57 protein-coding genes (1 of these 57 cut by a window edge) are annotated in these 56230 nt (G+C 60.6%); 40 read left to right on the top strand and 17 right to left on the bottom strand.

Annotated elements, in window-relative coordinates; translation table 11 throughout:
- The 4 genes from mutS to murJ form a co-directional block, all read left to right on the top strand.
- Nucleotides 1–292, top strand: the 3' end of a protein-coding gene (mutS, locus tag PMI11_RS07070) for a DNA mismatch repair protein MutS (RefSeq protein WP_007814943.1). 2435 nt of this gene lie to the left of the window's left edge; 292 of the gene's 2727 nt are visible here — the last part of the coding sequence; the start codon falls outside the window, past its left edge; it ends in the stop codon at nucleotides 290–292.
- A gap of 10 nt (nucleotides 293–302) precedes the next feature.
- On the top strand, nucleotides 303–578 hold the full coding sequence (locus PMI11_RS07065; protein WP_007814941.1) for a hypothetical protein: 276 nt from the start codon (nucleotides 303–305) through the stop codon (nucleotides 576–578).
- 114 nt (nucleotides 579–692) lie between these two features.
- Nucleotides 693–3584 (top strand): [protein-PII] uridylyltransferase, encoded by a 2892-nt coding sequence (locus tag PMI11_RS07060; protein ID WP_007814938.1) that lies wholly within the window; start codon nucleotides 693–695, stop codon nucleotides 3582–3584.
- Nucleotides 3581–5161, top strand: a complete 1581-nt coding sequence (murJ, locus tag PMI11_RS07055; protein WP_007814935.1) for a murein biosynthesis integral membrane protein MurJ — start codon at nucleotides 3581–3583, stop codon at nucleotides 5159–5161. Before PMI11_RS07060 ends, murJ begins: the two co-directional genes overlap by 4 nt.
- Before the next feature lie 56 nt (nucleotides 5162–5217).
- Here the strand turns inward: murJ and PMI11_RS07050 are convergent, their stop codons facing one another.
- A complete protein-coding gene (locus tag PMI11_RS07050) occupies nucleotides 5218–5646 on the bottom strand; it encodes a YcbK family protein (RefSeq protein WP_007814933.1) in 429 nt (142 codons plus the stop codon).
- Between the two features lie 186 nt (nucleotides 5647–5832).
- Here PMI11_RS07050 and PMI11_RS07045 point away from each other — a divergent pair, with 186 nt between their 5' ends.
- The 16 genes from PMI11_RS07045 (at nucleotide 5833) to PMI11_RS06970 (ending at nucleotide 19729) form a co-directional block, all read left to right on the top strand.
- Nucleotides 5833–6237, top strand: a complete 405-nt coding sequence (locus PMI11_RS07045) for a VOC family protein (RefSeq protein WP_007814932.1) — start codon at nucleotides 5833–5835, stop codon at nucleotides 6235–6237.
- Between the two features lie 91 nt (nucleotides 6238–6328).
- Nucleotides 6329–7393, top strand: coding sequence for a tryptophan--tRNA ligase (gene trpS / locus PMI11_RS07040; protein ID WP_007814931.1), 1065 nt, complete (start codon nucleotides 6329–6331; stop codon nucleotides 7391–7393).
- A gap of 75 nt (nucleotides 7394–7468) precedes the next feature.
- On the top strand, nucleotides 7469–7960 hold the full coding sequence (locus PMI11_RS07035; RefSeq protein ID WP_007814929.1) for a universal stress protein: 492 nt from the start codon (nucleotides 7469–7471) through the stop codon (nucleotides 7958–7960).
- A 107-nt stretch (nucleotides 7961–8067) separates the two neighbouring features.
- Entirely contained in the window at nucleotides 8068–8634 is a 567-nt protein-coding gene (locus tag PMI11_RS07030) for a NifU family protein (RefSeq protein ID WP_007814928.1), read from the top strand.
- 88 nt (nucleotides 8635–8722) lie between these two features.
- Entirely contained in the window at nucleotides 8723–9382 is a 660-nt protein-coding gene (gene tsaB / locus PMI11_RS07025) for a tRNA (adenosine(37)-N6)-threonylcarbamoyltransferase complex dimerization subunit type 1 TsaB (protein ID WP_007814925.1), read from the top strand.
- A complete protein-coding gene (locus PMI11_RS07020) occupies nucleotides 9379–9879 on the top strand; it encodes a GNAT family N-acetyltransferase (protein ID WP_193385599.1) in 501 nt (166 codons plus the stop codon). The genes tsaB and PMI11_RS07020 overlap by 4 nt, the downstream gene beginning before the upstream one ends.
- Before the next feature lie 34 nt (nucleotides 9880–9913).
- Entirely contained in the window at nucleotides 9914–10342 is a 429-nt protein-coding gene (locus PMI11_RS07015) for a Fur family transcriptional regulator (RefSeq protein ID WP_007814920.1), read from the top strand.
- A 27-nt stretch (nucleotides 10343–10369) separates the two neighbouring features.
- Nucleotides 10370–11167, top strand: coding sequence for a lysophospholipid acyltransferase family protein (locus PMI11_RS07010; RefSeq protein ID WP_007814918.1), 798 nt, complete (start codon nucleotides 10370–10372; stop codon nucleotides 11165–11167).
- A 46-nt stretch (nucleotides 11168–11213) separates the two neighbouring features.
- Nucleotides 11214–12623 carry a tRNA (N6-isopentenyl adenosine(37)-C2)-methylthiotransferase MiaB gene (miaB, locus tag PMI11_RS07005; protein ID WP_007814916.1) on the top strand — a complete coding sequence of 470 codons (1410 nt, stop codon included), beginning with the start codon at nucleotides 11214–11216 and terminating at the stop codon, nucleotides 12621–12623.
- Between the two features lie 18 nt (nucleotides 12624–12641).
- A complete protein-coding gene (locus PMI11_RS07000) occupies nucleotides 12642–13694 on the top strand; it encodes a PhoH family protein (RefSeq protein WP_007814914.1) in 1053 nt (350 codons plus the stop codon).
- Complete coding sequence (gene ybeY, locus PMI11_RS06995) at nucleotides 13694–14209, top strand: rRNA maturation RNase YbeY (protein ID WP_007814912.1); 516 nt, start codon at nucleotides 13694–13696, stop codon at nucleotides 14207–14209. Before PMI11_RS07000 ends, ybeY begins: the two co-directional genes overlap by 1 nt.
- On the top strand, nucleotides 14206–15342 hold the full coding sequence (locus tag PMI11_RS06990; RefSeq protein ID WP_007814909.1) for a hemolysin family protein: 1137 nt from the start codon (nucleotides 14206–14208) through the stop codon (nucleotides 15340–15342). The genes ybeY and PMI11_RS06990 overlap by 4 nt, the downstream gene beginning before the upstream one ends.
- 78 nt (nucleotides 15343–15420) lie before the next feature.
- Entirely contained in the window at nucleotides 15421–17025 is a 1605-nt protein-coding gene (gene lnt, locus PMI11_RS06985; protein WP_007814907.1) for an apolipoprotein N-acyltransferase, read from the top strand.
- Between the two features lie 153 nt (nucleotides 17026–17178).
- Complete coding sequence (locus tag PMI11_RS06980; protein ID WP_007814904.1) at nucleotides 17179–17598, top strand: helix-turn-helix domain-containing protein; 420 nt, start codon at nucleotides 17179–17181, stop codon at nucleotides 17596–17598.
- Nucleotides 17599–17777: 179 nt separating this feature from the next.
- The gene (gene metK / locus PMI11_RS06975; protein ID WP_007814903.1) at nucleotides 17778–19031 is read left to right on the top strand and encodes a methionine adenosyltransferase; all 1254 of its coding nucleotides are present in this window, start codon (nucleotides 17778–17780) and stop codon (nucleotides 19029–19031) included.
- Entirely contained in the window at nucleotides 19028–19729 is a 702-nt protein-coding gene (locus PMI11_RS06970) for a tRNA (guanine(46)-N(7))-methyltransferase TrmB (RefSeq protein ID WP_007814901.1), read from the top strand. The genes metK and PMI11_RS06970 overlap by 4 nt, the downstream gene beginning before the upstream one ends.
- A 19-nt stretch (nucleotides 19730–19748) precedes the next feature.
- On the opposite strand, the gene PMI11_RS06965 is transcribed toward PMI11_RS06970, so the two are convergent.
- The 3 genes from PMI11_RS06965 to PMI11_RS06955 all read right to left on the bottom strand — a co-directional run bounded on the left by PMI11_RS06965 (nucleotide 19749) and on the right by PMI11_RS06955 (nucleotide 21291).
- A complete protein-coding gene (locus PMI11_RS06965) occupies nucleotides 19749–20468 on the bottom strand; it encodes a carbon-nitrogen hydrolase family protein (protein WP_007814899.1) in 720 nt (239 codons plus the stop codon).
- A gap of 92 nt (nucleotides 20469–20560) precedes the next feature.
- On the bottom strand, nucleotides 20561–20818 hold the full coding sequence (locus PMI11_RS06960; protein WP_007814896.1) for a DUF1150 family protein: 258 nt from the start codon (nucleotides 20816–20818) through the stop codon (nucleotides 20561–20563).
- Between the two features lie 47 nt (nucleotides 20819–20865).
- Nucleotides 20866–21291 carry an Hsp20 family protein gene (locus PMI11_RS06955; RefSeq protein WP_007814893.1) on the bottom strand — a complete coding sequence of 142 codons (426 nt, stop codon included), beginning with the start codon at nucleotides 21289–21291 and terminating at the stop codon, nucleotides 20866–20868.
- A 282-nt stretch (nucleotides 21292–21573) separates the two neighbouring features.
- Between PMI11_RS06955 and PMI11_RS06950 the strand changes: the two genes are divergently transcribed.
- Nucleotides 21574–22518 carry a nucleoside hydrolase gene (locus tag PMI11_RS06950; protein WP_037070841.1) on the top strand — a complete coding sequence of 315 codons (945 nt, stop codon included), beginning with the start codon at nucleotides 21574–21576 and terminating at the stop codon, nucleotides 22516–22518.
- Nucleotides 22519–22586: 68 nt separating this feature from the next.
- On the opposite strand, the gene grpE is transcribed toward PMI11_RS06950, so the two are convergent.
- Nucleotides 22587–23222 (bottom strand): nucleotide exchange factor GrpE, encoded by a 636-nt coding sequence (gene grpE / locus PMI11_RS06945; RefSeq protein ID WP_007814888.1) that lies wholly within the window; start codon nucleotides 23220–23222, stop codon nucleotides 22587–22589.
- A gap of 111 nt (nucleotides 23223–23333) precedes the next feature.
- Entirely contained in the window at nucleotides 23334–24422 is a 1089-nt protein-coding gene (gene hrcA / locus PMI11_RS06940) for a heat-inducible transcriptional repressor HrcA (protein WP_037070837.1), read from the bottom strand.
- 178 nt (nucleotides 24423–24600) lie between these two features.
- Here hrcA and rph point away from each other — a divergent pair, with 178 nt between their 5' ends.
- The 4 genes from rph to hemW all read left to right on the top strand — a co-directional run bounded on the left by rph (nucleotide 24601) and on the right by hemW (nucleotide 27674).
- Nucleotides 24601–25317, top strand: coding sequence for a ribonuclease PH (gene rph, locus PMI11_RS06935; protein WP_007814884.1), 717 nt, complete (start codon nucleotides 24601–24603; stop codon nucleotides 25315–25317).
- Nucleotides 25318–25391: 74 nt separating this feature from the next.
- Nucleotides 25392–25808 carry a VOC family protein gene (locus PMI11_RS06930; protein WP_007814882.1) on the top strand — a complete coding sequence of 139 codons (417 nt, stop codon included), beginning with the start codon at nucleotides 25392–25394 and terminating at the stop codon, nucleotides 25806–25808.
- A 9-nt stretch (nucleotides 25809–25817) separates the two neighbouring features.
- Nucleotides 25818–26462 carry an RdgB/HAM1 family non-canonical purine NTP pyrophosphatase gene (gene rdgB / locus PMI11_RS06925; RefSeq protein WP_007814880.1) on the top strand — a complete coding sequence of 215 codons (645 nt, stop codon included), beginning with the start codon at nucleotides 25818–25820 and terminating at the stop codon, nucleotides 26460–26462.
- Nucleotides 26463–26477: 15 nt separating this feature from the next.
- A complete protein-coding gene (gene hemW / locus PMI11_RS06920) occupies nucleotides 26478–27674 on the top strand; it encodes a radical SAM family heme chaperone HemW (protein WP_007814878.1) in 1197 nt (398 codons plus the stop codon).
- A 106-nt stretch (nucleotides 27675–27780) separates the two neighbouring features.
- On the opposite strand, the gene PMI11_RS06915 is transcribed toward hemW, so the two are convergent.
- Nucleotides 27781–28701, bottom strand: coding sequence for a DMT family transporter (locus PMI11_RS06915; RefSeq protein ID WP_007814876.1), 921 nt, complete (start codon nucleotides 28699–28701; stop codon nucleotides 27781–27783).
- A 141-nt stretch (nucleotides 28702–28842) separates the two neighbouring features.
- Between PMI11_RS06915 and gcvA the strand changes: the two genes are divergently transcribed.
- Nucleotides 28843–29727 (top strand): transcriptional regulator GcvA, encoded by an 885-nt coding sequence (gene gcvA / locus PMI11_RS06910; RefSeq protein ID WP_007814873.1) that lies wholly within the window; start codon nucleotides 28843–28845, stop codon nucleotides 29725–29727.
- A gap of 99 nt (nucleotides 29728–29826) precedes the next feature.
- Here gcvA and PMI11_RS06905 read toward each other — a convergent pair whose 3' ends face one another.
- The 5 genes from PMI11_RS06905 to mutM all read right to left on the bottom strand — a co-directional run bounded on the left by PMI11_RS06905 (nucleotide 29827) and on the right by mutM (nucleotide 35604).
- A complete protein-coding gene (locus PMI11_RS06905) occupies nucleotides 29827–30909 on the bottom strand; it encodes a saccharopine dehydrogenase family protein (protein ID WP_007814871.1) in 1083 nt (360 codons plus the stop codon).
- Nucleotides 30910–31042: 133 nt separating this feature from the next.
- A complete protein-coding gene (dnaA, locus tag PMI11_RS06900) occupies nucleotides 31043–32596 on the bottom strand; it encodes a chromosomal replication initiator protein DnaA (protein WP_007814869.1) in 1554 nt (517 codons plus the stop codon).
- A gap of 861 nt (nucleotides 32597–33457) precedes the next feature.
- Nucleotides 33458–33736: a 30S ribosomal protein S20 gene (gene rpsT / locus PMI11_RS06895; protein ID WP_007814867.1), complete on the bottom strand. Its 279-nt coding sequence runs from the start codon at nucleotides 33734–33736 to the stop codon at nucleotides 33458–33460.
- A gap of 194 nt (nucleotides 33737–33930) precedes the next feature.
- Nucleotides 33931–34704 carry an enoyl-CoA hydratase gene (locus PMI11_RS06890; RefSeq protein ID WP_007814864.1) on the bottom strand — a complete coding sequence of 258 codons (774 nt, stop codon included), beginning with the start codon at nucleotides 34702–34704 and terminating at the stop codon, nucleotides 33931–33933.
- A 9-nt stretch (nucleotides 34705–34713) separates the two neighbouring features.
- Nucleotides 34714–35604, bottom strand: a complete 891-nt coding sequence (mutM, locus tag PMI11_RS06885; RefSeq protein WP_007814862.1) for a bifunctional DNA-formamidopyrimidine glycosylase/DNA-(apurinic or apyrimidinic site) lyase — start codon at nucleotides 35602–35604, stop codon at nucleotides 34714–34716.
- A gap of 152 nt (nucleotides 35605–35756) precedes the next feature.
- Between mutM and ubiE the strand changes: the two genes are divergently transcribed.
- The 8 genes from ubiE (at nucleotide 35757) to PMI11_RS06845 (ending at nucleotide 45584) form a co-directional block, all read left to right on the top strand.
- A complete protein-coding gene (gene ubiE, locus PMI11_RS06880; RefSeq protein WP_007814860.1) occupies nucleotides 35757–36533 on the top strand; it encodes a bifunctional demethylmenaquinone methyltransferase/2-methoxy-6-polyprenyl-1,4-benzoquinol methylase UbiE in 777 nt (258 codons plus the stop codon).
- 5 nt (nucleotides 36534–36538) lie between these two features.
- A complete protein-coding gene (gene ubiB, locus PMI11_RS06875) occupies nucleotides 36539–38113 on the top strand; it encodes a 2-polyprenylphenol 6-hydroxylase (RefSeq protein ID WP_007814858.1) in 1575 nt (524 codons plus the stop codon).
- Nucleotides 38114–38205: 92 nt separating this feature from the next.
- A complete protein-coding gene (locus PMI11_RS06870) occupies nucleotides 38206–39789 on the top strand; it encodes an aromatic amino acid lyase (RefSeq protein ID WP_007814856.1) in 1584 nt (527 codons plus the stop codon).
- A 27-nt stretch (nucleotides 39790–39816) separates the two neighbouring features.
- Nucleotides 39817–41184, top strand: coding sequence for a dihydroorotase (locus PMI11_RS06865; RefSeq protein WP_007814854.1), 1368 nt, complete (start codon nucleotides 39817–39819; stop codon nucleotides 41182–41184).
- Nucleotides 41181–42461 carry a Zn-dependent hydrolase gene (locus PMI11_RS06860; RefSeq protein WP_007814853.1) on the top strand — a complete coding sequence of 427 codons (1281 nt, stop codon included), beginning with the start codon at nucleotides 41181–41183 and terminating at the stop codon, nucleotides 42459–42461. Before PMI11_RS06865 ends, PMI11_RS06860 begins: the two co-directional genes overlap by 4 nt.
- Complete coding sequence (locus PMI11_RS06855) at nucleotides 42442–43539, top strand: DUF917 domain-containing protein (protein WP_007814851.1); 1098 nt, start codon at nucleotides 42442–42444, stop codon at nucleotides 43537–43539. The genes PMI11_RS06860 and PMI11_RS06855 overlap by 20 nt, the downstream gene beginning before the upstream one ends.
- Before the next feature lie 3 nt (nucleotides 43540–43542).
- Nucleotides 43543–43872 carry a TfoX/Sxy family protein gene (locus PMI11_RS06850; RefSeq protein ID WP_007814849.1) on the top strand — a complete coding sequence of 110 codons (330 nt, stop codon included), beginning with the start codon at nucleotides 43543–43545 and terminating at the stop codon, nucleotides 43870–43872.
- 50 nt (nucleotides 43873–43922) lie between these two features.
- Nucleotides 43923–45584, top strand: a complete 1662-nt coding sequence (locus tag PMI11_RS06845) for a urocanate hydratase (RefSeq protein ID WP_007814847.1) — start codon at nucleotides 43923–43925, stop codon at nucleotides 45582–45584.
- A 9-nt stretch (nucleotides 45585–45593) separates the two neighbouring features.
- On the opposite strand, the gene PMI11_RS06840 is transcribed toward PMI11_RS06845, so the two are convergent.
- Nucleotides 45594–45995, bottom strand: coding sequence for a GFA family protein (locus tag PMI11_RS06840; RefSeq protein ID WP_007814845.1), 402 nt, complete (start codon nucleotides 45993–45995; stop codon nucleotides 45594–45596).
- Nucleotides 45996–46053: 58 nt separating this feature from the next.
- Nucleotides 46054–47307, bottom strand: coding sequence for an MFS transporter (locus tag PMI11_RS06835; protein WP_007814844.1), 1254 nt, complete (start codon nucleotides 47305–47307; stop codon nucleotides 46054–46056).
- Between the two features lie 91 nt (nucleotides 47308–47398).
- Between PMI11_RS06835 and PMI11_RS06830 the strand changes: the two genes are divergently transcribed.
- Nucleotides 47399–48274 (top strand): LysR family transcriptional regulator, encoded by an 876-nt coding sequence (locus PMI11_RS06830; RefSeq protein WP_007814841.1) that lies wholly within the window; start codon nucleotides 47399–47401, stop codon nucleotides 48272–48274.
- On the opposite strand, the gene PMI11_RS06825 is transcribed toward PMI11_RS06830, so the two are convergent.
- The gene (locus PMI11_RS06825) at nucleotides 48271–49176 is read right to left on the bottom strand and encodes a LysR family transcriptional regulator (protein ID WP_007814839.1); all 906 of its coding nucleotides are present in this window, start codon (nucleotides 49174–49176) and stop codon (nucleotides 48271–48273) included. The genes PMI11_RS06830 and PMI11_RS06825 overlap by 4 nt on opposite strands.
- A gap of 127 nt (nucleotides 49177–49303) precedes the next feature.
- On the opposite strand from PMI11_RS06825, the gene PMI11_RS06820 reads away from it, so the two are divergent.
- A complete protein-coding gene (locus tag PMI11_RS06820) occupies nucleotides 49304–50068 on the top strand; it encodes an SDR family oxidoreductase (RefSeq protein ID WP_007814837.1) in 765 nt (254 codons plus the stop codon).
- A 133-nt stretch (nucleotides 50069–50201) separates the two neighbouring features.
- Nucleotides 50202–50951: an SDR family oxidoreductase gene (locus tag PMI11_RS06815; protein ID WP_007814835.1), complete on the top strand. Its 750-nt coding sequence runs from the start codon at nucleotides 50202–50204 to the stop codon at nucleotides 50949–50951.
- 62 nt (nucleotides 50952–51013) lie between these two features.
- Here the strand turns inward: PMI11_RS06815 and PMI11_RS06810 are convergent, their stop codons facing one another.
- Nucleotides 51014–51877, bottom strand: a complete 864-nt coding sequence (locus PMI11_RS06810; protein ID WP_007814832.1) for an NmrA family NAD(P)-binding protein — start codon at nucleotides 51875–51877, stop codon at nucleotides 51014–51016.
- A 250-nt stretch (nucleotides 51878–52127) separates the two neighbouring features.
- On the opposite strand from PMI11_RS06810, the gene PMI11_RS06805 reads away from it, so the two are divergent.
- Both PMI11_RS06805 and coaBC read left to right on the top strand, forming a co-directional pair.
- The gene (locus PMI11_RS06805) at nucleotides 52128–53048 is read left to right on the top strand and encodes a DMT family transporter (RefSeq protein WP_007814830.1); all 921 of its coding nucleotides are present in this window, start codon (nucleotides 52128–52130) and stop codon (nucleotides 53046–53048) included.
- 70 nt (nucleotides 53049–53118) lie between these two features.
- A complete protein-coding gene (gene coaBC / locus PMI11_RS06800) occupies nucleotides 53119–54330 on the top strand; it encodes a bifunctional phosphopantothenoylcysteine decarboxylase/phosphopantothenate--cysteine ligase CoaBC (protein WP_007814828.1) in 1212 nt (403 codons plus the stop codon).
- Here the strand turns inward: coaBC and PMI11_RS06795 are convergent.
- A complete protein-coding gene (locus PMI11_RS06795; RefSeq protein ID WP_007814826.1) occupies nucleotides 54317–55129 on the bottom strand; it encodes a class II glutamine amidotransferase in 813 nt (270 codons plus the stop codon). The two genes, coaBC and PMI11_RS06795, sit on opposite strands and share 14 nt — an antisense overlap.
- Nucleotides 55130–55678: 549 nt before the next feature.
- On the opposite strand from PMI11_RS06795, the gene PMI11_RS06790 reads away from it, so the two are divergent.
- Nucleotides 55679–56230 (top strand): FadR/GntR family transcriptional regulator (locus PMI11_RS06790; protein WP_037070855.1); only part of this gene is annotated, 552 nt, incomplete at its 3' end.

The following is a 56230-nucleotide window of genomic DNA, read 5'->3' as shown; positions in this document are numbered from 1 at the left end:
AGGTGCAGCCGACCGGTCCTACGGCATTCAGGTCGCGCGGCTCGCCGGCCTGCCGGCTTCGGTCGTGGCGCGGGCGCGCGACGTGCTGACCCGTCTTGAGGATGCCGACCGCAAGAACCCGGCAAGCCAGCTGATCGACGATTTGCCGCTCTTCCAGGTCGCTGTGCGCCGCGAGGAGGCGACCCGCGGGCCGTCCAAGGTCGAGGAAGCCCTGAAGGCGATGAGCCTCGACGATATGACACCGCGCGAGGCGCTCGAGGCGCTCTACGATCTCAAGAAAAAGATGAAGTAGGAATTCCCCGATGTTCATGGAAAAACTGCTTCAGGAAACCCAGCGCCTCTCCGTCATTGTCTCGATGCTGGAGATTATGAAACAATCTGATGGTAATCTGGAGGCGCGTGGCTGGAATACGCCGATCGGCATGGCGAAGATTACCGGCTCCTGCTTGAAGATCGGCGAGCTCAGCGGTGCAATCATTGACGCTGGATACCGCGAATGCGACAAGGCGACGCTCAATGGCATCATGAGTGAAACGCGGCAGGTTCTCGATACGCTGCTGACGCAGGCTTCAGCCTAAGGACTTGCGGCAAAGCGTCCGCGGCCGAAGGCTTGCCAACACCATTTCGCCAAATTTAAAGGTTCATGGAATATGGAGGCCTGTGTCAATCCGCGGGCAAAGAGGCTATAGCGCATGCAGATCAAACAAGAGGCGCGCCATGAGCAAGCGACCCGGACCGAAGAGGTACCCCCCCGGCCGATGGCGACGCACGACATCGATTTCTCCGAAATCCTCGATGTGGAATTGCTGCAGGGGCAATGTGACGCCATTGCCGAAGCCAACCGCAACCGTCCCGACGTGCTGCGGAACGATCTTCTTGCCGCTCTGAAGAAAGCCAGCGTCGAAGGACGCAAGAAGGCGCGCGAACTGCTTGACGCCCAGGGCGGCGGGCTTGATTGCGCCCACCGCATTTCCTGGCTGCAGGACCAGATCATCACCATTCTCTATAATTTCGCCACAGCGCATGTCTTTCCGAAGCAGAAGGACAAGTTCGCGGTCACGGCAGTCGGCGGCTACGGGCGCGACACACTGGCGCCGGGTTCCGATATCGATCTGCTCTTCCTCTTCCTGCCGAAGCCAGCGGAAGAGACGCATAAAGCCGTCGAGTTCATGCTCTACATGCTGTGGGACATGGGCTTCAAGGTCGGCCACGCGACCCGCACCATCGAGGAATGCATCGCGCTTTCCAAATCCGACATGACGATCCGCACCGCCATCCTGGAGATGCGCTACATCTGCGGCCTCAAGTCGCTGGAGACGGAGCTGGAAGCCCGCTTCGACAAGGAAATCGTCACCGGCACGGGGCCGGAATTCATTGCCGCCAAGCTTGCCGAACGCGACGAACGCCACCGCAAGGCCGGCGACACGCGCTATCTCGTCGAGCCGAACGTCAAGGAGGGCAAGGGTGGCCTTCGTGACCTGCATACGCTCTTCTGGATTTCGAAATATTATTATCATGTCCGCGATCCGGCCGATCTGGTGCCGCTCGGCGTGCTGTCGAAGCAGGAATACCGGCTTCTGGAGAAGGCCGACGACTTTCTCTGGGCCGTGCGCTGCCACATGCATTTCCTGACCGGAAAGGCGGAGGAGCGTCTTTCCTTCGATATCCAGCGCGAGATCGCCGAGGCGCTCGGCTATCATTCCCGCCCCGGCCTTTCGGCCGTCGAGCGTTTCATGAAGCACTACTTCCTGGTCGCTAAAGATGTCGGCGACCTGACGCGCATCCTCTGCGCCGCGCTCGAAGACCAGCAGGCGAAGTCGATCCCCGGTCTGACGGGCGTCATCAACCGCTTTACCCACCGCAATCGCAAGATTCCCGGCAGCGTCGAGTTCGTCGAAGATCGCGGCCGCATTACGCTTGCCAATCCCGATGTCTTCAAGCGCGATCCGGTCAGCATCATCCGCCTGTTCCATGTTGCCGATATCAATGGGCTGGAATTCCATCCCGATGCGTTGAAGCGCGTCACGCGTTCGCTCGGCCTCATCAACAACGACCTGCGCGAAAATGACGAAGCCAACCGGCTGTTCCTGTCGATCCTCACCTCCAAGCGCGATCCCGCACTCATCCTGCGGCGCATGAACGAAGCCGGCGTGCTTGGCCGCTTCATTCCCGAATTCGGCAAGATCGTCGCGATGATGCAGTTCAACATGTATCATCACTATACGGTCGACGAGCACCTGATCCGCGCCATCGACGTGCTGTCGGAGATCGACAAGGGCAAGGCGGAGGAGCTGCATCCGCTCGCCAACAAGCTGATGCCGCATATCGAGGACCGCGAGGCGCTTTATGTCGCCGTACTGCTGCACGATATCGCCAAGGGCCGGCAGGAAGACCATTCGATCGCCGGCGCGCGTGTCGCCCGCAAGCTCAGTGCCCGTTTTGGCCTGTCGCAGAAGCAGACCGAGATCGTCGTCTGGCTGATCGAGGAACATCTGACCATGTCGATGGTCGCCCAGACGCGCGACCTGACGGACCGCAAGACGATCACCGATTTTGCCGACCGTGTTCAGTCCCTGGATCGCCTGAAGATGCTGATGATCCTGACGATCTGCGACATCCGCGCCGTCGGACCGGGTGTGTGGAACGGCTGGAAGGGCCAGCTGCTGCGCACGCTCTATTACGAGACGGAACTGCTGCTTGCCGGCGGCTTCTCGGAAGTGTCGCGTAAGGAGCGCGCCCAGGCTGCCGCCGAAGCGCTTTATGCGGCGCTTGCCGACTGGAGCCAGAAGGATCGCCGCACCTATGCCAAGCTGCATTACCAGCCCTACCTGCTCTCCGTGCCGCTGGAAGACCAGATCCGCCATGCGCATTTCATCCGCCAGGCGGACAAGGCCGGCCAGGCGCTGGCAACCACGGTGCGCACGGACAGCTTCCACGCGATCACCGAAATCACCGTTCTCTCGCCCGACCATCCGCGCCTGCTCGCCGTCATTGCCGGAGCCTGTGCGGCAGCCGGCGCCAATATCGTCGATGCGCAGATCTTCACGACCTCGGATGGCCGGGCGCTCGATACGATCCATGTCAGCCGCGAGTTTCCGAACGACGAGGACGAGCTTCGCCGCGCCGGCACGATCGGCCGGATGATCGAGGACGTGCTGTCAGGCCGCAAGCGCCTGCCCGATGTGATTGCCACCCGTGCGAAGAACCGCAAGAAGAGCAAGGCCTTCATCATTCCGCCGTCGGTGGCGATCACCAACAGCCTGTCGAACAAGTTCACCGTCATTGAGGTGGAATGCCTCGACCGGCCGGGCCTGCTATCGGAAATGACTGCTGTCCTGTCCGATCTGTCGCTCGACATCCAGTCGGCCCGCATCACCACCTTTGGTGAAAAAGTCATCGATACTTTCTACGTCACCGATCTTGTCGGCCAGAAGATCTCCGGTGACAGCAAGCGCGCCAATATCACTGCCCGTATGAAAGCGGTCATGGCCGAGGAGCAGGACGAACTGCGTGAACGCATGCCATCAGGCATCATCGCCCCTGCCGCTACCGCCGCCGAAAAGAAAGCCGGTTCCCCCGTATGAGCCTCGTCAAGAAATTTGCTACGGTCGGCGGCGCCACGCTCGGAAGCCGCATCTTCGGTTTTGCCCGCGAAACGCTGATGGCAGCGGCGCTCGGCACCGGGCCGATGGCCGACGTCTTCTATGCCGCCTTCCGCTTCCCGAACCTCTTCCGCCGGCTCTTTGCCGAGGGCGCGTTCAACGCCGCCTTCGTGCCGCTCTTCGCCAAGGAGATCGAGGCGAACGGCACTGATGGTGCCAAGCGCTTTTCGGAAGAAGTCTTCGGTGTTCTGTTCTCCGTCCTGCTGCTCATCACCATCGTGATGGAGTTTTCCATGCCGCTGCTGGTGCGCTTCGTCATCGCGCCGGGCTTTGCTGATGATCCCGAGAAATTCGGCATCACCATCCGCATGGCGGCAGTGATGTTCCCTTATCTCATGTGCATGTCGCTGACGGCGATGATGAGCGGCATGCTGAATTCGCTGCATCACTTCTTCGCCGCGGCCGTCGCGCCTATCTTCCTCAATGTGGTGATGATCGCCGCGCTGTTCTACGCGCTCTATACCGGTGCCGAACCGTTGACGACGGCCTGGTATCTTTCCTGGGGCGTGCTGGCAGCCGGCGTCCTACAGCTCGCCGTCGTCTATCTCGGTGTCCTGCATGCCGGCATGAGCATCGGCTTCCGCTTCCCGAAGATGACACCGAACGTCAAGCGGCTGCTGGTCCTTGCTGTTCCAGCGGCCGTCACGGGCGGCATTACGCAGATCAACCAGCTCATCGGCCAGGCAATCGCCTCTTCGCGCGAAGGCGCTATCGCCGCCCTGCAATATGCCGACCGCATCTACCAGCTTCCCCTCGGCGTCGTCGGCGTCGCCGTCGGGGTGGTGCTGCTGCCCGAACTTGCGCGCGCACTCAAGGGCGGGGCGTTGCGCGAAGCGGGCTATCTGCAAAACCGCTCGATCGAATTCGTGCTGTTCATGACGATTCCTGCCGCCTTCGCGCTCTGGATCCTCTCCGACGAGATCATCCGCGTGCTTTATGAGCGTGGTGCCTTCCACCAGCAGAACACATTCATCGTCGGCTCGATTCTCGCCATCTACGGCATCGGCCTGCCGGCCTTCGTGCTGATCAAGGCGCTGCAGCCGGGCTTTTATGCCCGCGAGGACACCAAGACACCGATGCGTTTCTCGGCGGTTGCCGTCGCGATCAACTGTGCTACGGCGCTGACGCTCTTTCCCTATATGGGCGCGCCGGGTATCGCGGTAGCCGAAGCCACGGCCGGCTGGATCAGCACCGTGCTGCTCTTCACCACACTTCTGCGCCGCGGCCATCTGACATGGGAATGGGCGCTTGCCAAACGTGCCGTCCTGCTGATCGTCGCTGCTGTCGTCATGGGCGCCGTCATCTTCTACCTCAAGCAGCACTGGGCGCCCTGGCTTGCCTCGGGCGCACCGCTTCTGACCAAGGTCGGCACGCTTGGTCTACTGATTGCGATTTCGATGGTCGTCTATTTCGCGACCGCCTTCCTGATCGGCGGGGCGGACCTCGGCATGATCCGCCGCAACCTCAACCGCAAGCCGGCGCCGGTGAAAGATACCTAACGCCCTTTTCACGCAATTCTGGACGCGAAACCGCTGCACACTTTGCTGGAATTGCTTTAGCAATCCACCCATCGTCGCTGCGGCCCGACATCGACGTGGACGATACCATTGCAATAGGTGCCGATCCCTCCGATGCCGGGTGCGGTTTTCGCAGCGGCGATGATCGCGCGCTCCGACACGCCGGGAATCCGGATATCAGCCGCAAGGCATTTCCCGTGCATGGAACCGTGGCGGCGGGGATGTGGCCGGAAGCCCGAAGTTATCATTGGCCGTCGTCCGGTCTTTGCCGCTATATGCGATAAGACTGCCCGCAATCGCTCCGGGAAGCAGCCGGCGCGAACGCTGACGGTCTGCATCGTGTAAGCAATACGCGTCTCGTATTTGGGAAGTTGACTGGTCTGCCGTCGATTATCTTGACCGACGGCCGTCGTTGCTGATTGTAGGGCGAAAAGGCCTGCCATGGCGAGCAAACTAGCGTTCTGCATGGTCCCTCCGATCGGTTGTCCCGACAGCCCCTTGGGCCGCCAGCCCGGCGAGAGGATTTTCAGTTCAAAGAAAGCTTTTCTGTGAAATTTTATACTCAGTTTTAGCTAAACACACTGATCAATTTGGCGTAAAACTGGGCACTTTTCTGCATATAAATGGAATAAACTTCCGAATCTGGAGATCTTATGATCCAATCTCTGTTTCTCGTCACCCTCGTTGTCGATGATTATGACCGCGCCAAAGCCTTCTATTGTGAGGCCCTCGGCTTCGAATGCCTTCAGGACGAAGTACAGCCGGAAGGCAAGCGCTGGGTCGTCGTCAAACCCAGGGGCGGGGATGGCGCGGCCTTTCTACTGGCGCAGGCGGCCAACGACGCGCAGCGAGCCGCCGTTGGAAATCAGACCGGCGGGCGTGTCGGCTTCTTCCTCAAGACCGACGATTTTGCACGCGATCACGCAGCGATGCTTGATGCCGGCGTTCGCTTTCTGGAGGAACCGCGACATGAGGTTTACGGCACCGTTGCGGTCTTTTCGGATCCTTACGGCAACACCTTCGACCTCATTCAACACGCTGCGCCCACCGCCTCTTGATTGCGACCGGGAGCGCGTGCATAAGCGCCCGCGTTAGCAACATGGGCCTTTGGCCCTGGGGCCCTCCACCAGCCTAATCGAGGACAACATCATGGGCGAATTCAAGAAGCTCGTATTCTCCGGCGTTCAGCCGACGGGCAATCTGCATCTCGGCAATTATCTCGGCGCGATCCGCCGTTTCGTGCAGCTCCAGGACGGCAACGACTGCATCTATTGCGTCGTCGATCTTCATGCGCTGACCGCGCAGCTCGTCCACGAGGACATGCTGTCACAGACGCGCTCGATCGCGGCCGCCTTCATCGCTTCCGGCATCGACGCTGAAAAGCATATCGTCTTCAATCAGTCCGCCGTACCGCAGCACGCCGAACTCGCCTGGATCTTCAATTGTGTCGCCCGCCTCGGCTGGATGAACCGCATGACGCAGTTCAAGGACAAGGCCGGCAAGGACCGCGAGCAGGCCTCGCTCGGTCTCTACGCCTATCCGAGCCTGATGGCTGCCGACATTCTCGTCTACCGCGCCACGCATGTGCCCGTCGGCGAGGACCAGAAGCAGCACCTCGAGCTGACGCGTGACATCGCGATGAAGTTCAACCTCGATTACGCCTCGCATATTGGCAAGACGGATTACGGGATCGACATCACCGTCGGCAACGAGCCGGTGCATGCCTATTTCCCGATGGTCGAACCGCTGATCGGCGGGCCGGCGCCGCGTGTCATGTCGCTGCGCGACGGCACGAAGAAGATGTCGAAGTCCGATCCGTCGGATCTTTCGCGCATCAACCTGATGGACGATGAGGACGCGATCTCCAAGAAGATCCGCAAGGCCAAGACCGATCCGGATGGCTTGCCGAGCGAAATCACCGGTCTCGAAAACCGACCGGAGGCTGAAAACCTCGTCTCGATCTATGCCGCGCTCGCCGACAAGACGAGGGAACAGGTGCTTGCCGAATTTGGCGGCCAGCAGTTCTCCGTCTTCAAGCCGGCGCTGATCGATCTCGCTGTCCAGGTGCTGTCGCCGATAACGGGCGAAATGCGCCGCTTGATGAACGATACGAGCCATATCGATGCGATCCTACGCAACGGCAATGAACGCGCGCGAGCACGCGCCGACGTGACGATGCGCGAACTTCGCGAGATCATCGGCTTCCTCTACTAATCCGATCGACATGCAGAGCTCCCGTGCAAAACGGGGGCTTGCAAATTTTTGGTCTCAGGTGTCAGAGTCCGCATCATGGTATCAAAGCGACTCTCACGGCTCGAAGGTCATCGCCGCAAATTCATGGCGGTGATAGACGGGACACCCGAATGCCAACGCGCCGTCCATTATGCCGGACGGCGCGCCAAGAATTCCAATGGCGGCCTCGTTCTTCTCTATGTGATCCCGGAAGGCGATTTTCAGCAATGGCTTGGCGTCGAGGAGATCATGCGGGCGGAAGCCCGCGAGGAGGCGGAAGCCACTGTCGCCAAGATCGCACAAATCGTGCGCGAGACGATCGGCATCGAACCGGAGATCGTCATCCGCGAGGGCAATTCGGCTGAGCAGATCAATGCTGTGATCGAGGAAGACAGGGACGTCGCCATCCTCGTGCTTGCCGCAGGCTCCGCCAAGGAGGGGCCGGGACCGCTGGTTTCCTCCGTCGCAGGACGTGGAGCTGCCTTTCCCATTCCTGTCACCGTGCTTCCCGACACGCTGACGAATGAAGAAATCGACGCCCTCTGTTAAGCCATTTCTTGAGTATCAGTCTCTTGAATCGGCCGGACAATAGGCTTATTTTCTTTTGAAGAATTCTAAAGACGGCAGAGGCCACGGCCCGCCGCATGGAGAGCGAGATGTTCATTCAGACCGAAGCCACGCCGAACCCAGCAACGCAGAAGTTCCTTCCCGGCAAGGTCGTAATGGAAAACGGCACGGCCGAATTCCGCAATGCCGATGAAGCCCAGGCTTCGCCGCTCGCCGCCCGCCTTTTCGAAATTCCAGGCGTGACCGGCGTCTATTTCGGCTATGATTTCATCTCCGTCTCCAAGGACGATGCCGAGTGGCAGCATCTGAAACCGGCTATTCTCGGCTCGATCATGGAGCATTTCATGTCCGGCAAGCCGGTCATGGGCGATGCCTCCATCCTCTCGGAAGACATCGATGCCGGCGATGAATTCTTCGATGAAGGTGACGAATCGATCGTGCTGACCATCAAGGAATTGCTGGAGACGCGTGTGCGTCCGGCTGTTGCCCAGGATGGCGGCGACATCACCTTCCGCGGCTTCAAGGACGGCAAGGTTTACCTCAATATGAAGGGTTCCTGCTCCGGTTGCCCGTCTTCGACGGCAACGCTGAAGCACGGCGTCCAGAACCTGCTGCGCCATTTCGTTCCGGAAGTGCAGGAAGTGATTGCCGCTTAAAAATCTTTGATACGTCCGGCCGTTGATTTAGGGTTCGGCCAGACGGATTTATGGATAGGCGACAATAGTTTATTCGGAAATTGATGGCATGATCGTTCTGGCGCTCGACACGGCAGGTGTGGATTGCGCTGCCGCCATTTATGATAGCGGCAGGAATACGGTGCTGGGGGAGGCATCGGACATGATCGGCAAGGGGCATGCTGAACATCTGATGGGTATCGTCGACCGCGCGCTGGATCAGGCGGGCGTCGCACTTTCGGATGTCGACCGCCTTGCGGTCACCATCGGCCCCGGCTCCTTTACCGGTATCCGCGTCGGCGTTGCCGCAGCCCGCGGCTTTGCGCTTTCCCTCAATATTCCCGCCGTCGGCATCACCACGCTGGAAGTGATGGCGGCCGCCCAGCGCGAAAAGACGCCTGGTCACGCAGTGCTCGCGGCGATGGATGCCAAGCGGGACGAAATCTATCTCCAGTCTTTTGCAGCCGACGGCTCACCGCTTGATGAGCCCCGTGCGGTCAGCGTTGCCGAAGCGCAGGTTTTCGCTGCCGGTTTCGACGGCGAGATCACCGGTTCGGCAACCCCGGTCCTGAAGCCGGATGCAACGGGCGAATACGCCAACTCTTTCCCGATCTCCATCGTGGCGCGTCTCGGTGCTGCCGCGAACCCGAATACCGGAAAGCCGAAGCCCCTTTATCTGCGCGGACCCGATGCCAAACCGCAGGCCGGGTATGCGATTGCAAGAGTATGACGATGCTGGAAGCCTATCTGACGCTGAAACCGGAATTCGAAATCGTCGCCATGGAGCCGGAGGATTGCCTCGACGTTTCCGTCCTGCATGGCGAGCGCTTCGCCCGCCCTTGGGGTGACGGCGAATTTCACAGCCTGCTTTCGCAGAGCACCGTCTTCGGCTTTGTCGCTCGCCAGACCAATGCCATCCTGAAAAAGACGCTGCCGGGCTTCATCCTGGCACGCGAGGTGGCGGGCGAGGCGGAAATCCTGACGGTCGCCGTGCAGGCAAAGGTCGCGCGTTCCGGCCTCGGCTGGCGGCTGATGCAGGCCGCCATGCGCGAAGCACGCCTTCGTGGCGGCGAAAGCATGTTCCTGGAAGTCGATAACGGCAATACCGCCGCCCTCGGCCTTTACCGCAAGCTTGGCTTCGAGGTGGCTGGTGAGCGCAAGGGCTATTATAAGGATGCCAATGGGGCTACCTCCACGGCGCTTGTCATGAAGCGCGTTCTTCGGTAGTTCCCTTCTCGGCAGGAATAGCGAGAAGGCAGCCATGACTGAGGTAGCCAAAACCCTTGAGGAGCTTTGCGCTGAACGCGGCATGCGCATGACCGAGCAGCGCCGGGTGATCGCGCGCATTCTCGAGGACTCCGAAGATCACCCCGATGTCGAGGAGCTCTATCGCCGCTCCGTCAAGGTCGATGCCAAGATTTCGATTTCGACGGTCTATCGTACGGTGAAGCTATTCGAAGATGCAGGTATCATCGCCCGCCACGATTTCCGTGACGGCCGCTCCCGCTACGAGACAGTGCCTGAAGAGCATCACGACCATCTGATCGATCTGAAGACAGGTGTCGTCATCGAATTCCGTTCGCCGGAGATCGAGGCGCTGCAGGAGCGGATCGCCCGCGAGCATGGCTTCAAGCTGGTGGATCACCGCCTGGAACTCTACGGCATCCCGCTGAAGAAAGACGAAATCTGATATCATGGCAGTCCGGGAGCGCCGCATTTGATCGTCTGGCTGCGCATCGCCTTCGCCATTACTGGCATCATTGTCGTCAGCATCCTGCTCATGCCGCTACAGGTGCTGGCGCTGCGTTTCGACTGGAAACTCAGGCGCACCCTGCCCCGGCGCTGGCATCGTATCGTCTGCTATTGTCTCGGCATCCGCATTCAGGTGCGCGGCACGCTTGAGAGCCGCCGGCCGCTGATGCTCTGTTCCAACCATTCTTCGTGGATGGACATCATGGTCATGTCGGCTGTGGCCGACGTCGCCTTCATCGCCAAGATCGAGGTGCGTGACTGGCCGATTTTCGGCATGCTCGCCAAGCTGCAGAAAAGCGTCTTCGTGGTGCGGGAGGAAAAGCGCCGCACCGGCCATCAGGCGAGCGAGATCGCCGGCCGCATGGCAGATGGCGAAATCGTCGTGCTTTTTCCCGAGGGAACGACCTCTGATGGCAATCGACTGCTGGAGGTCAAATCGTCGCTCTTCGGCGCTGCCGCAATGGCCGTGCCCCATTCCCCGACCGGCGGCGTCATGGTCCAGCCGGTTTCCATCGCCTATACGCGGGTGCACGGTATCGCCATGGGCCGCTATCACCGCCCGCTTGCGGCATGGCCCGGCGATATCGAGCTTCTACCGCATCTGATCGACATCATGAAATGCGGCGCGATCGATGCCGAAGTCTCCTTCGGCGAGGCGATAGAATATGGCGAGAAGACCAATCGCAAGGACGTCAGCGCGACGATCGCTGCCCGTATCCGCAACCTGCTGAACCGCAGCCTGCGCGGCCGCGCGATCGGCTGAGCGAGATACCCTTTTCTCGCGCGTCAAAAACCACTAGATAACGGCTATGACCCAGGACAGCGCCCTTCTTCAGGCCCCGGAGGCTTCTCTCCGCGATGGCTCCAACAGCCGCAAGGTTTTCATCAAGACCTATGGCTGCCAGATGAACGTCTACGACTCGATGCGCATGAGCGATGCTCTTGCCCGCGACGGCTATGAGACGACCGAGGATATGGAAGAGGCCGACCTCGTCCTGCTCAACACCTGCCACATCCGCGAGAAGGCGGCCGAGAAGGTCTATTCCGCGCTCGGGCGCCTGCGCGAGATGAAGAAGCGCAAGGCCGCCGACGGTCGCGAGATGATGATCGGCGTGGCAGGCTGCGTAGCGCAGGCGGAAGGCGAGGAAATCCTGCGCCGTGCGCCGGCAGTCGATGTGGTCATCGGCCCGCAGACCTATCACCGCCTGCCCGAGGCGCTGCGCCGCGCCAAGGAAGGCCACCGCGTCATCGATACGGAATATGCAATCGAAGACAAGTTCGAGCACCTGCCGATCGCCGAGGCACCGAAGATCCGCGCCCGCGGCGTGACCGCCTTCCTGACGGTTCAGGAAGGCTGCGACAAGTTCTGCACCTTCTGCGTCGTGCCCTATACACGCGGCTCCGAAGTGTCGCGGCCGGTTTCGCAGATCGTCGAGGAGGCGATGAAGCTCGTCGATGGCGGCGTACGCGAAATCACGCTGCTTGGACAGAACGTCAATGCTTGGCATGGCGTCGGACCGAAGGGCGAAGAGTGGAGCCTTGGCGACCTGCTCTACCGGCTTGCCGAAATCCCCAGCCTTGCGCGGCTTCGCTACACGACCAGCCACCCGCGCGACATGGACGACCGGCTGATCGAGGCCCATCGCGACCTTCGCACGCTGATGCCTTATCTGCACCTTCCGGTTCAGGCCGGTTCGGACCGCATTCTAAAGGCCATGAACCGCCGCCACACGGCAGCCGAATATCTTTCCCTCATCGAGCGCATCCGCAAAGCCCGCCCCGATATCGCGCTCTCAGGCGACTTCATTACCGGCTTTCCGGGGGAGACAGACCGCGAATTTGAGGATACACTAAAACTCGTTGAGGAGGTTCGTTATGCACAGGCCTTCTCGTTCAAATATTCAACGCGGCCGGGTACGCCCGGAGCGGAATTGAAGGACCAAGTGCCGGAAGATATCAAGGCAGAACGTCTGGAACGCCTGCAGGCGCTGCTTCTCAAGCAGACGCAGGAATTCAACGAGTCCTGCATCGGCAAGGAAATCGATCTTCTCCTGGAAAAGCCCGGCCGTATGCCCGGCCAACTTATTGGCCGCTCACCGTGGCTGCAATCCGTGAATGTTGATGCAAAAGCATCGCAAATCGGTGACATTATTAAAGTGCGAATCACAGGAACCGGAACCAACAGCCTGTTTGCCGAACGCGCAGAGGCTGAGGTCTAACCCAAGGAGCTCGACCGCTTGAACGGACAGGAATTGGTTTCCACTTCACCGCGCCACCCACGCATTGCGAGCGACGCCAATCACTTCGTCCTGACGTTCGAGAACAACCGGTTCGCCAGCGAACTTTTCGGACAGTTCGATCAGAATCTCAAGTTGCTGGAACAGCGGCTCCATATCGATGCACGAGCGCGCGGCAACTCCGTTGTCATCACCGGCGATGTACTGGCCACCAATCAGGCGCGGCGCACACTCGATTACCTCTATGAAAAACTCCAGAAAGGCGGCAGTGTGGAGCGTTCAGACGTGGAAGGCGCAATTCGCATGGCGGTTGCCGCCGACGACCAGCTCACACTGCCGACGATGGAGAAAAAAGCCAAATTGACGATGGCGCAGATTTCGACGCGCAAGAAGACGATCATTGCACGCACGCCGACACAGGATGCCTATATGCGGGCGCTCGAGCGCTCGGAGATGGTGTTCGGCGTTGGTCCGGCTGGTACCGGCAAGACCTATCTCGCCGTCGCTCATGCCGCCCAGCTTCTGGAGCGCGGCGCGGTCGAAAAGATCATCCTTTCGAGACCGGCCGTCGAAGCAGGCGAACGCCTGGGCTTCCTGCCGGGCGATATGAAGGAAAAGGTCGATCCGTATCTCCGCCCGCTTTATGACGCGCTCTACGACATGATCCCGGGCGACAAGGTCGAGCGGGCGATCACTGCCGGCGTCATCGAAATCGCGCCGCTCGCCTTCATGCGCGGTCGTACGCTTGCCAACGCCGCTGTTATCCTCGACGAGGCGCAAAACACCACGGCAATGCAAATGAAGATGTTCCTGACGCGTCTTGGCGAGAATTCGCGTATGATCATCACCGGCGACCCGAGCCAGATCGACCTGCCGCGTGGCGTCAAATCCGGCCTCGTGGAAGCGCTGCATCTCCTGAACGATGTCGAGGGTATTTCGACCGTGCGCTTCAAGGATGTCGACGTCGTTCGCCATCCGCTCGTCGGCCGCATCGTCAAGGCCTATGACGCGACCTATACCGCAGCAAACGAAGAGGCCAGCCGGCAGGACTGATGGCCGAGCTCGACATACAGATCAGCATCGAGGACACGGGCTGGCCCGCCGAAGATGTATTGCATGCTCTTGGCGAACGCGTGCTGGGTGCGGCTGTCACTTACCTGCGGGAAGAGGAACAGCAACCCTTCCCGCAGATGCCGCCGGAAGTTTCGCTCGTCTTCACCGACGATGCGTCCATCCAGGACATCAATGCGGAATGGCGCGGCAAGGACAAGCCGACCAATGTGCTGTCGTTTCCGGCTTTTCCGGTCAAACCCGGCAAAATGCCCGGTCCGATGCTCGGCGATATCATCATTGCCCTGGAAACGGTCGAGCGCGAGGCGCAAGAGCTCGAAAAGAGCTTTGACGATCATCTGACCCATCTTATGGTGCATGGTTTCTTGCATCTGCTCGGCTACGACCATATGAATAATGACGAAGCCGAAATTATGGAGGGGCTGGAGACTCGCATTTTGGCAGTACTCGGCCTATCTGACCCCTACGAGGGTCAAGACCTTAAAATGGAACCATGAGCGACTTTTCAACGAAGCCGGCGTCAGACGCCAAGGACTCCGACCAATCCTCCTCTTCCGATGAGGGTGGCAGTAGTCGACACCGACCGCAATCCTTCTGGTCACGCGCCGCGCGCATCTTAAGACCGCAACAAGGCTCGCGCCTGCGCGAAGATATCGCCGACGCGCTGATGACCGACCCGGCTGCAGCCGACGCCTTTTCGCCCGACGAGCGGGCGATGCTCCACAATATCCTCCGCTTCCGCGAAGTGCGCGTTGCCGACGTGATGGTGCCGCGCGCCGATATCGAGGCGGTCGACCAGAACATCACGATCGGCGAACTGATGATCCTCTTTGAGGAAAGCGGCCGTTCGCGCATGCCGGTCTATGCCGAAACGCTCGACGACCCGCGCGGCATGGTGCATATCCGCGATCTTCTTTCCTACGTCGCCAAGCAGGCGCGCAACAAGCGCCGCAGCGGGACGAAGCCTGCGGCGGGCGCGCCGGCAATCGAGGTTTCTCCGGAAAATATCCAGAAGGCGCCGCGCTCGGCCAAGCCAAACTTCGATCTCGGACGCGTTGACCTGCAGAAGACGCTCGCCGAAACCGGCATTATCAGACAGATCCTCTTCGTGCCGCCTTCCATGCTGGCATCCGATCTTCTGCGCCGCATGCAGGTAAACCGCACACAGATGGCGCTGGTCATCGACGAATATGGCGGCACTGACGGCCTCGCCTCGCATGAAGATATTGTGGAGATGGTCATCGGCGATATCGACGACGAACATGACGATGAGGAAGTCATGTTCAAACGCATTTCGGAGGACGTCTTCGTTGCCGACGCCCGCGTCGAGCTCGAGGAGATTGCCGAAGCCATCGGTCCGGATTTCGACATTAGTGAGCAGATCGATGAGGTCGATACACTGGGTGGCCTGATCTTCTCGGCACTGGGGCGCATCCCCGTGCGCGGAGAAGTCGTCCAGGCCCTGTCGGATTTCGAATTCCATATTCTCGATGCCGATCCGCGCCGCATCAAGCGGGTGCGCATCACCCGCAAGCGCCAGGCAATCCGCCGCCGCGTCAAGGCGGATGGTGACGGGCCGCCCATCGGCGACGGAAACGATGATCGGTCGGCGGAATCGACCGCAAACTGACCTTTCCGTAAGACGACAAGCGCGCGCTTTTTTGAAAGACTGCGATTGGATTGATTCGCGGCTTTGATGGGAGTGCGCATGGAGCGGCTTGCGGACAGGATTATCCTCGTCTGGGGTTTCAAACGGTCATTGCTTGCGATCGCAGCAGGCGCCTTTGGCGTCCTGGCGCTGCCTCCCATCGGCTTCTTCGCCGCGATGTTCGTTTCCTTCACGCTGCTCGTCTGGCTGATCGACGGGGCGGCCGCCTCGCCGGAAAGCAGCCTTCCCGGCAGGCTCTGGCCGGCATTTGCCACGGGCTGGCTGTTCGGCTTTGGTTACTTCGCTGCGGGGCTCTGGTGGGTTGGGCAGGCATTGCTGATCGATTCAGAGGAGTTTGCCTGGGCTTTGCCGCTCGCAATCCTCGGCCTTCCAGCCTGCCTTGCCATCTTCTATGGCTTGGCTGCGGCGCTTGCCCGTATCTTCTGGTCCGATGGAATGGGGCGGATTGCAGCACTTGCTGCCAGCTTCGGCCTGCTTGAGTGGCTACGCAGCTTCATCTTCACCGGTTTTCCGTGGAATGCCATCGGCTATGCCATGATGCCCATGCCTGTCATGATGCAGTCCGCGCATGTGATCGGCACCATGGGGGTGACGGCTCTCTCGGTCTTCGTCTTTGCCGCCCCTGCCCTCTTCGGAACGCGGCAGGGAGCGAAACTCGGCATCAGCCTCGCGGCAATCCTCTTTGCGGCGCATCTCGGTTACGGCGCCTATATCCTTTATCTCACGCCGAAGCCCGAGGCGTTACCCGAGGGCAAGCGGCCTGTGGTTCGCCTGGTCCAGCCGGCGATCGATCAATCCGTCAAGATGGACAATGATGCGGATCGCGAGGCGATCTTCGAGACACATCTCAAGCTTTCGACGGAGCCTCCCAAGGAAGGCGGCAGGAAGCCTGATATCATCGTCTGGCCGGAAACCTCGATCCCCTTCATCCTCACCGACAACAAGGATGCGCTGACGCAGATTGCCGATACGCTCGACGACGACCAGATCCTGATCGCAGGCGCCGTGCGCGCTGAAGAACTCGGCCCCGGCTATCCCACCCGCTATTATAATTCGATCTATGTGATCGACGGGCGGGGGCAGATCGTCGCCGCCTCCGACAAGGTGCATCTCGTTCCCTTCGGCGAATATCTTCCCTTCGAGGACATGCTCAACGAACTCGGCATCCAGAATGTCGTGGAGATGCCGGGCGGTTTTTCGGCGGCCGCCAGCCGTCATCTGCTCGAGCTTCCGAGCGGTCTGAAATTCTATCCGCTCGTCTGCTACGAAATCATCTTCCCGGACGAAATGACCGGCGACATCGACCACGCGAACGCCATTCTCAACATCACGAATGACAGCTGGTTCGGCTCAACACCGGGTCCGTACCAGCATTTTCAGCAGGCACGCGTACGAGCGGTTGAGACCGGTTTGCCGCTGATTCGCGATGCGAATAGTGGAATTTCAGCGGTTGTAGACGCGCGCGGCGAAATCGTTTCAGGTCTAAAATTGGACGAAATTGGCTTTATTGATGCAACCCTCGATGGATTCGAGAAAAACACAGGAAGCCCATACCCCCGGCAAACGTACTTCTGGTTGACTGAAACGTTACTGATGATCATTGCGCTAATTTCACGCAGGGGTTTTATTTTCAGGTTGAATTGACCGAAAACCCCTAAAATTGCATAGTGGTCGCAATCGGCGTTAGTAACGTATGCTTCAAGGTGGGTTATCGCGACTTGCAACGTGGCGTTACGGAATGAGGTCAGGGCATGCCGGTTAGAACAGAGTTGAATTTTTCTTTGCTAGGGCACGACCATGATTGAAAATAAGAAGAAGCCGAATCCTATCGACATCCATGTCGGTAGCCGCATCCGGCTTCGCCGTACTATGTTAGGCATGAGCCAGGAGAAGCTCGGCGAAAGCCTCGGCATCACCTTTCAGCAAATCCAGAAATACGAGAAGGGTACCAACCGCGTTGGTGCCAGCCGCCTCCAGAACATTTCAAGCATCCTCAACGTTCCCGTTTCCTTCTTCTTCGAAGACGCTCCCGGCGAACATTCCGGCGCCTTGACCGGCATGTCGGAAGCCTCGAGTTCGAACTACGTCGTCGATTTCCTCTCTTCTTCGGAAGGACTCCAGCTCAACCGCGCATTTGTGAAGATCACCGATCCCAAGGTTCGTCGCAAAGTCGTCGAATTGGTGAAGGCACTGGCGGCGGAAGCCGACTCCGACTGAGCGTCCCCCACGCTCGGAAAGCTTAAGGCGGCTCAAAAGGCCGCCTTTTTGCGTTTTTGGGGCAAAATTTGTCATTTCGCCGCAGATATAAAGATATATTTATGTCCTTCTGTGCTTGTCATCGGGGCGCGAAGTGAGTACCTACTAGACCGCTTTTGTTCTTTGAGGGGAATCCCGGAATGCGCGCGAACTATCTCTTTACCAGCGAATCTGTTGCCGAAGGTCACCCGGACAAGGTGTGTGACCGCATCTCCGACGAGATCGTCGATCTGGTCTACCGCGAAGCGGCAAAGACCGGCATCAATCCGTGGGGCGTGCGCATTGCCTGCGAAACCCTCGCGACGACCAACCGCGTCGTCATCGCCGGTGAAGTTCGCCTGCCGCCGAGCCTGATGAAGAAGGACAAGGACGGCAACGACGTCATCAACCCGTCGAAGTTCAAGGCTGCGGCCCGTCGCGCCATCAAGGACATCGGTTACGAGCAGGAGGGCTTCCACTGGAAGAAGGCCAAGATCGACGTGCTGCTGCATTCGCAGTCGGCCGACATCGCCCAGGGCGTGGACAGCGCCGCCGACCAGCAGGGTGACGAAGGCGCCGGCGACCAGGGCATCATGTTCGGCTACGCCTGCAAGGAGACGCCTGATCTCATGCCGGCGCCGATCTACTATTCCCACAAGATCCTTCAGCTGCTCGCTGCCGCCCGCAAGAAGGGCGAAGGCGAAGTCGCCAAGCTCGGCCCCGACGCCAAGAGCCAGGTGACCGTACGCTATGTCGACGGCAAGCCGGCGGAAGCCACCTCGATCGTTCTTTCCACCCAGCATCTGGACGACAGCTGGGATTCGAAGAAGGTTCGCAGCGTCGTCGAGCCCTATATCCGCGAAGCTCTCGGCGACCTGAAGATCGCCGACGATTGCAAGTGGTACATCAACCCCACCGGCAAGTTCGTCATCGGCGGCCCGGATGGTGATGCCGGCCTCACCGGCCGCAAGATCATCGTCGACACCTACGGCGGCGCTGCTCCGCATGGCGGTGGCGCGTTCTCCGGCAAGGACACGACCAAGGTCGACCGTTCGGCTGCCTATGCTGCCCGCTACCTCGCCAAGAACGTCGTCGCTGCCGGCCTTGCCGACCGTTGCACGATCCAGCTCTCCTACGCCATCGGTGTTGCTCAGCCGCTATCGATCTATGTCGACCTGCATGGCACCGGCAAGGGTGTTTCCGAGGATCAGGTCGAAGCCGCGATCCGCCAGAACATGGACCTGTCGCCGTCGGGCATCCGCCGTCATCTCGATCTCAACAAGCCGATCTATGCCAAGACCTCCGCCTACGGCCATTTCGGCCGCAAGGCCGGCCGCGACGGCTCGTTCTCGTGGGAGCGCACCGACCTCGTGAAAGGCCTCAAGGACGCGGTCAAGACCAAGGCAGCTGCATGACGGATATGGAACGCCGGGGCCGGGCGACCGAAGCGTTTTTCGGTCGCCGCAAGGGGAAAGCCTTGCGTGAACAGCAGGCCGATCGGCTCGCTACACTGCTTCCGGCATTCATCATCGATCTCTCGGCGGCTCCCCCGGAGCCGCCGAAGAGCATTTTCCCTGATCCGGTCGCGAAAATGCGGCTGGAGATCGGCTTCGGCGGTGGAGAACATCTCATCCACCGCGCGCTGGAAACACCTTCGACGGGCTTTATCGGCGTCGAGCCTTTTGTAAACTCCATGCAGAAGCTGCTTGCACGCATCGATGAAACGGGCGCGCGCAACGTGCGTGTCTATAATGATGACGCGACGCAGCTTCTCGACTGGCTTCCCGATCATTGCCTCGATCAGATCGACCTGCTCTATCCGGATCCTTGGCCGAAGCGGAAGCACTGGAAGCGTCGCTTCGTCTCCAAGACCAATCTCGACCGTTTTCACCGCGTGCTGAAGCCGGGCGGGCTGTTCTGCTTCGCCTCAGACATCGACACCTATGTGAACTGGACGCTCTTGAAATGCCGCGACCATGGCGGCTTCGAATGGATGGCGCAGAATGCCGCCGACTGGCTGACGCCCTATGAGGGCTGGCCGAGCACCCGCTACGAAGCCAAGGCCCGCCGCGAAGGCCGCTCCTCGGCCTATCTCACCTTCAAGCGTGTCTGACCTACTTAGATATGAGCTTTCAGGGCAGATCAGCCATCACGACATCCTCGACGCCTTCGACGGCCTTGCCCATCACAGAGCCGTCGGGCGCGATGATGGCTGTGCAGCCATAGCCGAACCAGCCGTCTGGGTTTTCACCGACAGCATCGCAGCACATGTACCAGCGCTTCGTCCGCCGCGCGCAGGAGCGCATGTGCTCCAGCGATTCCTCGCGCCAGATCTCGGCCTTGATGGGCCGCAGCACCATATTGATCGGGCAGCAGATCAGATCCACGCCCTGCGCAACGAGCCTGTCGGCGGCATCGGGATAGTTGGTATCGTTGCAGATATTGATGCCGAAGGTGCGGCCGGCGCGGCTCCAGACAGGGAAGTCGGTTCCCGGAGCACAGCCGCTCTCGATGGGATAGGCCTTGGCATAGGTGCCACGCAGCACGCCGGCTTCGATCACTACGGCACTGTTGAAGACCGCTTCGCCACGGCGTTCGAAACAGCCGACGATGGCGGTCGCCCTTGTCGGCGCGAGCTTTTCAAGGATCGAAAGGAATGCCGGACTGTCGAGCGATAGCGCACGGCTCTCAATCAGGCTCTGCCGGTAGCTATGTCCCTGGAGATAGGATTCGGAAAAGAGGGCAAGATCGACGCCATGCGCATCGGCCCAGAGCAAATCGCTCAATATCGCATCGGCCGCGGCCTCCGCGTCGTCGAAAATGGGAAAACGCTGGAAGGCGGCTATACGCATGGGCAAGGGACTAGCATGAGTCCCTCGCATCGCCCATTATCATTCTTCACACATGCATTCTGACGGCCGGCCTTGCGGCAGCCCGGTCGTGATCAATGCAGGCTGACTGTCTTCAGCTCGTCTTCGGCAGCCTTGAAGAAGGTGCTGGAGCGGTTATCCGTCAGCAGGATCGGTGTACCATCAGCGCCGAACAATGCCCAGAGATCGACGCTTGGATCGATATCCGGCGCCTCGGGGAAGCACTTGGCAACCTCTTCATTGCGTATTTTGCGGATATAGGCGACCTCGCCATTGCCGATGCCGGCAAGTTCGGACTTGGTCAGACGCGACGTAGCTTCTTTCATCAACATTCCTGTTCCTCCGAGAGAAGGGACCAACGGTTCAACAAACCGTTGTGCTACTGTGAAACCGAAATGTTAATTTTCTTGACCATGCGCGCCGGTTCCGGGCGAATTAGATCCACCGAGAGCAGACCGTTCTTGAGGCTTGCGCCTAAGACCTGCATGCCATCCGCGAGAACGAAGGTGCGCTGGAACTGTCTCGCCGCAATGCCACGATAGAGATAATCGCGCTCGCCCTGATCGATCTGCCGGCCACGGATCAGAAGCTGGTTTTCCTCGGTCGACACATCGAGCTCTTCTTCGCTGAAACCGGCGACTGCAAGCGTGATGCGAAGCCGCTCAGGCGCGTCGCGGCCTGCGGCGATGCGTTCGATATTATAGGGTGGATAACCATCGCTCGCCTTGGAAATCCGCTCCAGCGTCTTTTCCATGGCATCGAAGCCCAGAAGCAGCGGGCTGGCGAAAGGGGTGATACGGCTCATCTTCCAAAGTCCTTGATGCAAGCGACCTCTCCGGACCTCAACATGCAGCATCCGGGTATCGCTAATATGGGAACGACAATTGCCCGCTGCAAGGCGTGATGGCTGCCAGCCAGGCCTCCCATATTTTAAGGTAAAGCTCCGTAGGACCGCTTCCTTGACAAAGGACGCAGCGCCCCGCATCAAAACATGCCCCGGCGCACTGTGTTGATTTGTGACGGGAGCGTGAAGACAATGAAAAGGTGCGTGCTGGAGCGATGCGCACCGGAGGATGGAACTATCCGGATGGCAGAACCGAGAAAAATCATTATCGACACCGACCCCGGCCAGGACGATGCTGCCGCGATCATGCTGGCCTTCGGCAGCCCGGGAGAGCTTGATGTCCTGGGCATCACCACTGTCGCCGGCAACGTGCCACTGTCTCTGACAAGCCGCAATGCGCGCATCATCTGCGAGCTTTGCGAGCGGACCGATATCAAGGTCTTTGCCGGCGCCGACCGGCCGATCGCCCGCAAGCTGGTCACCGCCGAGCATGTGCATGGCAAGACAGGTCTCGACGGCCCTACCCTTCCTGAGCCGACGATGCCGCTGCAGGCGCAGCATTCCGTCGACTTCATCATCGAAACACTGCGACGCGAGCCGGAAGGCACCGTCACGCTCTGTACGCTCGGGCCGCTGACCAATATCGCCCTCGCCTTCCAGAAAGCGCCCGACATCGTGCCGCGTATCCGCGAACTTGTCATGATGGGCGGCGGCTTCTTTGAAGGCGGCAACATCACGCCGGCTGCTGAATTCAACATCTATGTCGATCCGGAAGCCGCCGATATCGTGTTCCGCTCGGGCGTGCCCGTCGTCATGATGCCGCTCGATGTGACGCATCAGCTTCTGACCCGCAAGGACCGCGTCAAGCGTATGGCCGAAATCGGCACGGCGCCCGCCAAGGCGATGGTGGAGATGCTGGAATTCTTCGAGCGCTTCGACATAGAAAAATATGGCTCGGATGGCGGCCCGCTTCACGACCCGACGACGGTCGCCTACCTGCTGAAGCCTGAGCTCTTCAAGGGCCGGGACTGCAATGTCGAGATCGAAGTGACGTCGGAACTGACCGTCGGCATGACGGTCGTCGACTGGTGGCACGTGACCGACCGCAAGCGCAATGCGAAGGTCATGCGCGATGTGGATGCCGACGGCTTTTTCGATCTGCTGATCGAGCGCTTTGCGCGCATATGATCGCCAGGTGAGATTGATATGAAAAAGGCCGCTGACGCGGCCTTTTTCAATTATCTCGTCCGGTTGATTTAAGCGTCCTTCTCGTCCAGCACCGAGTTGGCCTCGGCTTCCACGAGTTTCGGACCACCCTTGGCGACGCCGACCATGGCCGGGCGCAGCACGCGCTCACCGATGGAGAAACCGGCCTGTACGACCTGCACGACCGTATTGTTCGGCACTTCGGTATTCGGCACTTCGAACATCGCCTGATGGAAGTTCGGGTCGAACTTCTGGCCGACCGGCTCCAGCTTGCGAACGCCGTGGCGTTCAAGAGCCGAGAGCATGGAACGCTCGGTCATATCCACGCCTTCAATCAGCGTGGTCAGACCGGGATCAGCCGTTTCCTTCACTTCGGCAGGAATGGCGTCCAGCGCGCGGCGCAGATTGTCCGAGACGGCCAGCATGTCGCGGGCGAAGCCTGCGACGGAATAGGACTTGGCGTCCTTGACCTCGCGCTCTGTACGGCGTCGCAGATTATCCATTTCAGCGGCAAGCCGCAGATAGCGGTCGCGCAATTCGGTATTCTCGGCCTTCAGAAGCTCAAGCGCATCCGGTTCGCCTGCAGCTGCTTCCTTCACGGCTTCATTCTCGACGTTTGCGGCGGCATCGGTTGTGGCTTCCGCCGCAGCCGCGTCAGGTCCGTTCTTCGTCGTTTCATCAGTCATGACGGTCTCCGGTTCGTGTATTCTCAGATGCGCCCGATATCGATGTTTGGCCGGAAAAAATCAAGTCTGCGTGACGAAGAAGCTGAAATTCCGCCGGTTTCGCGCAAGGGATCAGAGAGATCCGCGCGAAAGGCGCGATACGAGCTGGGCCGTATAGTCCACCATCGGCACGATGCGGGAATAATTGAGCCGCGTGGGACCGATCACGCCCACCGCACCAACGATGCGGTCGTCGTCATCGCGATAGGGCGCCACAATGAGCGAGGAGCCGGAAAGTGAGAAGAGCTTGTTTTCCGAACCGATGAAAATGCGTACGCCCGGCCCGCTTTCGGCAAGGTTCAGGAGCTCGATTAAGCTGTCCTTCTTCTCGAGGTCATCGAAAAGCAGGCGCAGCCGGTCGAGGTCTTCCGCCCCGCCCACGCCTTCCAGCAGGTTTGCTCGGCCACGGATGATGAGCTGTGCCGGCTTGGTCTCGTCCGAGCTGCCGGCCCATACGGCGATGCCGCGCTCCACGAGATCCCGCGACAGCGCATCGAGCTCGTGGCGAACTTCATCTTTCAGCCGGCTCAATTGCAGGCGCAATTCCGGCAGCGTCTGGCCGGTCATGTGCGCGTTAAGAAAATTGGCGGCTTCGGTGAGCTGCGAAGAAGTAACGCCCGCAGGCAGCTCGATGATGCGGTTTTCTATCTGATCATGATCGCCGACGAGCACGGCCAGCGCCTTGGTAGGCTCCAGGCGGATGAACTCGACATGTTTCAGAACCGGGTCGCTCTTGGACGTGATAACGAGGCCAGCACCGCGCGAAATGCCCGAGAGCATGCGGCTTGCCTCGTTCATCATCGATTCCACGGGATTGTCGCGGCTTCCGGCCCGGACCTGGCGGTCGATGCTGGCACGCTCCTCGACGGAGAGATCGCCGACCTGCATGAAGGCATCGACGAAGAAGCGCAGCCCGATCTGGGTCGGCAGGCGGCCGGCGCTGACATGCGGAGAATAGATGAGCCCGAGCTCTTCCAGATCGCTCATGACATTGCGAACGGAGGCAGGCGACAGAGACATGGGCAGAAGACGCGAGAGATTGCGGGAGCCCAAGGGCTCGCCATGCTCCAGATAGCCTTCGACGATGCGCCGGAAAATTTCCTTCGATCGTTCATCCAGCGCAGCCACGGCATCCGAAATTGATGTCGACCTGTAGCTCATGAACTTTTCGCACCCGCACTGAATGATGTCAGGGAAATATAGCCAATCTGACCCCCGTGGCAAAAGGGAATTTGCAAATGCACGCAGCCAATCGTAGAAGCGGGCGACGATACAATGCATGCATGACATTGCCCGAGAAGCGCTTACGCTTTTCGGCATCATGTTTCAGGAGAAGAGAATGCGACCTTCAGGCAGAAAAACAGACCAGATGCGCAAGGTCTCCTTCGAGCGCAATTTTTCCAAGCATGCGGAAGGTTCCTGCCTGGTGAAGTTCGGCGACACACACGTGCTCTGCACGGCAAGCCTCGAAGACAAGACCCCGCCGTGGCTGCGCAATACCGGCAAGGGCTGGGTCACTGCCGAATATGGCATGCTGCCGCGCGCCACCGGCGAACGCATGAAGCGCGAAGCTGCTGCCGGCAAGCAGGGCGGCCGCACGCAGGAAATCCAGCGCCTCATCGGCCGCTCGCTGCGAGCCGTGGTTGATCTGACCGCGCTTGGCGAACGCCAGATCACGCTCGACTGCGATGTCATCCAGGCAGATGGCGGCACGCGCACGGCCTCGATTACCGGTGGCTGGATTGCGCTTTACGACTGCCTGCGCTGGATGGAAACCCGCAACATGATCAAGGCCGACCGCGTACTGAAGGATCATGTCGCGGCGATCTCCTGCGGCATCTTCGCCAACCAGCCTGTGATTGACCTCGACTATCTCGAGGATTCCTCGGCCGAGACCGATGCCAATTTCGTCATGACGGGCGCCGGCGGCATCGTGGAGATTCAGGGCACTGCAGAAGGCACGCCTTTCAGCGAGGAAGAATTCTCGTCGCTGATGGGCCTTGCCAAGGCAGGGATTGCCGACCTGGTGGACCTGCAGAAGCAGGCGATCGCCTGAGGCTTCCATTCAAGCCTCGCGAGTGAATTTCCTCGTCCCTGCTTCCGGGGGCAAGGCCGGACAAGGGGCGGGCAATGGCGCAACCCATCGAAGGCATTCTTGAAACTGCGCTCTACGCAACCGATCTCGATGCGGCCGAAGGCTTTTACGGGACTGTGCTTGGCCTTGAGAAGATCGCACGTTCGGGCAACCGCCATGTATTCTTCCGCTGCGGACCAGGCGTGCTCCTGATCTTCAACCCGGAGGAAACGGTGAAGCCGCCAGCGCCTGACAGCCTGCAGGTTCCGCCACATGGCACCATTGGAAAAGGCCATGCCTGCTTCAGGGTTTCAGGAGATAATCTCGATGCGATGGCGGAGAAGCTGAAAGCTGCCGGCATCGGCATCGAATCCGAGGTTCACTGGCCGCAGGGCGGCCGATCGATTTATTTCCGCGATCCCCAAGGCAACAGCCTGGAATGCGCGGAGGCGAAAATCTGGGGCATGGAATAAGGATATTTTATGCGTAAGCTCGAAACCAAGACTATTGTCGTCGCCAGCCATAATCAGGGCAAGATCCGCGAAATCCAGGATCTGATCGGACCGCTCGGCTTTACCGCCAAATCGGCTGCCGAGCTCAATTTCATCGAGCCCAAGGAAACCGGGACGACGTTCGAGGAAAATGCCACGATCAAGGCGCTCGCCTCGGCCGAAGCCTCTGGCATGCCCGCGCTTTCTGACGATTCCGGCCTCGTCGTCGATGCGCTCGGTGGTGATCCCGGTGTCTACACGGCTGACTGGGCGGAGACTGGCAACGGTACCCGCGATTTCAACATGGCCATGGAAAAGGTCGAGAAGGCACTGGAAAAGGCCGGCGCTACGAAACCCGAGCAGCGCACCGCGCGTTTCGTCAGCGTGCTCTGCCTTGCCTGGCCAGATGGCCACACCGAGCTTTTCCGCGGCGAAGTGGAAGGCACAGTCGCCTGGCCGCCGCGCGGAATGCAGGGTTTCGGCTATGATCCGGTTTTCCAGCCTGAAGGCTATAACGTGACCTTCGGCGAGATGAGCGCGGAGGAAAAGCACGGCTGGAATATCGGCAAGCCACAGGCTCTGTCGCATCGCGCCCGCGCCTTCAAGCTCTTTGTCGAAACCTGCCTGGAAGCATAAGGCCAAGCTTAGAACATGATCGAGTCGCCTGCGCTGATGTCCGACACAAAGCTTCTGCCCGATACCGGCGAACCCGGTTTCGGGATTTATGTGCATTGGCCTTTTTGTGCTGCGAAGTGTCCCTATTGCGATTTCAACAGCCATGTCCGCCATCAGCCGGTCGATCAGGAGCGTTATGTCGCCGCTTTCCTGAAGGAGATCGCCACGGCCCGACAGATGAGCGGATCGAAGACGGTGACCAGCATCTTCCTCGGCGGCGGCACGCCCTCGTTGATGAAGCCGGAAACGGTCGACGCGATCATGAACGGCATTTCGCGGCATTGGCATGTGCCCGACGGTATCGAGATCACGATGGAGGCCAACCCCTCGAGCGTTGAGGCCGAACGCTTCCGCGGCTATCGCGCCGCCGGAGTCAACCGCGTCTCGCTCGGTGTGCAAGCGCTGAACGATCGCGATCTCAAATTCCTCGGACGACTGCATGACGTTGCCGACGCGCTGAGGGCGATCAGGCTGGCGCGCGACATCTTCCCGCGCATGTCCTTCGATCTGATCTATGCCAGGCCGAACCAGACGGTGGAGGAATGGGAGCGCGAGCTGAAAGAAGCGATTTCCTATGCAGTCGATCACCTTTCGCTCTACCAGCTTACCATCGAGGAAGGCACGCCCTTCTACGGCCTCCACAAGGCCGGAAAGCTGATTGTGCCCGATGGGGACCAGTCCGCCGAACTCTATGAGGCCACCCAGGAAATCACCGAGCGTGAAGGATTGCCGGCCTATGAGGTATCCAACCATGCCCGGCCCGGCGCCGAGAGCCGCCACAACCTCACCTACTGGCGCTATGGCGATTATGCCGGCATTGGCCCCGGCGCACATGGGCGCCTGACGCGCGGACCAGAAAAGATCGCGACCGCTACGGAGCGCAAGCCGGAAGCCTGGCTGGACCTCGTCGAACGCGACGGGCACGGTATCATCGAGCAAGAGCGCCTCGGCTTCGATGAGCAGGCCGATGAATTGCTGCTGATGGGACTGCGCCTGAAGGAAGGCGTCGATCTTGCCCGCTGGCAGCAGCTTTCCGGTCGCGATCTCGATCCGAAACGCGAAGAGTTTTTACTGGAACACCGCTTCATCGAGCGGATCGGCAATTCGCGGCTGCGCTGCACGCCGTCAGGCATGCTGATCCTCGATTCCGTTGTCGCGGACCTCGCCTGCTAGAGCATTCCCGTTATTCTTCGAAACACGGGAATGCTCTATCTCTGTTTTTACGCAGTTCCGGGCACAAAACCGCAGCACGCTTTTGCTGGAATTGCTCTAGGCCGCGTCAAGCAGCGCGCCTCTTTCTGAAATTGACGAGCCTTCCATCGATCGCCGCAAGGCCGACCGCGATCAAGGCCATGCCGATCAGATGCTTGAACTGCAGCTGCTCGCCGAGTGCTGCAGCGCCAAGCAGGATCGCGCTGACGGGGATCAGAAAGGTGACAAGCATCAGATTCGTAGCGCCCGCCGTCGCCAGGATGCGGAAGAAGAGCACATAGGCCACGGCAGTCGAGAGGATCGCAAGGCCTGATAGCGCCAGCCAAGTTTCGGCGGAGGGTATGACGAGCGTCCAGGGCTGGTCAACAATCAGCGCGATCGGCAGCATCAGCACGGTGGAAGCAGTGACCTGCCCGGCCGCCGGAATGAGTGGCGCAAGGCCCATCCGGCGGAATCGCCGTCCCCAGATACCCGCCAGCGAATAGGAGAAGGCCGCCCCGAGGACCGCGAGCTGGGCAAGCACGTTGGAGCCGAGATCCTTCAAGGCGTCAAAACCGATCATGTAGGCCACGCCGGCGAACCCGACGATCACGCCGAAGAGACGGTTTGCCGTCAGCTTTTCATCCGCCGTCAGCACATGGGCAACGACCACGGCAAAGAGCGGCGTCGTGGCGTTGAGGATCGAGGCGAGACCGCTCGCAATATGTGTCTGGCCCCAGACGATCAGGCAGAAGGGAATCATATTGTTCAGAAGCCCCATGCCGAAGAAAGCGATCCAGCTCTGCCTGTCGCGCGGCATGGTGTGGCCCATGGCGCGCACGATCAGATTGAGTGCGATAGCAGCAAGCAGCACACGCCCTGTCACGATGGTGAAAGGTGGCAGCGCCTTTACGAGAATGCCGTTGAAGAAGAAGGAGCCGCCCCAGAGAAGCGACAGCACGATCAGCATGGCCCATTCTGCAGCTCCCATGGACTTTTGAATGGACATGACAATCTCCTTTGTCGATTTTTACTAAAGTGTTCTTTCCGACTCAGCTGTCTCGATTTGCCAGATGTATCAGTTTTTATTAGTATTCCCTGCATCTGACAAACGAGCATTTCTGACTACATGATTGAGTTGAGCTAAAGCATGATCGATCCTCTGCCCTCACTGTCAGCCCTGCGCGCCTTTGAGGCGACGGCGCGTCATCTAAGCATGACGCAGGCGGCGCACGAATTGCATGTCACGCCAGGCGCCGTCAGCCTGCAGATCCGCGATCTCGAAGCCTCGCTTGGCGTGTCGCTGTTCGAGCGGCGAACCCGGCAGATTCTGCTGACGGCGGAAGGCCGGGACTATTTCGCGACACTGCGCACCGCCTTCCAACTCGTACGCGAGGCGACGGCATCGCTGACCGCACGGCGGCGCGGCAATGCGCTGACGCTCACCTGTACGGCAGGTTTTGCAACGCACTGGCTACTGCCACGGCTTCAGCGGTTCGAGGACATGCATCCTGATATCGATGTGCGCATCAGCGCCTCTCATCGCATGTTCGATTTCGAGCGCGACGGGATCGATCTCGCCATCCGCCACGGGCTTGGCGGTTATGAGGGATTGATCAGCGAGCGGCTGGTGGATGACGAACTGGTGCCGATCTGCACGCCGGCGCTTGCGGCGACCCTTGGCGCCGATCCTTCGCCCGATCTGCTCGCAGGATATCAGCTCATCCATGACGTCTACCGCCGCGACTGGCAGCTCTGGCTGGCCGCAGCGGGCGCCACCAAGGTGGATGCCTCCCGTGGCCCGATCTTCAGTGATGGCAACGGCGCCTTCGAGGCTATGAAATCGGGTTTCGGCGTGGCGCTGATGCGCCGCTCCTTCATCGAAAAGGAACTTGCCGAAGGCCGACTCGTCGCTCCGTTTCCGCTGGGGCTGACAAGCAAGCTTGCCTACCATCTCGTCTATCCGGGCACAGCGCTGGAACGGCCGGCGGTCGCGGCCTTCCGGCGCTGGTTGCTTTCGGAGGCGAGAACTTAGAGCCTTTCCGTTTTTCTTCGAAATACGGAAAGGCTCTATCTTTTTTGTTCTAACGCAATTCCGGACGCAAAACCGCTGCACACTTTTGCTGGAATTGCTCTAATCCCTGCTGGTAGCACCCGCCTTGAACAAGCTGCCTGTCGGCGTCTTAAGGAACATGTCCAGCGGAATGTGCTCCTGATGCAGGAAGCCATTGGCCGGCAGCAGCCCGTCGCGGACCATTTCAATGACCGCAACCACCGAGGCCGACGTCGTCCAGGCGATTGCCGTACGCCGGGCGCCGGCAATCTCGATCGGATAATAGGCGCGGACAAATTCCTTTCGGCGCAAGGAGCCGTTGATCGTGCCTTCGGCCGCGACATGCACATAGACGACATCATCATCGACCGGCGGCTTGGCATTGGTGAGGATCTCGCCCGCGAGCTGGCGTTTGTCACGCATCAGAAGCTCATGGAAGAAGAAATTCATCAGTTCCATGTGGCCAGGATAACGCATCGTTTTGTAATCGAGATTATCGACCTTGCCGAGCATGGTGTCGCACATGGTGCCGAGGCCGCCCGAGGTCGTAAAGGCCTCCAGCTTGACGCCGCCGACATAGATCGTTTCGTGCCATTCCATTGGCGAGACGAGCTTACGAACCCCGCCCTCGATGACCTCGCAATCGTTCAGATATTCATTGACCACACCTTCCGGCGACCAGTTGAAGGCATAGCCCAGAAGCCCAGTCGGATGCTGTGGCAGAGCGCCGACGCGCATCCGGATCGAGCGGCAGCGGTCGAAGCCATCGGCAAGGCTTGCGCCGACGATGCCGACGAAGCCAGGCGCCAGGCCGCATTGCGGCGCCATCAGACCGCGAGCGGTTTTGGAAAGCTCGATGATGAAATTGGTGGTCGGCACGTCCTCGGTCAGATCGAAATAGTGGATGCCGGCAAGATGGGCAGCCCGCGCCAGCTCTATATTCAGATGATAGGGCAGGCAGGACAGGACCGCCTCGACGCTCGACAGCAGCTCGCCGATGACAGAGGTATCAGTGATATCGCCGGCCCGGCATTTGAAGGGCAGGTCGCCCACGGGCAGTTGTGCATCGACACCGATGACCTCGAAGCCGCCCTCATGCAAAAGCGTCGCCGCCAGCCGTCCGACCTTGCCGAGGCCGGTCACGGCAATCCGTTCAAAACTCATTGATGTCCTCCCGAACGCCGACGTTCTTCACCGGCGCATTTTTCTCACGTGGGGGCTGTATAGAATAAAAAGCTTATAAAAGAAAACAGCCGGGATTGCTCCCGGCTGCTGAAACGCGGTGACTGTGCACCGCTTATTCGTTGATGAGGCGCTTCAAAAGCTCGATCTCATGCGACAGCTTCGTGTCTCCCGAGATCAGTTCCTCGATCTTGCGCACGGCATGCAGAACTGTCGTATGGTCGCGTCCACCGAAGCGGCGTCCGATCTCCGGGAAGGAGCGCGGCGTCAATGTCTTCGCCAGATACATGGCGATCTGGCGCGGCTTGACGATGACACGCGTGCGGCGGTTCGAGACCAGTTCCTGTCGCGAGACATTGTAGTGACGCGCGACGATACGCTGGATATCCTCGATACGCACACGGCGCGGCTCGCCGGAACCGACGAGATGGGCCAGAAGCTCATCCACGCGCTCGATCGACAGGTTCGGCTCGAAGGAGCGGCGGAAGATCAACTGGTTGAAGGCGCCTTCCAGCTCGCGGCCGCTTGCCGTGATGTTGCGGGCAACATGCTGCAGCAGATCGGTCGAGATTTCCAGTGAGGGATCTTCCAAACGGGCAACCGCAAGGCGACGATTCAGGATTTCGAGACGCATCTCGTAGTCGGGACCATCGAGTTCGATCGCAACACCACCCTGCAGACGCGAACGGACGCGTGGATCAAGCGATTCCAGCTCCCACGGCGCTCGGTCGCCGGCGACGACGACCTGCTTGGCACTGTCGAGCAGCATGTTTAGCAGGTGGCAGAACTCGTGCTGGATCATCTTGCCCTGCAGGAACTGCATGTCGTCGATGATCAGAAGGTCGATGTTACGCAGCGAGTCCTTCAGCGTCAGTGCATCATTGTCGCGGATCGCTGTCGCGAAACGCCACATGAAGTATTCCGCTGTGAGATAGACAACGCGCAGGCCACGCGGGTTCTGCACCGCTGCATTGGCGATCGCCTGCAGCAGATGGGTCTTGCCGAGGCCGACGGTCGCATGGACGAAGAGCGGGTTGAAGCGCACGGCGCCCTGACCTGCTTCCGCAATGGTCTTTGCGGCGGCGAGCGCCACACGGTTGGAACTGCCCTCAACGAAAGTGTCGAAGGTGAAGCGGGAATCCAGCGGCGAGCCAAAGAGCGGCGAACCGACACTTGCCGGCCGCGCCGCAGCAGCAGCCGAAACAGCCTGCTGGACGATCTGCCCCGCCGGCTGGGCAGATGCCGGGCGGCGAAGCTGAGTGGGCTGGGTGACCGGCTCGACGGAGACTGCATCGTCCAGCGCCTTCGTGCCGGCGCGCGTTGCCGTGCGCACAAGGATCTCGACTTTCAGGATTTCGGGATCTTCAGCCTGGAACAGGCCGACAATGAGATCGAGATACCGGTTGTTGATCCACGACTTCAGAAAGGTCGTGGGAACGGTAAGACGGACGACACTCTTTGAAACCGAATGAAGCTTGAGCCGTGCAAACCAACTTGCATAGACGTCAGGACCGACTTGTGCCTTCAGACGCGCACTGACGCGTTCGAAGAGAACACCATGCTTCATCTCGCCCTTTTCTTCCGTTGCGCTCAGGTGAATGGAACCGAAAGACTGCGGTGCAGCTTCCCCGTTATCCAGTGCACCCGTCGTCATCGAATTCATCTGCATAATGCCGCCTTTCATTTCCTCGGGCGGTCATTCGTTGACAGCCGCCCGATCATTCCCCGCTTTGACAAAGCCGGCGGCATCTTCATGAGCCGCTCTCGCATGCCGGTTCACTCAAACACTGTCCCTTTTGGGACTGACAAGGAAACCCTGCGGTGGTCGCGGTCATGCGACAACCGTCTCAAGGCCTCTATGTCAGGCTGGCGGCCGATCCTCGTTTTTCGCCCGCAAGCCCGAACGCAATATTACACTTTCCCCTGCCCTTCTCCTGGCCTCACGCAGAACGTGTGGCCGCGGAGCGCACAAAACGTCCCCGTCCCGTGACAGCCACGTCACGGTACAATGCCGTCGAGTGCGTGAGAAAACGGAAGCTGTCCGCTCCGTTGCAAGTGACACAGCACCATCATCCTGCCGACTTGGCAGTTTGGACTGACTTCCGCAGGTGATGTCCGCGCCCTTTGCTGGACGCCATTTAGGCAGGATCAAAAGGCAAGATCAACGATGAATTTTACGCAAAATTAAGACGCGGCCATTGACTCCGGCGGGGCCTTTAGGGCGTCACACCAACGTCAAAAAAGAATCGCTTTTGAATCAAGGAGATTCCCCGACCGGGTTATTTTGGACACGCATAAAAAGAAAAAAGAAAAAATCTTCTTGACTCATTTGAGGCTACGGGTTGCGTGACCAGAGTCGCAAGCCTTAAAAAGATCCTTGCGTAAGCCATTGTTTTAAAACAATTTTTCCTGTCATGCCCCTGACACGAAATCGTCGCAGGATTAACCATACCCACCGCGGGCGGCGGAATCGAAAAAGCCCGGTAAAATTACCGGGCTAATCATAACGAGCAATTCGTTAATGAGATATTTAGGCGTTCGCAGAAGCCGAAAGAGCCTTCACACGAGCAGCGAGGCGCGAGACCTTGCGGGATGCCGTATTGGCATGCAGGACGCCCTTGCTTGCGGCGCGCGCCAACTCGGGTTCAGCGGCGATGAAGGCTTCCTTTGCCTTGGCGGCATCACCAGCGGCGAGTGCCTCTTCGACCTGGCGAACGTAGGTACGAACGCGCGAACGGCGAGCCTTGTTGACTGCGGTGCGGCGTGCGATCTTGCGGGTCGCCTTTTTCGCCGAAGTTGTATTGGCCATGGATGCCTCTCTCAAGAATTCGAACAAAACTCCGCCATTGCCGCGCTGGCCCTGCGGCCACTCAATTCAGCAATGCGGGAGCATTAGCGGAAAACCTGAGCGGCTTTCCGAACCGTGGGCGGGCATATAACGCTAAAGCCGCGCCACGTCAACGCGCATTTTCAAGGAAAAGCCCCTTTCCCGCCGCCGCCCGCTCACCTGTTCTTGAAGGCCGGTTTGCGCTTCTCGATGAAGGCGGCCATGCCTTCTTTCTGGTCCTCGGTCGCAAAGAGGCTCTGGAACAGACGGCGCTCGAAACGCAGGCCCTCTTCCAACGTCGTCTCGAAGGCACGGCTGACCGCCTCCTTGGCCATCAGCACGGAAGGGCGCGACAGCGATGCGATCTTGGTAGCGGCCTCCATCGCTTCGTCCAGCAGCCGCTCAGGCACCACCACACGTGAAACGAGTCCCGCGCGCTCGGCTTCCGCCGCATCCATCATCCGGCCGGTCAGGATCAAGTCCATCGCCTTGGCCTTGCCGACTGCCCGCGTCAGTCGCTGCGAGCCGCCGATGCCAGGAATGACGCCGAGTGTGATCTCCGGCTGGCCGAACTTTGCAGTCTCGGAAGCAATGATGAAGTCGCAGAGCATGGCAAGCTCGCACCCACCGCCGAGCGCAAAGCCGCTGACGGCGGCGATGATCGGCTTGCGGGCCTTGGCGATCTCGTCCCAGCCGCTGATGAAATCGCTCTTATAGACTTCGGCGAAATCGAGCGGCTGCATTTCCTTGATATCGGCGCCCGCGGCAAAGGCGCGCTCCGAGCCGGTCAGCACAATCGCGCCGATTGCATCATCCGCATGAAAGGCAGCATAGGCCAATTTCAATTCCTTGAGCACGGTCGAATTCAAGGCGTTCAGTGCCTGCGGCCGGTTCAGTGTGATCAGGCCGACATTTCCGTGGGTTTCGATAACAAGAGTTTCATAGGCCATGGCGCTCTCCTATTTCTGGCAGGTGGCGCAATAGAAGGTGGAACGGCCAGCCTGCACGATGCGCGAGACCGTACCGCCACAGCCCGGCGTGCGGCAAGCAAGACCTTCGCGATCATAGACAGAAAAGGAATGCTGGAAGTAGCCGAGCGAGCCATCCGTCTGGATATGGTCGCGCAGCGACGATCCGCCGGCGGCGATCGCATCGGCGATGACATCGCGGATGGAGGTCACAAGCAGGTTCAGCGCCTCCTTCGGCTTGCCCGTCTTCGTCACCAGCGTGCCGGCAGCGCGCATGGGCGACAGATGCGCCCGCCACAATGCCTCGCAGACATATATATTGCCGAGTCCGGCGATGGTCTTCTGGTCCAGGAGCGCGCTCTTTAGTGGCTGGGCCTTGCCGGCAAAACGCTCGGCCAGATAGGCGGCTGACAGTTCGTTGCCGGTCGGCTCCGGCCCCAGGCCGAACAGGAAAGGGTTCGCATCGAGCTCGGACCGGTCGGTAATATCCATGAAGCCGAAGCGGCGCGGGTCATTGTAGATAACGCGGCGCGGGCCGCCTTCGCCATCCAGATGGAAGATGGCGTGATCGTGCTTCTCGTCCTTGGAGCGCTCGTGGTGAAAATCGCCTGGCGTGGCAGTCAGCGGTCCCTGCTCGATCCGGAAGGAGCCGGACATGCCGAGATGGGAAATGATCGTCTTGCCGCTGTCGAGATCAATGAGCAGGTACTTGGCGCGCCGTCCGAGGCCGATGATTTTGCGGCCGGACACCTGGCTCTCGAAATCCTGCGGAAAGGGAAACCGCAGGTCGCCGCGGCGCAACTCCAACCTTTCGATCCGCGCGCCCTCCATTGCCGGCGTCAGGCCGCGCTTCACCGTTTCGACTTCTGGCAATTCCGGCATCTTAACCCATCTATATCTAACGTGTTTCAACCGCCCGCGATGTGCGCTATAGCGCCAACGTGCCGCGGGCGGACCGTGGCCCACAGATAGCGCCGCAGCCACGCTTTCGCTATGGTCGCCGCGCGAATTCTTGATGTGAACGGAGTAACTTGATGTCAGACAGCCGGACCTCCGCCGATGGCGGCATGGAAACATCCTACGGCTTCCGCGAGGTGCCGACCGGTGAGAAGCAGGGCCTCGTCAACGAGGTCTTCCACAAGGTCGCCAAGCGCTACGACATCATGAACGACGTCATGTCCATGGGCATGCATCGCGCCTGGAAGGATGCGATGATCGCGGCGCTGAACCCTCGCAAGGAGCCGGGCTACAAGGTGCTCGACGTGGCCGGTGGCACCGGCGACATCGCCTTCCGCATCATCGAAGCCTCGAACCGGCAGGCACATGCGACCGTGCTCGACATCAACGGCTCGATGCTTGGCGTCGGCGCCGAGCGGGCGGAAAAGAAGAAGCTTTCGGACAATCTGACTTTCGTTGAGGCGAATGCCGAGGACCTTCCTTTCGAGGCAAACAGCTTCGATGCCTATACGATCGCCTTCGGCATCCGCAACGTGCCGCGGATCGAGGTGGCGCTCTCGGAAGCCTATCGCGTCTTGAAACGCGGCGGCCGTCTGTTGGTGCTCGAATTTTCGGAAGTGGAATTGCCACTTCTCGACAAGGTCTATGATGCCTGGTCGTTCAATGCCATTCCGAAGTTCGGCAAGGCGATCACCGGTGATGCCGAGCCTTACCAGTATCTCGTGGAATCGATCCGCAAGTTCCCGAACCAGGAGAATTTCGCGGCGATGATCCGCACGGCCGGCTTCTCGCGCGTGACCTATACCAACTATACCGGCGGCATCGCAGCGCTGCATTCCGGCTGGAAGCTCTGATCCGCATGAGTGCTTTCGGGGCATATTTCAGGCTCGTAAGGGTCGGCTGGATTCTGGTGCGTGAAGGCGTCATTTCGGCGCTGCCTTCGGAAGGCCTGCCGCCATCCGTGAGCCTGGCAAAATCCTTTGTCGGCATGTTTGCGCGCAAGCGCAGCAAGCATCAGAAGCGCAGCGACCGGCTGGCACAGGCTGTCGAGCGGCTCGGTCCATCCTATGTGAAGATCGGCCAGTTCCTTGCGACGCGCCCTGACGTCGTCGGTGTCGAGTTCGCCGACGACCTGTCACAGCTTCAGGACCGGATGGCCTTTTTCCCGGCAGCAGCCGCCAAGGCCAATATCGAAGGCTCGCTCGGACGATCGATTACTGATCTCTACGCAAGCTTCGGCGATCCGATTGCGGCAGCCTCCATTGCGCAGGTGCATCCGGCCGAGGTCGATACGCCGACAGGACCCAAGAAGGTCGCCGTCAAGGTCGTGCGGCCCGGTGTCCGGGCACGGTTTGCCCATGATATCGAGGCGATGTATCTCGTCGCCCATATGCAGGAACGCTTCATGCCGGCCAGCCGCCGCCTGCGGCCTGTCGAGGTGACGAAAACGCTGGAACAGACCACCAAAGTGGAGATGGACCTGCGCCTTGAGGCGGCTGCCCTTTCCGAGATTGCCGAGAATACCGAGAAGGATCCCGGCTTCCGCGTGCCGAAGGTGGACTGGGAGCGCACAGGCCGCGACGTCATCACCATGGAGTGGATCGACGGCGTCAAAATGTCCGATGTCGAAGGGCTGCGGGCTGCCGGCCATGATCTCAATGAGCTTGCGGACACGCTGATCCAGTCATTCCTGCGCCATACGCTGCGCGACGGTTTTTTCCATGCCGACATGCATCCGGGCAACCTCTTCGTCGATTCCGGCGGCATGATCGTTGCCGTCGACATGGGCATTGTTGGGCGTCTCGGGAAGAAGGAGCGCCGCTTCCTTGCCGAAATCCTCTACGGCTTCATCACCCGCGACTATATCCGGGTGGCGGAAGTGCATTTTGAGGCGGGCTATGTACCCGGTCACCACAATGTCGAGAGTTTTGCTCAGGCAATCCGGGCGATCGGCGAGCCGATCCACGGCCAGCCGGCCGAGACGATCTCGATGGGCAAGCTGCTGACGCTGCTTTTCGAGGTCACCGAACTTTTCGACATGCAGACGCGGCCCGAGCTCGTCATGCTGCAGAAGACGATGGTCGTCGTCGAAGGCGTCTCGCGCATGCTCAATCCGCGCTTCAACATGTGGAAGGCGTCCGAGCCGGTCGTCGGCGACTGGATCAAGAACAATCTCGGCCCCAAGCGCATCGTCACCGATCTCAAGGATGGGCTGAAGGCGGCCGTGAAGCTCGCCGAAGCCGCGCCCGAAATCGCCGCCCAGACAGAGAAATTTCACCATCAGCTTCTGCATATGAGCGAACATGGATTGCGCTTCGACGAGCAGACGGCCGAGGCTATCGGCAAGGCGGAAGCCCGCCACAACCGCTCGGCCAAAGCGGCCCTCTGGATCATTGCGCTCACGCTTCTCTATATTGCCTGGATACTGAGCTGATCGGGAAGTAACAAAAGCATGATGTGTTCGGCATTTGGGATATCCCGCCGGATGTGAGGCTCGCTTAGTCTCGCCTCCATGGAGATGAGCACATGAAGCATGAACGCCCCGGAATCGAACTGAGCGGCCAGCCCTTCAGCTTTGCCGAGATGATGAGGATCGGCTCCGGCAAGGTTGCGCTTTCGGCCTCGGAAATCGGTATGCAGCGCGTGAAGATCGCGCGTTCGATCGTCGAGGATGCGATCGAATCCGGCATGCCAGTCTATGGGGCGACCACGGGCGTCGGTGCCATGAAGGATGTCGAGTGGTCGCCTGACGAACTCGACGCTTTCAATCTCGGCCTCGTGCGCGCCCATCACTTCGGCACCGGCACACCTTTTTCCTGCAATGTCGTGCGCAATGCCATGGCGATGCGCGTCAACACGGCGCTGACCGGCCAGGTCGGCTGCACGCCCGATCTCATCGACGCCTACATGCGCATGCTGAAGGCAGATCTCATTCCGGTCGTGCGCCGCACCGGCTCGATCGGCTGCGCCGATATCGGCCTGATGGGCCAGATCGGCGCAGTGCTGACAGGCGTCGGCGAGGCGATCTATCGCGGCAACCGCATGCAGGCGGCCGAAGCCTTCCAGGCAGCGGGCATGGAGCCCGTGAAAATGGCGCCGCGCGACAGCCTCGCCTCGCTCAGCGTCAACGCCGTCAGCTTTGCCGCCGCCGCCGAAACGACACGCAATGCCGCCGCATCAATCCGTGTGCTGCTGGCAACCGGCATGATGGCCTCAGGCGCGCTTGGCGCATCGCGCGATCCCTGGCGGGCAGTGCGCCATGTTGGCACGGCGCGAGAGGCGCTGATCGGCGCCTGGCTGTGCAACGCCTCGGACGAATGGGAATGGCCGGTCGCAACCCATGTGCAGGATGCGCTCAGCCTACGCATGATCGCCCAGGTCTTTGGTGCCGTTATCGAGAACCTGCTTTCGACCGGCCATAAGATTCTCGCCGCCACCGGCCGCTCCGACGACAATCCCGTCGTCGTCGAGGGACGCGTGATGACATCGGGCGGCTCACTGCCGCTCGATGTGACCATCCTGCTGGAATCGGCGGCGCTCTGCATGGCGCATGCGGCGCGCAACGCCTTCAACCGCTGTGTCCTGCTCGGCAATGGCCAGCGGCGCGGCCTGCCGGTCAATCTCGTGCCACCCGGCCGCATCGCGACCGGCTTCGGACCAATCATCAAGCTTGCAGGCGAAATCTTTTCGCGCGTACTCTCCATGTCGAACCCGGTTTCGGCGCAGTCGCTCGTCGTTGCGGCAGGCCTTGAGGACGAGGCGGCCTTCCTGCCGCTCGTCATCGAGCGTTTCGACCGGCAGATGCGGGCGCTGAAGCGTCTTGCCGCGCTGGAAGCCCTGCTTTCGGCACAAGCGATCGATATTATCGGCGATACGCCGAAGGGTGTAGCCGGCATGCTCTATGAGGTCGTGCGCAAACATGCGGCCTTCTATACGGTCGACCGGCCGCTTTCGTCCGAGGTCGAGGCGATCGAAGAGGAACTTGGCTCGGATGCATTCCTCTCCAAGCTGATCGAGCAGGTGCCGATTGCCTCCTTCGACGATTTCTTTGCACTCGGTTCGCTGGAGCGCATCGAGGAACGGCTGACGCGGGAACCGGCCATCATCTGAATTTCGACCTATCGAGGGAGACGCGGCATGGATTTCGATCTCGTTCTGCAGGGCACAGTGGTGTTGCCGGAGCGCATTGTCGAAGGCGGTTATGTCGCCGTTTACGACGGAAAGATCGCGGAAGTCGGTATCGGCGTGCCGCCTGCGGCCAAAGAACGGTACCTGCTCGGCAAGGCATTGATCCTACCGGGCGCAATCGACGCGCAGGTCCACTCGCTCTCCCAGAAGGACCAGGAGGATTTCATCTGGTCGACGCGTTCGGCCGCTGCCGGTGGTGTCACCACCATCGTCGACATGCCCTACGACGAAGGCAATCTTGTCTGCTCGGCAGCAGCCGTGAAGAAGAAGGTCGATCATGCCGGTCCGCAGGCACGGGTCGATTTTGCGCTTTACGGCACCGTCGATCCCGAGGAAGGTGCTGCGCGTATCGCCGAGATGGTGGAGGCAGGTGTTGCCGCCTTCAAGTTCTCGACCTTCGGCACCGATCCCAAACGTTTCCCGCGCATTCCGCCCGCCCTGCTCGACGCCTGCTTTGCGGCCATCGCCCCGACCGGGCTGACGGCCGGCGTGCACAACGAGGATGACGAGGCGGTCCGCACCTATATGGAGCAGGTGAAGGCGAGCGGCATTACCGACTGGCGGGCGCACGGCCTGTCGCGCCCGCCGATCACCGAGCTGCTTGCCATGCACACGATCTTCGAGACTGGCGCCAATACCGGCTGCCCGTCCCATGTCGTACATTGCTCGCTCGGACGCGGTTACGACATCGCGCGGGCCTATCGCCGCGACGGCTTCGAAGCGACGGTGGAATGCTGCATTCACTACCTCACGCTCGATGAAGAAAACGATGTGAAGCGGCTCGGCGGCAAGGCGAAGATCAATCCGCCGGTGCGGCCGCGCGCCGAAGTCGAGGCGCTCTGGCGCAAGGTCACCGAAGGCAATGTCTGGCTGGTTTCGACTGATCACGTGAGCTGGTCGGAAAACCGCAAGACCAATGCGGATATGCTGGCAAATGCATCAGGTGTTCCGGGTCTGGAAGTCATGGTGCCGCTTTTCGTCAAGGGCGCGCTGGAACGCGGCGTTCCCCTGACCTGGGCAGCGAAGCTTATGGCCGAAAATCCGGCGAAGCACTTCCGTCTTGAGCATATCAAGGGCGCGCTAACGCCGGGCAAAGATGCCGACATCGTCGTGCTCGAGCCGAAGGAGATGGTCTACGACGCCTCGTCCAGCGGCAACAATGTCGTCGGCTGGAGCCCCTATAACGGCATCCGCCTGCCGTGGACGGTTTCCGCCGCCTGGCTGCGCGGCGAAAAGATCACCGAGGGCTCGAAGGTTCTGGCCGAACCCGGCACCGGTCGTTTCGTGCGCCCGCTTCCACGACAGGTGCTGGCATGAGCCGCAACCTGCCCGTCAATCCCGGCCGGATCTCAGCCGATATCGAAGCCCTTTCCACCATCACCGAGCCGGGGCATCCCTGGACGCGGCGGGCTTTTTCACCGCTTTTCCTTGAAGGCCGCGCCTATCTGGAGGCGCGCATGCGGGCGATCGGCCTCGATACCCGCATCGACGCATCAGGAAATCTCATCGGCCGGCGCGAAGGCGCAAAACCGGGCTCGGGCATCATCATGCTCGGCTCGCATTCCGATACGGTGCCCGATGGCGGGCGTTTCGATGGCATTGCCGGCGTTGCTGCGGCACTCGAAGTTGCGCGGGCGCTGCGCGAACAGGAGATCCATCTCGACCATGATCTGGAGATCGTCGATTTCCTGGCCGAGGAGGTCAGCATTTTCGGGGTTTCCTGCGTCGGCAGCCGCGGCATGACCGCGCAATTGCCGCAGGCATGGCTCTCTCGCAGGGTCGAAGGCCGCGATCTTGCCGAAGCGATTGCCGAGGTCGGCGGGTCACCGGGCGTGCTCACGCATGAGAACAAGCCCGACATTGCCGGCTTTCTGGAATTGCACATCGAACAGGGGCCCGTCCTTGAAAATGAGCGTAAGGATATCGGCATCGTCACGGCGATATCAGGCATTACCCGTATCGAGATCACCGTCGAGGGTCGCGCCGATCATGCCGGCACGACACCGATGGATTCTCGCGCCGATGCGCTGGTTGCCGCTTCGCAAATCGTGCTCGATATCCGCAATGCCGCAAGCGAGCTTGCCAAGACGCCCGGCCATTTTGCAGCGACCGTCGGCGAATTCCGCATCGAGCCGAATGCCGCCAATGTCGTGCCGTCGCGTGTCGTGCTGCTGATCGATGGGCGGGCCGAAATCCGCGCCGACATGGAAGCCTTTTGCCGCTGGCTGGACGGCCATACGGAAAAGCTCGCTCTGGCCTTTGGCGTGACGATCGCGCCCCCGAACCGCATCTCCGACAATTTCCCGACACCAAGCGACAAGGGCCTGCTCTCGACTTTGGAACGGGCCTGCGAGACTGTCGGCGCCAAACACCGCTTCATGGCCTCGGGTGCGGGCCACGATACGGCCTGGATCGCCCGCGTGGCGCCGGCCGCGATGATCTTCGTGCCTTGCCGGGAAGGCCGCAGCCACTCCCCGGATGAATGGGCTGAAAATGACGACATAGCGCTCGGCGCCGCCGTGCTTTTCGAGGCGGTGCGCGAAATGGACAGGACACTTACGACGGAGAAGGATAATGGGACGCATACTGGTTGAGAAGGACGTGGAAGCTGCCGTCAAGGGCGGTTCCGTCTATGCCGCCGGCGGCGGTGGCTGGGCCGATCATGGTCGTATGCTGGGTTACGCCGCCGTCAATGTCGGCAAGCCTGAACTCGTCTCCATTGAGGAACTCGGCGACAACGACTGGATCGCGACGGCCGCTGCCATAGGCGCGCCGGCCTCAACCACGCCCTGGGAAATGCAGGGTATCGACTATGTGAAAGCCGTGCAGCTTCTGCAGGAGGCGCTTGGCGAAAAGCTCTCCGGCCTCATTATCGGCCAGAACGGCAAGTCCTCGACGCTGAACGGCTGGCTGCCTTCTGCCATCCTCGGCACCAAGGTCGTGGATGCGGTGGGCGATATCCGCGCCCATCCAACCGGCGACATGGGCTCGATCGGCATGGCCGGTTCGCCGGAACAGATGATCCAGACAGCCGTTGGCGGCAACCGGGCTGAAAACCGCTATATCGAGTTGGTCGTCAAAGGCGCGACGGCGAAGATTTCGCCGGTGCTGCGGGCGGCGGCCGATCAGTCCGGCGGCTTCATTGCCAGCTGCCGCAATCCGCTGCGCGCCTCCTATGTCCGCAAGAATGCCGCGCTCGGCGGCATCTCGATGGCGCTGAAGCTTGGTGAGGCGATCATAGAAGCCGAAAAAAGGGGTGGATCGGCGATCATCGACGCGATCTGCAAGACGACGGGCGGCCATATCCTGGCCGAGGGTACAATCACCAAGAAGGATGTGGTCTATACGAAGGAAGCCTTCGACATCGGCACGATCACGGTCGGCGCCGGCGACAAGGCCGTGACCCTGCATGTGATGAACGAATATATGGCTGTCGACGATGTCGACGGCAGGCGCGTCGCAACCTTCCCGGCCGTCATTACCACCCTCTCCGAGGAGGGCGAGCCGCTCTCCGTCGGGCAGCTCAAAGGTGGCATGCATGTCTTTATCCTGCATGTGCCGAAGGACATCATTCCGCTCTCGGCCAGCGTGCTCGATCCGACCGTCTATCCGCCTGTCGAAAAGGCGATGGGCATCGAGATCGCACGCTATGCACTGGAGACGGGGGCCTGAGCCATGGCACGCGATCCCGGCCTGGAAGAACTGATGCGCGAGGAACTCGGCGACCGACAGGGGCTGAGCGAAAAATCCATGTTCGGCGGCTGGGCTTTCATGCTCAACGGCAACCTGCTCTGCTGCGCGCGCCAGGATGGCATGTTGCTGCGTCTCGGCAAGGGTAACGACGGCTGGGCACTGGCTTTGCCGGGCGTGATCCAGATGCTGTCGGGCGAACGGATCATGCATGGCTGGGTACGCGCCAATGCCGATGTCTATGGCGACGATGCCATGCGGCGGCGGCTCATCGACGCCGCGCTTGCCTATGTGGAACCGATGCCGGCCAAGTGAGTGAACCGGTGCCTTCAAGGCGCCGATGACGAAACGACGAGGAGCCCAAGATGCCGAAGGCCAATCCACGCCATCCGAAATTTCCGATTCCCGGCGGGCCGGAGCTGCGCGCCAAGGGCTGGCGGCAGGAAGCGCTGCTGCGGCTTCTGGAAAACGTGCTCTCGGTCGGCGAGGACCCCGATAATCTCGTGGTCTATGCCGCTCTCGGCAAGGCGGCGCGCAACTGGTCGGCGCATCGCGGCATCGTCAGGGCGCTCATCGAAATGGACGAGGACCAAACGCTGCTCATCCAGTCCGGCAAGCCGATCGGCCTCGTGAAGACGCATGCCAAGGCGCCGCTCGTCATCATGGCGAACTGCAACATCGTCGGCCAGTGGGCGAAGGCCGAGGTCTTCTATGAGCTGCAGCGCAAGGGCCTGATCTGCTGGGGCGGGCTGACGGCCGGCGCCTGGCAATATATCGGCAGCCAGGGCGTCATCCAGGGCACCTATGAGATATTCATGCGCATTGCCGAGCGCCGTTTCGGCGGTGATCTCCATGGCCGTTTCGTGCTGACGGCCGGGCTCGGCGGCATGGGTGGCGCGCAGCCGCTTGCCGGCCGCATGGCTGGAGCTGCCATCCTCTGCGTCGATATCGATCCAGAACGCGCCCGCAAGCGCCAGCAGATCGGTTATCTGCAGGAGATCGCGCCCGATCTCGACAGCGCACTTGCGATGATCGATGCAGCGGTCAAGGAAAAGCGCGCGCTCTCTGTCGGTCTCGTCGGCAATGCGGCCGAGATCTATCCGGAAATTGCGCGGCGCGGCATCGTGCCCGATGTCGTCACCGACCAGACCTCGGCGCATGATCTCGTCTACGGCTATGTGCCGAAGGGCATGAGCATCGATCAGGTGAAGGGCCTACGCGATGACGGCCAGGGCCAACTGATGGCTGCGAGCCGCGCCTCGATCGTCGAGCACGTCACCGCGATGCTGGAATTCCAGAAGCGCGGCTCTGAGGTCTTCGACAACGGCAATCTCATCCGTACGCAGGCCCGCGAGGGTGGCGTCGCCAATGCCTTCGATATCCCGATCTTCACGGAAGCCTATCTGCGACCGCTCTTTGCCCGCGCCATCGGCCCGTTCCGGTGGATGGCACTTTCGGGCGAGGAGAGCGATATCGCCCGTATCGACGATCTGCTGCTCGAGATGTTTCCCGACAACAAGATCATCACCAACTGGATCCGGCTGGCGCGCGAGCATATTCCCTTCGAGGGTCTGCCAGCACGTATCGCCTGGCTCGGCCACGGCGAGCGTACGGCGCTGGCGCGGCGAGTCAACGAACTGGTCGCCAATGGCGAGCTCAAGGGTCCAGTCGCCTTCTCGCGGGACCATCTCGATGCTGGCGCCATGGCGCATCCGAACATCATGACCGAGCGGATGAAGGATGGTTCGGATGCCATCGCCGACTGGCCGCTCATCGATGCGATGATGCTCTGCTCCTCGATGGCCGATCTCGTCGTCGTCCATTCAGGCGGCGGCGGTTATGCCGGTTACATGACGAGCTGCGGCGTCACGGTCGTTGCCGACGGCTCGGGAGCTGCCGACGAGCGCCTCGACCATGCGCTGTCCAACGATACGGCGCTCGGCGTCATGCGTTATGCCGATGCCGGTTATGACGAGGCGCTGGACGAAGTGGCAAAGAAGGACGTGCCCTATATCCGGCTTGACTGAAGGCCGTCGTCAGAGATGCCGCGTCTCGGCCGGCGCGGCGTCATAGCGATCACGCATGCCATCAAAATAGGTAATCGGGGCCGCGGCAAGCTCTTCGGCGCTGGCATCATCGAGGCAACTGACGGCGACGGCGATGAAGAGGCCGATCGTCTCGTTGTCGTTGCGGGCAAAGGAAGCCACGCCGCAATTCTCGCAGAAAAGGTGATGGATAGAGCCGGAGCCGAAGAGATATTCCCGCAAATGATCGCGGCCTGACACCAGCCGGAAATCGGCCGGCTGCACGATCGCCAGCCAGCTGCGCTTCTTGCGGCAGATCGAGCAATTGCACTTGAAGGTGCCGGCCGAAAGGTCGAGCCCGGCTTCATAGGCGATGGCGCCGCAATGGCAGCTCCCATGATAGGTTTTCTTCACGATTGTCCTCCGACTCGTATTTAACCTTTGAGTTAAATTAATCGTCACAGGCCGGAAGTCAAGACGGGCGCCGAGCGAGCCGGCGCGCGGCTAGTGCTGACAGGAGAGCGAATGCCATCATGGTCACCGTGAAGATCACCACCGCCGCCCATCCCCCCATCGCCCAGAACCAGCCGCCGGCCGAGCCCATGACGCTGGAGCCGACGTAATAGGCGAGCATGTAGAGTGACGAGGCGTGACCCTTGGTGCCGGCGGCGAGTTTACCGACCAGACCACTTGCTACCGAATGGCTCATGAAGAAACCGCTGGTCAGCAAGATGATGCCGAGGATGATGAGCGGCAGGGAGGCCGACAGCGTCAAAGCGCAGCCTGCTGCAATGATGACGATGCCGCCCAGGAGCACGGTAAAATGGCCAAGCCGATCGCCCAGAATGCCACCGACGGAGGAGGCGCCGATACCGAACAAGTACACGGTGAAGATCAGGCCGAGTTCGGTCTGGTTCAGTTCGTAAGGCGGCGCGACGAGACGGAAGCCGGCGTAGTTGTAGATCGTCACGAAGGATCCCATCGCGAAGAAGGCGATGGCGAAGATGAAGGGCAGAGCCGGATTGCTGAGATGCCCGAACCAAGCCTTCAAGTGGAACTGGGGATCAAAGCCGGCGCGGCGGACGAAATTGCGCGAAGGCGGCAGCAGCGCGATAAAGCCGATCGCGGCGGCAAGGCCGATGGCGCCGATCAGGAACAGAGCCGGCCGCCAGGAGAGATATTCGGCGAAGATGCCCGTCAGCACGCGTCCCGACATGCCGCCGAAGGCCGTGCCGCCGACATAGAGGCCCATGGTGGCGCCAAGGCCGCGCGGGTCGATTTCCTCCGCGAGATAGGCCATGGCAACGGCCGGAACACCGCCGAGCACGAAGCCCTGCAGCGCGCGGATGACCAGCATCAGATGCCAGTTCGGCGCAAAGGCGGTGGCGATTGTCAGTAGGGCAGCGCCGACCAGTGAGATCGACATGAGGCTGCGCCGGCTAAGCCCTTCCGAGACGGCGGCGGCGCAGACGATGGCGATCGCCAGGAACCCGGTGGAGAGCGACAGCGCCAGCGAACTTTCGGCCGGGCTGACGGCAAATTCCTGCGAAAAAATCGGCAATAGCGGCTGCACGCAGTAGAGCAGCGAGAAGGTGGCGAAGCCCGAGAGGAAGAGCGCCAGGCTCGCGCGGCGATAAGCGCCGGTGCCACGCGTGAGATAATTTTCTCGGTGATTTCCTTCAGTCGTTTGCAGGCCGGCAACGTCTTGGATTGCAGAGTCGGACATTATCAGTTCCTTCCTGCCTCCGATCTAGTCAGCACGCCTCCATTTGTCCAATATATGAAACTGGCAATCCTGATAGGTTTTGGAGATAGCGATGGAGTTGCGGCATCTGCGGTATTTTCTGGCGGTGGCCGAAGAGGGTAATTTCACGCGGGCGGCCGCGCGCCTCGGTATCGGCCAACCGCCGCTCAGCCAGCAGATCCGCGATCTCGAGACCGAAATCGGCGCTATGCTCTTCCATCGCGTGCCGCATGGGGCGGAGCTGACGGCGGCCGGCACGGCCTTTCTGCCGGAGGCGAAGGCGTCGCTTGCGGCAGCTGAAAAGGCACGACTTGCAGCGCAGAGCGCCAATCGCGGCGAGACCGGCCGGCTGTCGCTTGGCTTCACCGCCTCCTCCGCCTTCAATCCCATCGTCAGCACCACGATCCGTCGCTTTCAGGCCCGATGGCCGGATGTGCAGCTGTCGCTGACGGAGATGAATACGCTCGGCCTGATGCAGAAGCTGGAACGCGGAGAATTGGATGCGACCTTTATGCGACCTGGCCTCGACGATCCCGATGGCATCAGGCTGAAACGCCTGCCGGACGAACCTATGGTCGTCGCCCTACCGGCCAGCCACCCGCTGGCCAAACGGAAGACGCTGCCGCTCGCCTTGCTGGCGAAGGAGCCTTTCATCCTCTTCCCACGTCTCGTCGGCCTCAGTCTCTATGACGACGTGGTGCGCGCTTGCCGAGAGGCGGGTTTCGACCTGAAGGTCGCTCAGGAGGCGCCGCAGATCTCCTCGGTCGTTAACCTCGTTGCGGCCGATCTTGGCGTCTCGATCGTACCTGCCTCGATTTCCCAGATCAAACTTGCCGGCGTCGCCTACCGGCCGATAGAAGGACCGCCGGCCGTGGCGCGGCTGGCACTTGCGGTGCTGCGCAGCCAGCGCTCACCCGTGACCGAAAATCTCATGGGCCTTCTGAATTAGCAGTCCGGATCCCAATAGGGCGGATCGCCAAAGGTCTTTTTCAGATGATCGGCGATGGCGCGCAGCTTGGCGGAAGGGTTTCGGCCCTCGGGATGGGCCATGTAGATGAATTCCGGCTCCGGCCTGGCACCGACATCGATCTCTATCAGGCGACCGTCATGAACAGTGGGGCCGGCAATGAAGGCTGGCAGAAGTGCGATGCCGAGACCCTCGATCGCAGCGTCATGCAGCATGTCGCCATTGTTGATGCCGAGGCCAAGCATCGCGCGGATGATGACGGTGCCCTCACCCGTCTGGAAGCGCCAGTCGGCGACACCACGATTGGTGTAGAAAATGCCGCGATGGCCGTTGAGATCGGACAAGGAGGCAGGCTTGCCGTGACGTTCGATATAATCGGGCGAGGCGACCAGCAGCCGGCGGCTGCGGGCAAGCTTCCAGGCGACCAGTCGTGAATCGGCGATGGCGCCGTGGCGGATGATCGCGTCATAACCATCCGAGGCCGGATCGACGCGCCTGTCATCCATATCCAGCGTCAGGGCGATCTGCGGATGCGCCTTGAGGAAGGGATAGAGGGCCGGGCCTAGATGCAGGCGGCCAAAGGTGACCGGGGCGGCGATGCGCAGCGGGCCGGAAAGCGTGCCGCGGCGCTCGGCCATATCGGCCGCGGCGTCTTCCATCTCGCGGACGATGCGCCCGGCGCGCTCCAAAAAGGCGGCTCCATCCTCCGTCAAGGTCAGCTTGCGTGTGGTGCGGTGGACGAGCATGGCGCCCAATGTCTTTTCCAGTTCCGCCAGTCTTTCGCTGACGACCGACTTCGACAGACGCAGCCGCCGGGCGGCTTCGCTCACCGAGCCCCCCTCCACTACGGCAACAAAAGCCGCGATCCCCTCAATCTTCATCATCGTTCGGTTTTTCCGAATTCGAACTCTGCGATCAGGAGACTAATCCGAACGAAAGAAGAATGCCATCTTCCAGTCATCGAAACCGGACGGCCTCTGCCGGTCCAACCCACATTCAGGAGATGGAACAATGAATCGTCTGATCAACAAAGTCGCAATCGTCACCGGCGCGAGCTCGGGCATCGGCCGTGTGACCGCCAAGCTTTTTGCTGCCGAAGGCGCCAAGGTCGTCGTTGGTGCCCGCCGCCAGGCCGAACTCGACAGCCTCGTCAACGAGATCAAGGCTGCTGGTGGTGCTGCCGTTGCCGTTGCCGGTGACGTCCGCTCGGAAGCCTATCACAAGGCGCTGGTCGCAGCTGCCGTTGAAAACTACGGCAAGCTCGACATCGCCTTCAACAATGCCGGTACGCTTGGCGAAGCCGGCCCGAGTACGGAAGTCTCCGAAGCGGGCTTCAGCGATACCCTGACGATCAACCTGACGGCTTCCTTCCTTGCCGCCAAGCACCAGATTGCCGAAATGATCAAGCATGGCGGCGGCTCGGTCGTCTTCACCTCGACTTTTGTCGGCTATAGCTTCGCCTTCCCCGGTGTTGCCGCCTATGCTGCCAGCAAGTCCGGCCTCATCGGCCTGACGCAGGCGCTGGCTGCCGAATACGGTCCGCAGAATGTTCGCGTCAACGCCATCCTGCCGGGTGCAGTCGATACGGACATGTACCGCGAAATGAACGATACATCGGACAAGCAGGCCTTCATCACCAACCTTCATGCGCTGAAGCGTGTTGCAGCACCGGAAGAGCTGGCTCGCTCCGTGCTCTACCTCGCCTCCGACGATGCAAGCTTCGTCACCGGCACGGCGACATTGGTCGACGGCGGCGCCTCGATCACCCGCACCTGATGGCTACGGCGCTATTGTCCGTTACAGGTTGATGATGCTTCCTGAAACGAACAGACTATCGCGCCGGCTTCCTCCTGCATTCTCTCAGCATCAAAAGCGTCAAACGCCAAAAGAACCCCGAAGGAATACGACAATGACTCGCCTCGCAAACAAGACAGCCCTGATTACCGGCGGCACCAGCGGCATCGGCCTTGAAACCGCCCGCCAGTTCATCGCCGAAGGCGCACGTGTGGCCATTACCGGCAGCAGTGCAAAGAGCGTGGAAGCCGCTCGCGCCGAACTCGGCGACAAGGTTCTCGTCATCCAGGCCGATGCCGGCAATGTCGCCGGTCAGGCCGCCGTCGCCGAAACGGTGAAGAACGCCTTCGGCACGCTCGACATCCTCTTCGTCAATGCCGGCATTGCCGAATTCGGCCCTGTCGAGGGCTGGAGCGAAGCCGCTTTCGACAAGTCTTTCGCAATCAATGTCAAAGGCCCCTACTTCCTGATCCAGGCCTTGCTGCCGATCTTCTCGAGGAAGGCTTCGATCGTGCTCAATACTTCGATCAATGCGCATATCGGCATGCCGAATTCGAGCGTCTACTCGCTGACGAAGGGTGCGCTGCTGACGCTTGCCAAGACGTTGTCCGGCGAGCTGATCGGTCGCGGCATCCGTGTCAACGCCGTCAGCCCCGGCCCGATCGCCACGCCGCTCTATGGCAAACTCGGCATGTCGGAAGCCGATTCCAAGGCGATGGCTTCCCAGATCCAGTCGCAGATCCCGGTCGGCCGCTTCGGCGATGCTAGCGAAGTCGCCAAGACCATCGTCTTCTTCGCCTCGGATGAGGCTGTCTATATCGTCGGCAGCGAACTGATCATCGACGGCGGCATGAGCAACCTCTAAGCCCCCTTGATATCAGGGTCTCAAGCAATGGCCGCGGTTTCTTTTGACCGCGGCCTTTTCGCTTACGCGCCGGCGACGAGGCGGCGGATCACCGTTTCGATGCGGCTCGCCCCCTTCAGCGATTTCTCACGACCGCCCTCGAAATCGATCCAGCCTTCGTTGAAGCCGTCGAGCATGCGCATGCGAGGCTCGGGGTTCTTCATGCCTTGGGCACGGAACAGCTCTTCCCAGCTTTCCTGCGGCACGACTTCCGCCGTCACCGGCTTGCCGAGCGCCTTGGCGAAGGCGGCGGCAATCATGGCCGGGCTGACGCGCTCCTGCGCTTCCAATTCCGCCACGCGCGCATCCTGCCAGTTCTCGCGCAGCATCTTCGCACCGAGCCCGCCGATATCATCCACGGCAATCATCGGCACGGCACGGTCTAGCGGCTGAAGGAAGCTCGGGATGACGCCGGTTTCGCGTGCGGGCGCTACATCCCAGGCGGCGTTTTCCATGAACCAGGCGGCGCGCAGGAAAGCGACCGGGATGGAGAGTGTCGAAAGCTCCTTCTCGACGATGCCGAGCTGGCTCAACAGGTTCGGCTGCGTGGCCTGTGCGCCGACCGTCGACAGGCAGACGAGCTTCCCGGGCCTTGCAGCCTCAAGTGCGGTCTTCAGTGTTGCCAGCATGCCTTTCACCTCCGGGAAGCCCGGAGCGGGATCAAAAAGCGGCGGGATGACGAGAAAAACACCTTCCGCGCCTCTGAACGCTGATGTCAACGATACAGCGTCGTTCATGTCGGCGACAGCGATCTCGCAGCCCCGCTCTTTCCAGCCGGCGGCCTTTTCGGGATTTCTTACGACGGCGCGGACCGTGGCGCCATCCTTCAGCAAGTGATCGGCAACGGCGGCGCCGACCTGGCCTGTCATTCCGGTTACAGCAAACATGGGGCAACTCCTTTATTTGGGTTGGCCCACTATGCTGCCGCACTATCTTTGACTGAAGTGCGCTTGCGTCATATGATTGATGACATAAAAGCAGCAATTTGGACTCGTTTTGCCAAGCCTGTCTCCGCGATGTCGCAGGCAGACTCTTGTTTCCACCCGTGATAGGGCATATCGGCTAGGCGATATTTCTTCGCGACCGCTCCACATCCCTTTCCTGCCGGAGCCCAGTCCCATCTCTTCGGAGTTTCACATGCTGATCGGCATCCTCTGCGGTCTGGCCACCTGTGCGCTATGGGGGCTAAGCTTTGTCGCCCCGCGTGTCGTCGCGCCCTATACGGCGATCGACCTGACCGTGGCACGCTACGGGCTTTTTGCCGTCGTCAGTCTTATCCTGATGATCAATCCGCGCTTTCGTCCGGTGGGTTTGCGGCGGTCGCTTGTTCTGACCGGCATTGCGCTCGGCAGCATCGGTTATGTCGGTTATTTCATGAGTATTTCCTATGCCGTGCGTTACGCAGGCACCGCCATCCCACCGCTCGTCATCGGCACGATGCCTGTACTGCTTGCCATCATCGCCAATCTCAGGGACCGGTCCATCGACTGGAGAACACTGGCACTACCGCTGATCCTGATAGCTGCCGGCATCGGCTGGGTGAATGTCTCGATCTTCGCCACGACATCCGCCAGCGATCAACCGGAAATCCTGCTCGGCATCGTCGCTGCGCTGATCGGACTGGCGCTCTGGGTCGCCTATGGCATGATGAGCGCTGCGGTCATGCAGTCGCAGGATGCGCCAAGCGCCATACACTGGACTGCCCTGCAGGGGATCGGCGCCGGCATCGGCGCACTCGTTCTCCTGCCCTTCACCTCGCTCGGGGAGACTGTCAGCTTCACCGGCACGCAGACCTTTCACTTCGTGCTTTGGGCGACAATCATGGGCATTGCCGGCTCGTGGCTTGCCACGCTGTGCTGGATGATTGCCTCGCGCCTTCTGCCGCTTGCGCTTGCCGCCCAGTTGATCGTCGCAGAAACCGTCTTTGGCCTTTTCTACGGCTTTCTGTTCGAACAGCGCATGCCGACCGTGCCCGAAGCCGGTGGCGCCATCCTCCAGCTGATCGGCGTCGGCATGGCGATTGCGATCTTCACGCCGAAGCGGGTCAAACAAGCCTGAGTGCCGCGATTGCATGTTTTCTGCCAAAGGCTTAGGGTTTTGCCCAGTCAAAGAAGCGGCGGAAAAAACCATGGCTCTCAGCGGCAAACGCATCCTCCTCATCATCTCGGGCGGCATCGCCGCCTACAAGAGCCTCGATCTTATCCGACGCCTGCGGGAACGCGGCGCTTCCGTGCGGCCGATCATGACGAAGGGTTCGCAGGAATTCGTGACCTCGCTTGCCGTCGGCGCGCTCGCGGCCGACCATGTCTTTACCGATCTCTTTTCGCGGCAGGACGAGCAGGATGTGGGCCATATCCGGCTGGCGCGCGACTGCGATCTGGTGCTGATCGCACCTGCAACCGCCGATCTTATGGCGAAGATGGCGCATGGGCTTGCCGATGACCTCGCTTCCACCGTGCTGCTCGCCACCGACCGGCCGGTGCTTGCCGCCCCCGCCATGAACCCGAAAATGTGGGCGCATCCGGCGACGAAACGCAATATCGAGACATTGCGGCGCGACGGTATCCGCTTCGTCGGTCCTGTCGCCGGCGAGATGGCGGAAAGCCGGGAGACCGGTACGGGCCGTATGGCTGAACCGCTGGAAATCGCCGCGGCCGCCGACGCGCTGCTCGATGATGGTCCGAAACCGCTTGCCGGCAAAAAGGCGATCGTCACTTCAGGTCCGACGCATGAGCCGATCGATCCGGTGCGCTACATTGCCAACCGCTCCTCCGGCCGGCAGGGCCATGCCATTGCCGCAGCGCTGGCGCGGCTCGGCGCGGATGTGACGCTGGTGTCCGGCCCGGTAACCATTCCTGATCCTGCCGGCGTCAGGATGGTGCATGTCGAGCGAGCCGAAGAGATGCGCGACGCCGTACTCGCTGCCCTTCCCGCCGATGTCGCCGTCATGGTGGCTGCGGTCGCCGACTGGCGGGTGGCTTCGGCCGCCGACCAGAAGCTCAAGAAGCATCCAGGCGAATCTATTCCCACGCTGGCGCTGACGGAGAACCCGGATATTCTCAAGACCGTCGGCCATCACACAACGCGTCCTAAACTGGTAATTGGCTTTGCAGCAGAGACACAGGATGTCGAGGCCAATGCCAAGCTGAAGCTGGAGCGCAAGGGTGCTGACGTGATCGTCGCCAATGACGTATCGCCTTCAACCGGCATTATGGGGGGCACGCGCAACAGCGTAAAACTCATCCGCCGCGACGGCATCGAGCAGTGGCCCGATCTTACCAAGGACGAGGTAGCGGATCGGCTGGCGGCGCTCATCGCCGAACGACTTAAGCAGGAATAGAGACGGGCTCTGGCCTTGCGGACGTACGTTTTTCAGGCTGGAAAGATGTGATCCCAAGACCATCGGCGCTGACGATCACAGCACTCCCATCGGGTATTTCCTGCCAGGCATCACCATCATCATTCAACGGCTCGGAGACGAGGCAGTAGCCCTTGGCAAGCGGCGAGGCATAGAGCGTCGGCGCCTTATGGTCGGTGGCATAGCGGACCGCGTAAAGAGACTTGCCGTCCGAGAAGGCCGCGGTGAAGCGCAGCACTACGGAGCCCAGAATATTTTCCGCCAGGCCTTCGACGAAGGCGATGGTCTGGGCCACAGCGGCGATCGGCGCATCCCGAAGGCCGAACTGCAGAGCGAGGAGGAACAGAAGCTCGGAATCCGTCGTGCCACTGCGGGCATTGAAGAGTTCGTCATCCAGCATGGTCTCCATCGGCCGACGCAGACGCTCGAAGCCGGAGATCTGGCCGTTATGCATGAAGGACCAGGTTTCATACGTGAAGGGATGGCAGTTGTCGCGCCGTGTGCCGCCGCCGGTCGCTGCCCTAACATGGGCTAGGAACAGCGGCGAACGGATCTGCCGCGCCAGGCTCTTCAGATTACAGTCGGACCATGCCGGCAGGATATCGCGGTAGCGGCCCGGCTCAGGCCGGTCACCATACCAGGCAATGCCGAAACCATCGCCATTCGTCGCCGTCTTGGCGCGGGTGGCACAATGGGATTGCTCGATCAAGGAATGGGCGGGCGAAGATACCAGCTCCTCCAGATAGAGGGGGTCTCCGCGATAGGCTGCCCAGCGACACATGCTCTTGCTCCGGCCCGCCGCCTGCTGCGGCAGGAATGCTGAAAACGTCTTGGATTGTCTGACGCTATGGCTAATAACGGCTTAACAGCTACCCGATTTGCAAGGCGAAGATGACGAATTCTTGACGCCGCCCAGGATCACTTTCAGCAAAAGCAATATGGATTGCGTGATCGCAATGGCGGAAAGTCCGATAATTGAAAGACATAACCGGACACCGGCTAAATTTAAGGCGTGCGATTTTTTCTTGCATCTACAGGGAATCGGCCTAACTTTAGATCATTATCAACGTAACGAAAGGAAGGTGATCCAATGTCTAATGAGTTTTCGGACCTCGTAATGGGCATGGAAGTGGTGATGAAAGCGAGGCAGCCCTCGCTCTAAAACCCCACCTTCCTAGGATCGCACAAGACGGTCCGGGCCAGTTACAGGCCAAACCTCATGGAAAGGGTCGCGAAAGCGGCCCTTTTTTATTGCTTTCTTTGCCCCGTTGACGCTCGAGCGGAATGGCATTATTCATAAAGTCATCCGATGACTTTATGAATAATGCTCATGCAACCCCTCAATAAGACCAATCTTGCCGACACGGCCACCGAAGCGATCCGCAGCGAGATACTCGCCAAGCGCTGGGCTGTCGGCGAGAAACTGCCGAATGAGGCATCGCTTTCGGCTATGCTGTCGGTCAGTCGAGGCACTGTGCGCGAGGCAGTGCGCGTTCTCGTCTCGCAGGGCCTTCTGGAAACGCGGCAGGGCTCCGGCACCTATGTGCTTTCGACAACCGATAGCAGCCGACCGCTCACCATGGCGCGGCGCGCCAGCCTGCGCGACCAGTTCGAGGCGCGCTGCGCGCTCGATGTCGAAGGCGCGCGGCTCGTCGCCATCCGCAAGACACCCGACATCATCGCCGGGCTTCGCGCATTGCTTGCCGAACGTGGCAATTATGAAGGCGGCGATCCGGCAGGCTTCATCGAACGCGACCTTGCCTTCCACAAGGCCGTCATCGCCGCCTCCAACAACCGGGCGATGATCGAGATCTATGATTTCTTCTCCACCTCGATCGCGGAAACGATTGCCGCCACACTCGACAAGGCGATTCCCGAGCCT

The sequence above is a fragment of the Rhizobium sp. CF142 genome, assembly GCF_000281145.1.
GTDB lineage: Bacteria > Pseudomonadota > Alphaproteobacteria > Rhizobiales > Rhizobiaceae > Rhizobium.
The sequence above is the reverse complement of the archived record's forward strand: the minus strand, read 5'-3'. Positions and strand labels throughout refer to the sequence as shown.

Bases quoted from the DNA above. Each gene is read 5' to 3' on its own strand.
- PMI11_RS06870 (WP_007814856.1), top strand. From the start codon at position 38,206: ATGAAGCATGAACGCCCCGGAATCGAACTGAGCGGCCAGCCCTTCAGC.
- ubiB (WP_007814858.1), top strand. From the start codon at position 36,539: ATGAGTGCTTTCGGGGCATATTTCAGGCTCGTAAGGGTCGGCTGGATT.
- lnt (WP_007814907.1), top strand. From the start codon at position 15,421: ATGGAGCGGCTTGCGGACAGGATTATCCTCGTCTGGGGTTTCAAACGG.
- PMI11_RS06825 (WP_007814839.1), bottom strand. From the start codon at position 49,176: ATGATGAAGATTGAGGGGATCGCGGCTTTTGTTGCCGTAGTGGAGGGG.
- PMI11_RS06860 (WP_007814853.1), top strand. From the start codon at position 41,181: ATGAGCCGCAACCTGCCCGTCAATCCCGGCCGGATCTCAGCCGATATC.
- rdgB (WP_007814880.1), top strand. From the start codon at position 25,818: ATGCGTAAGCTCGAAACCAAGACTATTGTCGTCGCCAGCCATAATCAG.
- PMI11_RS07030 (WP_007814928.1), top strand. From the start codon at position 8,068: ATGTTCATTCAGACCGAAGCCACGCCGAACCCAGCAACGCAGAAGTTC.
- grpE (WP_007814888.1), bottom strand. From the start codon at position 23,222: ATGACTGATGAAACGACGAAGAACGGACCTGACGCGGCTGCGGCGGAA.
- coaBC (WP_007814828.1), top strand. From the start codon at position 53,119: ATGGCTCTCAGCGGCAAACGCATCCTCCTCATCATCTCGGGCGGCATC.
- tsaB (WP_007814925.1), top strand. From the start codon at position 8,723: ATGATCGTTCTGGCGCTCGACACGGCAGGTGTGGATTGCGCTGCCGCC.
- rph (WP_007814884.1), top strand. From the start codon at position 24,601: ATGCGACCTTCAGGCAGAAAAACAGACCAGATGCGCAAGGTCTCCTTC.
- PMI11_RS06955 (WP_007814893.1), bottom strand. From the start codon at position 21,291: ATGAGCCGTATCACCCCTTTCGCCAGCCCGCTGCTTCTGGGCTTCGAT.
- PMI11_RS06810 (WP_007814832.1), bottom strand. From the start codon at position 51,877: ATGTTTGCTGTAACCGGAATGACAGGCCAGGTCGGCGCCGCCGTTGCC.
- murJ (WP_007814935.1), top strand. From the start codon at position 3,581: ATGAGCCTCGTCAAGAAATTTGCTACGGTCGGCGGCGCCACGCTCGGA.
- PMI11_RS07020 (WP_193385599.1), top strand. From the start codon at position 9,379: ATGACGATGCTGGAAGCCTATCTGACGCTGAAACCGGAATTCGAAATC.
- PMI11_RS06795 (WP_007814826.1), bottom strand. From the start codon at position 55,129: ATGTGTCGCTGGGCAGCCTATCGCGGAGACCCCCTCTATCTGGAGGAG.
- dnaA (WP_007814869.1), bottom strand. From the start codon at position 32,596: ATGCAGATGAATTCGATGACGACGGGTGCACTGGATAACGGGGAAGCT.
- PMI11_RS07050 (WP_007814933.1), bottom strand. From the start codon at position 5,646: ATGCAGAACGCTAGTTTGCTCGCCATGGCAGGCCTTTTCGCCCTACAA.
- PMI11_RS06990 (WP_007814909.1), top strand. From the start codon at position 14,206: ATGAGCGACTTTTCAACGAAGCCGGCGTCAGACGCCAAGGACTCCGAC.
- mutM (WP_007814862.1), bottom strand. From the start codon at position 35,604: ATGCCGGAATTGCCAGAAGTCGAAACGGTGAAGCGCGGCCTGACGCCG.
- PMI11_RS07035 (WP_007814929.1), top strand. From the start codon at position 7,469: ATGGTATCAAAGCGACTCTCACGGCTCGAAGGTCATCGCCGCAAATTC.
- PMI11_RS06805 (WP_007814830.1), top strand. From the start codon at position 52,128: ATGCTGATCGGCATCCTCTGCGGTCTGGCCACCTGTGCGCTATGGGGG.
- PMI11_RS06965 (WP_007814899.1), bottom strand. From the start codon at position 20,468: ATGCGTATAGCCGCCTTCCAGCGTTTTCCCATTTTCGACGACGCGGAG.
- PMI11_RS06815 (WP_007814835.1), top strand. From the start codon at position 50,202: ATGACTCGCCTCGCAAACAAGACAGCCCTGATTACCGGCGGCACCAGC.
- PMI11_RS06865 (WP_007814854.1), top strand. From the start codon at position 39,817: ATGGATTTCGATCTCGTTCTGCAGGGCACAGTGGTGTTGCCGGAGCGC.
- PMI11_RS06950 (WP_037070841.1), top strand. From the start codon at position 21,574: ATGGCAGAACCGAGAAAAATCATTATCGACACCGACCCCGGCCAGGAC.
- PMI11_RS06845 (WP_007814847.1), top strand. From the start codon at position 43,923: ATGCCGAAGGCCAATCCACGCCATCCGAAATTTCCGATTCCCGGCGGG.
- PMI11_RS06835 (WP_007814844.1), bottom strand. From the start codon at position 47,307: ATGTCCGACTCTGCAATCCAAGACGTTGCCGGCCTGCAAACGACTGAA.
- PMI11_RS07065 (WP_007814941.1), top strand. From the start codon at position 303: ATGTTCATGGAAAAACTGCTTCAGGAAACCCAGCGCCTCTCCGTCATT.
- PMI11_RS06850 (WP_007814849.1), top strand. From the start codon at position 43,543: ATGGCACGCGATCCCGGCCTGGAAGAACTGATGCGCGAGGAACTCGGC.
- PMI11_RS06930 (WP_007814882.1), top strand. From the start codon at position 25,392: ATGGCGCAACCCATCGAAGGCATTCTTGAAACTGCGCTCTACGCAACC.
- PMI11_RS06855 (WP_007814851.1), top strand. From the start codon at position 42,442: ATGGGACGCATACTGGTTGAGAAGGACGTGGAAGCTGCCGTCAAGGGC.
- PMI11_RS07045 (WP_007814932.1), top strand. From the start codon at position 5,833: ATGATCCAATCTCTGTTTCTCGTCACCCTCGTTGTCGATGATTATGAC.
- hrcA (WP_037070837.1), bottom strand. From the start codon at position 24,422: ATGAGCTACAGGTCGACATCAATTTCGGATGCCGTGGCTGCGCTGGAT.
- PMI11_RS06960 (WP_007814896.1), bottom strand. From the start codon at position 20,818: ATGTTGATGAAAGAAGCTACGTCGCGTCTGACCAAGTCCGAACTTGCC.
- PMI11_RS06970 (WP_007814901.1), top strand. From the start codon at position 19,028: ATGACGGATATGGAACGCCGGGGCCGGGCGACCGAAGCGTTTTTCGGT.
- PMI11_RS06905 (WP_007814871.1), bottom strand. From the start codon at position 30,909: ATGAGTTTTGAACGGATTGCCGTGACCGGCCTCGGCAAGGTCGGACGG.
- trpS (WP_007814931.1), top strand. From the start codon at position 6,329: ATGGGCGAATTCAAGAAGCTCGTATTCTCCGGCGTTCAGCCGACGGGC.
- rpsT (WP_007814867.1), bottom strand. From the start codon at position 33,736: ATGGCCAATACAACTTCGGCGAAAAAGGCGACCCGCAAGATCGCACGC.
- miaB (WP_007814916.1), top strand. From the start codon at position 11,214: ATGACCCAGGACAGCGCCCTTCTTCAGGCCCCGGAGGCTTCTCTCCGC.
- metK (WP_007814903.1), top strand. From the start codon at position 17,778: ATGCGCGCGAACTATCTCTTTACCAGCGAATCTGTTGCCGAAGGTCAC.
- gcvA (WP_007814873.1), top strand. From the start codon at position 28,843: ATGATCGATCCTCTGCCCTCACTGTCAGCCCTGCGCGCCTTTGAGGCG.
- PMI11_RS06890 (WP_007814864.1), bottom strand. From the start codon at position 34,704: ATGGCCTATGAAACTCTTGTTATCGAAACCCACGGAAATGTCGGCCTG.
- ybeY (WP_007814912.1), top strand. From the start codon at position 13,694: ATGGCCGAGCTCGACATACAGATCAGCATCGAGGACACGGGCTGGCCC.
- PMI11_RS07060 (WP_007814938.1), top strand. From the start codon at position 693: ATGCAGATCAAACAAGAGGCGCGCCATGAGCAAGCGACCCGGACCGAA.
- PMI11_RS06830 (WP_007814841.1), top strand. From the start codon at position 47,399: ATGGAGTTGCGGCATCTGCGGTATTTTCTGGCGGTGGCCGAAGAGGGT.
- PMI11_RS06980 (WP_007814904.1), top strand. From the start codon at position 17,179: ATGATTGAAAATAAGAAGAAGCCGAATCCTATCGACATCCATGTCGGT.
- hemW (WP_007814878.1), top strand. From the start codon at position 26,478: ATGATCGAGTCGCCTGCGCTGATGTCCGACACAAAGCTTCTGCCCGAT.
- PMI11_RS07015 (WP_007814920.1), top strand. From the start codon at position 9,914: ATGACTGAGGTAGCCAAAACCCTTGAGGAGCTTTGCGCTGAACGCGGC.
- PMI11_RS06820 (WP_007814837.1), top strand. From the start codon at position 49,304: ATGAATCGTCTGATCAACAAAGTCGCAATCGTCACCGGCGCGAGCTCG.
- PMI11_RS06915 (WP_007814876.1), bottom strand. From the start codon at position 28,701: ATGTCCATTCAAAAGTCCATGGGAGCTGCAGAATGGGCCATGCTGATC.
- ubiE (WP_007814860.1), top strand. From the start codon at position 35,757: ATGTCAGACAGCCGGACCTCCGCCGATGGCGGCATGGAAACATCCTAC.